Source organism: Streptomyces sp. NPDC047072, from assembly GCF_040643855.1.
In the GTDB taxonomy this organism is placed as follows: Bacteria; Actinomycetota; Actinomycetes; order Streptomycetales; family Streptomycetaceae; genus Streptomyces.
The window spans coordinates 1-57,671 of sequence record NZ_JBEYVC010000028.1; the positions used below are offsets into that span (position 1 = coordinate 1).

Sequence of the window (57,671 nt, forward strand, 5' to 3'; positions counted from 1 at the left end):
CACCGCCAAACCGGCCGAGGACGACCACCAGCTTTTCCCACCGCAGGGACCGAATCAGCTCGGTCAGTGACTACACCACTCGGCGGGACACCATCCCCGCACGTGCCGGGCGTGAGGTGCAATGTGGTCGGCTTCTGATCGGGATCGCGGTCTCGCTGGCTGCGAAATCACCTCGTCCGGCAAGTGGTCTTACACCAGCTGGCGCACCAAGAAGTACTCCTGGATGTGGGACGCGCTCGCCGACTCGACGCCCCTGGCGATCGTGGGCTGGAAGGAGCGGTGGCGCTGGCCCACCCAGCGCGATGTCCGCTGCACCCTCCCGGTTCTCCGAGACGTCGTCCTGGTGGACCATCTACCGGCGGACCTACGTCTACTCCTCGAAGATCTACTGGGGATACTGATCCCGGTACATCCCAGGCTGCCCGAACACCTCGCAACGGCGAAAACCAAGGAGCAATCAGCATGTCCCAGTCCCGCGTCGGCGTCCTGGTGGTGTCGATCGGCGTCGCTCTCACAGCGGCCGGAGCAGCGATGTACGTTCTTCCCGGCCCGGGCCTGCCTGTCCTGCTTCTGGGTCTCGCCGCTGTCGTGGCAGGAGGGGCCGTATGGTTCATCGGCCGTAACTCCGCAAGCTGAACGTTCCTCGGTCGTCATAAGACGCGCCGATTTCTCTTTTCGATATGAGTTCTTGTGGGGTGGGGAAATGCCGAAGCATCGGCTGTCCAGAAAAGGCCGCTACACCGCTCTGGCGACGACCGGCATCGTCGTCGTGTCCGGCGCCGGGATCGCGGCGCAGACCTCATTCGGGCCCGTTCCAGGGGTCGCTGAGGCAGCCCTCGGGTGGCGGCCAGGCGCCCCAGAGCAGGCCCACGGCTTCCGTCTCCGTCCTGGTCAGTTCGCCGAACTCGGTGTCTTCCAGCTGTTGTTGCCGCGCCGCACGGTGACGTCGTAGCAGGAGCCCGATATCGGTAGCCGCGTCGTCCGTTGCCTTGGGGATGAATACGAGGTCGTCCCCGTCGGGGATGTGCGATGTCGGTGTCAGGGTGCCGGTGGTGCACCAAGGGGCTTTGGCCCAGGCGTCGATGCGTCGGCCGAAGGCAGCGGCCTGCGCTGAGATGCGGACCTCGAAGGACATACCAGGTCCTGCGAGATCCGCCAGTACACCGCGCGGACCGTCGGTGCCCTCGACTCCCATGCGGGCCGCCTCCAGGGCGGCGCGCCAGCGCACACCCGCTCGGTACACCTCAAGTCCCGCATCCGTTCCGTCACTTGGCCACATGGCCTGGATCAGGGCGATGTGCGGATTCGAGTCGAGCTCGTGGGCACGCCCGTGGTCGAAGGCGCGTGCCTGTTTCCACAGGGCCAAGGCGTCCGCGTCCGACAGATCGGTCGTGTCGCGCGAGCGGCGTGTCGGGAAGGACGGGGAAGGGCAGCGGACGCTCTGTGCGGTGCGGGCTGTCGCCAAGGCCAGTTGGCCGTACCCGGCGCCGCTTCGGTAGAGGGGGCGCAGCGTCCAGCGCAGCACGTCCCGCACGGCCCTGACGTGGCCGGTGCCGTGGACCGCACGGATCTCCTCGGCCAGGACCCGGTCCTGGTGCTGCCGGGTGGTCCGGGCCTCGGCGCCGGAGAGCCACCTGTAGTAGCTGGACCGGTTCACGTCCAGGACCTGGCAGAGCCGCTTCACCTCGGAGGTGTCCCGGTGGTCGTCAACGAACTGGAAGCTGCTCGGCGCCCCGGAGGAGGCGGAGATCTCCCGGGAGGAGGTCCTTGGGCCGGTGTCGGTGATCCACGCCTACGACGTCTCCGCCGATTCCGTCGAGGACATCAGTGCCCGCCCCGGCACCGCTGGCCGCGTACTCGTACGGCGAGGGCTTCCGCTGCTTCCTGGACGGTACGACCTCCGGCGGCGTCACCCGCAACGACGGTCTCCTGCACGCCGTCCTCAGTAACGGCCCCTTCCGCGTGCACCCATCGCCCGATGGGCTGACCTCGATATCGCCGGGTACCGGCCTGCAGCTGTCTGCACGATGGCCGCGCCGTCCCCGCGGTGCCGGCCGCATGCTGCGCCGCTTGGCAGGCGGTCCTGTCCGATCACCCGAGGAGGCGAGGGGCGTGGGGTGTCGGGTCGGCCGGGCTGATGCACCGTCACACATGCTCCGGAGTCCGGGTGATGGTCTCGGGGGCAGCGTCCGCACCCGGTGCGGGTTTCCGCCGGTGCGCGTTCGGGACTCGGGCGGCACGGCAGATGAGGGGCCAGGCGCCTTGAGGAGCGAAGCGCACGATCGCGATCAGCAGGGCTCCTTCGATGACCAGGGACAGGGTCTGCTGGTCCTGGAGCGCGCGGGTCAGTCCGTAGTAGACGACGCCGACGCCGACGACGGGGCCGAGCACGGTGCCCGTGCCGCCGACCACGGCCATGAGGACGGCGTTCAGGCTCCAGTTCACGCTCGCCACGCCGTCGGGGGAGATGACGACGAACTGGAAGGCGATCACCGCTCCCGCCAGGCCGGTGAGCGCGCTGGTGGGCACCAGTGCGGCGAGACGGTGGCGGTAGACCGACACGCCGAGTCCGGCGGCGGCCGCTTCGTGGTCTCGTACGGCGGCGAGCCGCAGGCCGAAGGCGCTGTGCCGGACGTAGAGGGCGAGCCCCATGGCGAGGGCGGCGACGAGGACCGCGATCTGGTACAGGTTGCCCCCGCTGGGAATCCGCTCCGTGGGGAGGGTGAGACCGCTGGCGCCGCCGGCCCAGTTCCAGTTGCTGAGCAGGGCCTGGAGGGCGACGGAGACGGCCAGCGTGCCCACCGCGAAGTAGTCACCGCGCAGGCGCAGCAGCGGTACGGCGAGCAGCAGGGCGAGGAGGCCCGCGCCGATGCCCGAGCCGAGCAGGGCCAGCGGCCAGGGCAGACCTGTGTGGATCAGGATCAGCGCGGTCGTGTAGCCGCCGCTCGCCATGAACGCGGCGGCGCCGAGGGAGATCTGGCCGCTGAAACCGGCGAGGACGTTCCACGCCTGGGCGATCGTCACATACGTCAGCAGGGTGACGCTCAGGTCCAGCTGCCCGAGGGAGAGCACCGGGGCGAGCACGAAGGCGGCGATGGTGACGGTCGCGAGGGCGAGCACGGGCCACAGAGCCTTCGGAGTCCCTTGGGGGACGGTCGCGGTTTTCATCCTGCGGCCTTTCGGAACATGCCCTGGGGGCGTAGGGCGAGGACGAGGAAGAAGGCGAGGTAGACGACGACGTCGCGCATACCGCCGCCGAACACCTGGACACTGATCGACTGGAGGACGCCGAGAGCGACACCGGCGAGGAAGACCCCGCCGACGCTGCCGATTCCGGCCAGGGCCATCACGGCCATCCCGGTCAGCAGCAGCGGCATCCCGCTGCTCGGCGTGAAACTCTGGGCGACGCCGGTGAGGACCCCGCCGGCCGCGGCCAGGGCGGCGGCACCGGCGAAGGTCATGGCGTACACCTTCGGCACGTTGATGCCGAGCACGGCGGCGGTGGCCGGGTCCGCCGAGGCCGCCCTGACCGCGCTGCCGGCGCGCGTGCGGGTCAGGACGAGATGGGTGACGGCGCACAGGAGGACGGTCAGCCCGAAGGCGATCAGGTAGATCGTCTGGATGCGCAGGCCGAGGACGGAGACGCCGGAGGTCGCGTAGGGGGCGGGCAGGCTCTTGGGGTGAGTGCCGAACCCGCCCTGGAACAGCGCCTGGGCGAGCAGGGACAGCCCGAAGGTGGCCACCAGAGGCGCGCTCTTGTCCCCTTGTAGGAGGGGGGTGAGCAGATACCGCTGGAGGGGATAGGCGATCAGGGCGACGCCCGCCATGGCGAGCGGCAGGGCCAGGAGCGGGTCCCAGCCGGAGTCCACCACCAGCAGGGACGCCAGGTAGGCGCCGCCGATGACGAGTTCTCCGTGGGCCAGGTTCATCAGGCCCAGTACGCCGAAGACCAGGGAGATGCCCAGCCCGATCAGGGCGTACAGGCCGCCGGCGAGGATTCCGGCGGCCAGGACGTCGAGGCTCACGATGTGCTCCGTTCACTCACGCTCGTGGTGGGTCGCAGCGCGTTCATGCCGGGCCTCAGCCGAGTCCGGACAGGGAGGCGAGCGGGGATCCGCCCTTGGCGGGCCAGACCTGCTTGATGGCGCCGTCTTCCCACTGGCCGATGAAGGTGGGCGTCACGCTCTTGTTGTCGACGAACTTCACGGGGCCCTGTGCGGAGACGGTGGTGCTCTTGGCGAGGGCCTTGTTGAGGGTGGCGGCGTCGGTGCTTCCCGCGGCGGAGATGGCGTCCATGAGGATGGTCGCCTCGTGCAGTCCGAGGGCGACCGAGCCCAGGTCGGTGAGATTGGTGTACTTCTTGCCGTACTTCTCGACGATGAGGTCGGTGTCCGGCAGCCCGGCCGTGTCGGACCAGTTCAGCTGGACGAGGGTGCCGTCACCGAGCTTGCCCAGGGACCCCCAGCCGGGCGTCTGCGCGCACTGCAGACCGATGGCGAGCTTGGGCTTGTAGGCGAGTGCCTTCATCTGCTTCCACATCGCGAAGCAGTCCGGCGGGGTCATCGAGGCGATCAGCACCTGCGCGCCGGAGGAGGTCCCGGCCTTGATGACGTCGGAGAAGTCCGTGGTGCCGGTGGGGACGGACTTGGTGGCGGCGATGGCGAAGCCGGCCTTCTCGCCGGTGCCCGCCCAGAGCTTTCCGGTGGAGATGCCCTGGGCGTCGTTGTTGGTGACGATCAGCGTCTTCTTGTTGGTCTTCGCCCCGGCGGCGACCTCGAAGAAGTCCTTGGCGCCGTCGGCGAGCGACTGGAAGGAGTCCCAGGTGTAGCCCTTGCCCTTGGGCAGCAGCTCGATGGGCAGGGCGCCCATCACCAGCGGCACCTTCAGTGCGTCGGCCTGGCCCTGCATGTCGATGTTCTGCTGGCAGCACGAGCCCAGCAGTCCCACGGCCTTGTCGGTGAGCACCAGGGAACGCACCTGCTGGATCATCGTGTTGGTGTCGCTGCGGTTGTCGAGCACCTTCAGCTCGACCTTGCGCTTCTTCCCGCCCACCTTCAGGCCGCCCTTGGCGTTCGCCTGCTGGACCGCCAGGAGGTAGCCGTCGCGTATCTGGTTGAGGACGGTGTTGCCGGACAGCGAGATGCTGGTGCCGATGACGATGGGACCGTCATCGCTGCTGGAACCGCTGCTGCTGGAGGCGTTGCCCGCGCAGCCGGCCGTGGCGGCGAGCAGTGCGGCACCGGCGAGTGCGTAGATGCGGCGGTGGGTTGTTCTGATCACGAGGGGTCTCCTTCGGAGGCGCTGAGCGGTCGGGAAACGGGGGAGGAGAGCAGAGAGGAGGAACCGGCTTCCGGGGCGTCGTCCTCGGTGGTGCCGAAGTAGGCGGCGTCCAGGGCCTCGTCAGCGAGCAGGCCCGCCGGATCGCCGGTGTACGAGACGCGGCCCCGGGACAGCACCACGGCGTGGTCGGCGATGCCCAGCGCCCGCTTGACGTTCTGCTCCACCAGAACGATCGCGACGCCCTGGGAGTTGATCTCGGTGAGCGCGCCGTACAGGGCGTCGATCGCCACGGGGGCGAGGCCGAGCGAGATCTCGTCGCAGATCAGCACCTGGGGGTCGGCCATCAGGGCACGTCCCACGGCCAGCATCTGCTGCTGGCCGCCGGACATGGTCCCGGCCTGCTGAGTGGCACGTTCGGCGAGCACGGGGAAGATCGCGTGGACGCGTTCCATGCGGCCGCGCACCTCGTCCTTGGCCAGGGCGAGCGGAGCGCCGAGCATCAGGTTCTCGGCGACGGTGAGGCCGGTGAAGATGCGGCGGCCTTCCTGGCAGTGGGCGATGCCCAGGCGCGCGCGCCGGTGGGTGGCCATGCCGGTGATGTCCTGGCCGAGGGCGTGCACGGATCCCGATCTCGCCTCGACGGCGCCCATGATCGTGGCGCAGAGCGTGGACTTGCCGGCCCCGTTGGCACCCAGCACGGTCACGATCTGTCCGGCCTCGACGCGCATCGAGAAGTCCCGCAGGGCGACCATGTCGCCGTAACCGGCGCTGACCGAGTCCAGAGAGAGCACGGCAGCGGTGTCCGGTGCCGTCGCGGTGGCCGCGGTGCGTGCCGGGGAGGCCTGAGCCCTGTCGCCGTCGCCGAGGTAGACGGCCCGTACTTCCTCGTTCGCGGCGATCTCGGCGGGTGTGCCCTCGGCCAGGGTGCGGCCCCAGTTGAGGACCAGGACGCGGTCGACGAGTTCCCGTACCACCCGTTCGATGTGCTCGACCAGGAGCACGGTGATGCCTTGGTCGTGGACCTGGCGGATCAGGTCGATCGCCTCGTCCAGCTCGCGGCCCACCAGCCCGGCCGCGACCTCGTCGAACATGAGCACCCGGGGACGGGTGGCCAGGGCCCGGGCCACCTCCAGCCGCTTCAGGTCCAGGACACGCAAGGAGTCGGCGGGACGGGAGGCCTTGGTGTCCAGGCGGCACCGAGCGAGAATCTCGTCGATCTCTCCAGGGTGCGGATGAGGTCGGCTCGCCATGGCCCCGACCAGTACGTTCTCCCGGACGGTGAGGCCGTGGAAGGGCCGAGGGACCTGGTGGGCCAGTGCGACGCCGCTGCGGGTGATGCGGTGCGCCGGCATGCGGTCCAGCCGCTGCTCACCCAGCCACACCTCTCCTTCGGTGGGGCGGTGGACGCCGGAAATCAGCTTGAGCAGGGTGCTCTTTCCGGCGCCGTTGGGGCCGATGACGGCGACCGCTTCTCCGGACGCCACCGAGAGGTCGACGCCTTCCAGAGCCGTGACACCGCCGAATCGCTTGGTGAGTCCTCGTACCTGGAGAGGTGCCCCGGACAGGGCGCCCGGCAAGGGAGCGGGCGACGCATCGCCACCGGTGTCGCCTGCTTCGGGGATCGTCTCAGCATCCAGTTTCTTCACGCCGTGACTCCTCACCGCCGCGCGCCCGGAACGCCCCGGTGTCATGCGGCGAGTGGTTGACCGTAACTTCGCCCGAAGCGTACGGTCCCTTATGTTGAAACGCTAGTCCTAATTAGTGGGACATAGGGATCGCCGGGTGAGGGCGCTCCTATGGAACGTCATCTGTCCGCACCATGAGTCCCTCTCAGTAGGATTGACATCCTGTTTTTCGAGATGCGGGCCCAGGGCTACGGGTGTGTGTTGGTTCAGAGGGATTGCCTGTACATCGCGGTGAAGGCCGCGTCGAGGCCGGGGCTCGCCTCGATGAGTTCGGTCATGCCAGGAAGGACGTCACGCGTGTCGAAGTAGGCGACGCGGGAGTCGGACCCGACGGATGCGGTGAACACGGCCTCGTAGCCCTTGCGGCGCATCGCCTCCACCGCTGCGTCGAAAGCCGTCGTGGCGCAGCCGAAATGGTGGAAGCCGTATCCCCGCTGGATGATCACGTCGCGGTGCACCGACGGGAGTTCGTCCGCGGGCTGGATGAGTTCGTACTGCATGTGCCCGCCGAAACCGAGCGCCACGTGCGCCCGTGCCTGGGTGGGCCCGCCCCGGTAGCGGGGGTTCTCGCCTGCGAAGTCCCGCAGGACCGTCCACGGCCCCACCCCGAAGCTCTCGCTGAACCGGGCCGTCGCCGCGTCGAGATCCTCGACGACGAACGCCATCTGGATGAGGCCGTCGGTCGGTTGGCCGAAGTCGAACAACATGGCAGCTCCCTGACGAGTCGTGAGCCGGAACGGTCGGCCGGCTCCGTGGTGTGTGGGACGCGTGGGGGGAGAAGGCGTACTCAGAAGGGGTTGCCGCCCATGATCACCCGCTCCTCCGGCGGTATCGGGTCGAGACTCACATGGACCTCGACGCAGGACGGGCGCCCGCTCAGAAGGGCCTTGGCGAGGGTGGGCGCGAGTTCGTCGAGGGCGCGCACCTGGTAGCCGTCCGCGCCGAGCGCGAGCGCGGCGGCGGCGTAGGAGCCGTTCTCCAGCCGGTTGTTGACCACCCGGTCCTTGCCGTGCATGAGTTCCTGCGCGTGCAAAGTGGCGCCCCACGCGCGGTTGTTGAGCACGACGACGACCACTGCGAGTCCGGCTCGCACCATGGAGTCGAACTCGCCGAGGCTGTAGCCGACGGACCCGTCACCGGTCACCAGGACGACGTTCGTGCCGGGAGCCACGGCTGCCTGTGCTCCGAGCGCGACTCCCATCCCGACTCCCATGGAGCCGAGGTAGCCGTGGCAGAGGAACGCGGACACCGGTGCCTCGGAGATCGCTTCCGACAGCCAGAGATAGGTGAGCGCGCCGTCGGCGACGGCCACCGACCCCTCGGGCAGGGCCGCAGCGATGGCGCACACGGCGTCGTAGGGATGTACGCGCTCGCCCGGGACGACCTGAGAGGCCACGGCCTCGCGCCGCCGTCGAAGGTGTGCCCGCAAGGTGGCCTGCCAACCGGCCTGATCGGGGCCGGCGGTCTGCCTGAGGGTGAGTGCCCGGTTGAGATCCTGGAACACCGGCAGTGGATCGGCGGCGACCGAGAGGGAGACCGGCTGCAGGAGGCCCAGTTCGCCACCGGAGGGATCGATCTGCACGACGCGCGCCGTACGCGGGATCAGCGCACCCGAGCCGTGCGCGGTCGTGAGGCCGAACCGCAGTCCCGCCATGATCACCAGGTCGGGTTCGCCTCCGGACGGCAGGCCGTTGAGCCCTTGCAGCAGGCCGAAGTTCAGGGTGCTGGGTGTGATCGCGCCGAGGCCCTCGTAATCCGCCATCAGCGGTACGCCCAGTCGCTCGGCGAACGTCCGTAGCTCACCGGCGGCGCCGGAACGCGGAACCTCGGAACCGGCGATGATCACCGGTCTCCGGGCCTGCTCCAGCAGGTCCAGGATCCGCTCAGCCCCGGCGTGCGAGAGGCCCGGCCCGTGGTCGCCGCTGTGCAGGAGTTCCGCGGTCAGGTCGGGCAGGTCGATCTGCTCGGTCAGGACGTCCCAGGGGATGTCGACCAGTACGGGCCCCCGTGGCGCGGCGAGCGCGGTGCGGATCGCGCGGGCCAGGACGCGGGGGATCAGTGACGCGCGCGTCACCCGGTGCGCCCATTTGGTGACGGGTGTCGCGATCGCGACCTGGTCCAGGCCCGCCTGCAGGGTGTTGGTCTGGTCGTCGGCGAGCGGCCCGGACGCCGCGAGATAGAGCACGGGAGTGCGGTCGAGGTGAGCGTTGGCCATCGACGTCACGGCGTTGGTGAACCCGCCGCCTGCGGTGAGCAGCGCGACGCCGAGGGCGTTGCGCACCCTCGCGTACCCTTCGGCCGCGTGGCCCGCGTTCATCTCGTGCCGCGTGTCCACGATGGGCAGCCGGTGGTCGAGGGCGGCCTGGTAGACGGCGTCGATGTGCGCGCCGTTGATGCCGAACATCCGGTCCACACCGGCCTGTTGCAGGAGGCGGACGACGAGGTCGCCGCCGGACACACGAGGCATGAAACGTTTCCTTTCCTGAGGTCGGAGCACGTCAGACGCAGGTCTCGCCGCCGTCGACGGCCAGGACATGACCGGTGACGAAACTCGAGCGGGGAGACGCGAGCCAGTAGGCGGCCTCGGCGACCTCCCGCGGCTGCGCCACGCGGCCGAGCGGAGTGGCGGCGGCGGCCCGCTCGGCGTCGAGGTGCTCGTGCTCCTCCAGATGCCGCAGCATTCCGGTGCGGGTCAGGCCCGGGGCTATCGCGTTGACGCGGATGCCGTGCCGTCCGTGCTCGGCGGCCGCGGATCTGGTCAGCCCGACGACGCCGTGCTTGAACGCGGAGTACGCGGCCCCGCCACCCGGGTTGCCCACCAGGCCGGCGACCGAGGAGGTGTTCACGATCGTGCCGTGGCCTTGGAGCACCATGACGGCCAGTTCGTGCTTCATGCACAGCCACACGCCACGCAGGTTCACCGACTCCGACAGTTCCCAGTTCTCGCTGCTGAGTCGCTCGATCGGTGCCACCGGGGGTGCGATGCCCGCGTTGTTGAACGCGGCGTCCAAAGCGCCGTAGGCATCGACCGCCGCGGCGACCATGTTGGCGACCTCCTTCTCGACCGACACGTCAGCCTGGACGAAGACGGCCCTGCCGCCCGCAGCCGTGATGGCGGCGACGGTGTCCGCGCCGGACTCGGAGCGGTCCGCAGCGACGACGGCCGCACCCCGCTCGGCGAACAGTTCCGCCGCCGCCCGCCCGATGCCCGAGCCGGCGCCGGTCACGAGCACGACCGATCCCTCCCCGTGCGCCGTCACCGCCGCGCCTCCGCTGCGGCGAGGACCTCGTCGTAGACCGGGTTGGCGAGCACCGACCTCTCCACCGCGGCACGGTGCGGGTTCTCCGGTGTGGTGGGGACCGACGCGAGGATCGCGTCGAACCGCCGGGCGAGCAGGTCCCGGTGCTCGGCGTGCGTCAGGACGTAGAGGTGTTCCTCCTGTATTGCCAGCAGGACCCGCTCGCCGACTTCCCGTGGAAGCATCGCCGTTTGGTGCAGGTCGGCCTCGGCGAGGGCGCCCGGTGCCTGCGACCCTGGTCGGCCAGGAGGCTGCGGGCCCTGGTGGATGTTGGTTCGGACGATTCCCGGTGTCAGGACGGACACCTTGACGTGGGTGTCCCGGAGTTCGGCCGCCAGTGCCTCCATCAGCCCCACTACACCGAATTTCGCGGCCACGTAGAGCGCTCCCGGGGTGCCGAGCAGGCCGCCGATCGATGCGGTCGAGACGATGTGCCCCGGACGGTCGGCGGCCAGCATGCGCGGCAGGAAGGTCCGGATGCCGTTGAAGACGCCCGTGAGGTTGATGTCGAGCACCCAGTCCCACTGTTCGAAGCTCGCCTCGACCACCGGTGCCAAAAATCCGACGCCCGCGTTGTTGACCAGCACGTCCACGCCGCCGTAGTCCGCGTCGAGGCGGTCGGCGACGGCGGCGAACGCCTCCCGGTCCCGCACGTCGAGCCGAACGGCTTCAGCCTTGCCGATACGCGAGAGTTCGCGTTGCGCGCTCTCCAGCGTCTCGGTGACGACGCCGCAGATGACCACGTTCATGCCGGCGTGACACAGCGCCTGCGCCACGCCGAGACCGATGCCGCTGTCCCCGCCGGTGATGAAGGCGGTCCTGCCCGCCAGGTCTCGCACGGCCGTCAGCCGTCGCTGCGCCGGGCGGAGATGGCCCGGTCCAGTGCGTGGTGGTCGGCCCAGCTGCCGTGGAAGCCGAACGGCACCCTGCTGGGGAGCTTGACCCGGGCCAGCGGGGTGCGGCGCAGGTCGGCCGCGTCGTGGATCAGCAGCTCGCTCAGATCGGTGCTCCTGTTCCACCACAGGGAGAGCAGGTAGCCGTCGTCCTCGGCGCGGGAGTTCTCGCGGGCGACGAAGACCGGTTCGCTCGGGCTGGTCAGGCCGTCCGGTCCCTCGACGACGGTCGTGCGGTCGAGGAGGTGGTCGTGGCGGGCGAGGCCGTCGGACATGGTGTCCTCGGCCAGGCCACGCGTGGTGACGAAGTAGCCGTAGCGGTGCGGGCGGCCCGTGTACGCGTCGTTGATCTTGGGGAACTCGCCGAAGACACCGCTGGTCATCTCCTCCGTGGCCCGTCCGGTCGTCAGGTCGACGCGCCAGCGGTAGGGCAGGGCCGGCGGGAACCACTCGTGGGGTCCCAGCGGTGCGAACAGGCGGTCGACCGGGCTGCCGAGACGGTCGATGCGGTGTCCGTCGACGATCAGCTCGCCGTTCTGCTCGTAGGCGTTGTAGAAGTGGGTGTTGGCCCAGTGGCCGCCGAGCTCGTGCCAGGTGACCTCGTGGGTGTGACGGTTCATCAGGACGATCTGGACGCCGTGTTCGAGGGAGTTCTCGTCCCAGACCACTCCGGGCAGGCTCCGCGCCACCAGGTCGAGGCGGAACTGCGCGGGGGTGACGAAGAAGACCGCGTACGTGTCGCTCACCGCGAAGTCGTGCATGAGGACCGGCACCCCGATGTCGAAGGAGTGCGAGTCGATGATCGCGGCGGTCTTCGCGTCAGCCTGGTACCAGGTGACGACCGGGCCGGTGGCGGCGAAGAAGAGCATGTCGCCGGTGTCCGGGTCGGTCTTGTAGTGGCCGGTGCACAGGACGTCGATGCCGCCGTGGAAGTCGTACGTGCCGAGGGTGCGCAGGGTCTCGGGGTCCAGCGCGTGGGGCAGTCCGCCGTCGAAGTAGACGATCAGGTGGTCGTCGAAGAGGCCGGCGTTGATGTTGGCCACGTTCTTGGCGCGCGGGGCGCCCTCGGGCAGCCGGCCCGGGGTGCCGCCGTTGACGAAGCCGCTGTAGACCGCTTCCCCGGCCTCGACCTCGACCCGCATCGAGTCGGTCTCGACCCAGCGGGTGCGGTAGGCGGCCCTGCCCTCGCGCAGGTAGACGCCGCAGACCATGCCGTCGCCCTCCCACCAGTGGTAGCGGTCGGTGTTGCGGGGCTGGAAGCGGGGGTTGGAGGAGACACGGAACAGCGCGCCCGCGAGGTCGGCCGGTATCTCGCCGTCCACCTCCAGGTCGTACGCCTCGTTCTCCTCCGTCCAGGGCGCGAAGGGGCCGTTGAGGAACTTGTTGCCGGTGTGCCGGTCGGCTCCCGTGGGGGACGGGGCCGTCCGACGGGGGACGACGGTTATGGGGTTCGGGGGCATGGGACTCTCCGTGCGGCTCTGTGGGGCGGGGCGGTCAGAAGGGGTAGTGCGGAAGTTCGCCGCGTACGGTGACCCACTGCTGTTCGGTGAAGGCGTCGAGGTTGGCGGCCGCGCCGCCGTGGCGGGCCCCGGTGCCGGAGTCACCGACGCCGCCGAAGGGGATGAGTGTCTCGTCGTTGACCGTCTGGTCGTTGATGTGGACCAGACCGCTGGGGATCCGTTCCGCGAGGGCCAGACCCTTCATGACGTCCCGGGTGAGGATGCCCAGGGACAGTCCGTACTCGGTCCCGGCGGCCAGGCCGGCGGCCTCGTCGAGGTCCCGGAAGGTGACGACGGGTGCCACGGGACCGAAGATCTCCTGGGCGTAGGCGGGGGCGGTGAGTGGCACGTCGGTCAGGACGGTCGGCCGGTAGAAGAGGTCCTCGTAGGTGCCGCCCGCGGCCAGCCGGGCCCCGGCCCCGACGGACTCGGTGACGATGCGGTGGATGGTGTCGCGCTGGCCGGCGTCGATGACCGGTCCCAGGGCGACCTGCTCGGTGGTCGGGTCGCCGACCGGGAGCGCGTCGGCGTGCTGGGCGAGCAGGGCGGTGTACTCGTCGGCGACCGAGGCGTGGACGAGGTGGCGGCTGCTCGCCATGCAGATCTGGCCGGCGTGGACGAAGGACCCCCAGGCGCCCACCGAGGCGGCCTTGTCCAGGTCGACGTCGTCCATGATGACGAGCGCGGAGTTTCCGCCCAGTTCCAGGTGGACCCGCTTGAGGTGTTGGGCGGCGGCCACGCCGATGGCGCGGCCGGCCCGGGTGGAGCCGGTGAACGCGATGACGGGGATCCGCGGGTGCTCGACGACGGCCGCCCCGACGTCCGCGCCGCCGGGCAGGACGTGCAGCAGACCGGGCGGCAGGCCCGCCTCCTCGAAGATCCGGGCGAAGACGACGCCGCCGCTGATCGCGGTGCGCGGGTCCGGCTTGAGGACGACCGCGTTGCCGAGCGCGAGCGCCGGGGCCACGGCCCGCATCGCCAGGATGACCGGCACGTTGAAGGGGGCGATGACGCCGACGACCCCGACCGGCACCCGGCGGGAGAAGGACAGCCGCTCCTGTCCGGAACGCAGCAGCTCGCCATAGGGTGCCCCGGCGAGGGCGGCGGCCTCGTGGCACTCGTCCGCGCCGCCGCTGGTGACCTGGAGGGCGGCGAAGGGCCGGATCGCGCCAGACTCCCGCATCAGCCAGGTCTCGATCTCCTGCTGGTGTTCCTCGAACAGGCGCGCGGCGCGGCGCAGTACGGCGGCCCGGTCGGAGTACGGCCGGGCCGCCCACTCCCGCTGGGCCCGCACCGCCTGCTCCACCGCCCGGTCCACGTCGGCGGGCGTGGCGGAGCCGACACGGCCCAGCGCCTTGCCCGTCGCGGGCTCGACGGCGTCGTAGACCTCGCCCGAGCCGCTGATCCACTGACCCGATCCGGAGAAGATGCGGCCTTCCCAGGTGCTGCTGTCCAAAAGCGTCATGGTGTCCCGTTCCCGTAGTGAGCTGTCCCGCATATTCGGACTTGGATATCGTGATACAGGACGCTGCATCGAAGAGGTGTGTGCCGTCAAGGGGTGTGCGGTTGTGATCTCACCCGGTTGACCTCGACCTGCCCGTCGCCTTACTGTCCCATAAAACAAAACGAGAGTCCTGTTAGGGGAGACACGCTTATGGCGATCACCGGACTGGGGCACACCGGTTTCTGGGTCGACGACCTGGAGACGATGCGCGACTTCTACGAGCGGGTCCTGGGCCTGACGGTCACCGACGAGGACGAGGAGCGGGGCATCGTGTTCTTCTCCGCGCGCCCCGAGGAGGAGCACCACGAGTTCGTCCTCCAGCGGGGCCGCACCGCACCTCCCGGTGCCAAGCTCACCCACCAGGTGTCATGGCGGGTGGACTCGCTGGACACGGTCATCGACTTCCATCACAGGTTCCGCGCCGAGGGGATCGAGGTGCAGCAGGAAGTGACCCACGGCAACGCCATCGGCATCTACTTCTTCGACCCCGAGGGCAACCGCAACGAGGTCTATCTGCGGCTGGAGCGGGACGTACGCCAGCCCTTCCGCAAGTCCCTCGACCTCGACCTGTCCCCGGAGGAGATCTTCGCCGAGGTCGAGCGGCTGCTGACCGAGGGTGGTCCCGCCTACCAGCCGGTCCAGTGACCGCCGTGCCCACCGCGTCCCCGGCACCGCCGGTCCTGGTGGTCGGCGCAGGACCGACCGGACTGACGGCCGCCCATCTGCTCGGCTCCCGGGGGATCCCGGTCGTGCTGGTGGAACGCAACTCCACCACCAGTGACGACGCCAAAGCGATCAGTTTGGACGACGAGTCGCTGCGCACCCTGCAGTCGGCCGACGGCCTCGACGAGGCCGTCTACCCGATCATCGTGCCGGGTACCGGGACGAGATACTTCGGCGTCGGCGGGCGGCCCCTCCTGCACGCCCGCGGCACCGGCGACCAGCGCCTCGGACACCCTTTCAAGAACCCCTTCGCCCAGCCCGACCTGGAGCGAGTACTGCGGGAGCAACTGGAGCGGCTCCCGAGCGTCGACGTCCGCTTCGGCACCCGGTTGACAGGGCTCACCCAGGAGCCCGGCGGGGTGCGCGCCTCGCTCCGCACGGGCGGGGAGGACGGGCCGGCGGAGGAACTGGAGGCCGTGTACCTCCTCGGCTGCGACGGCGGCCGCAGTACCGTGCGCGACCTGCTGGCCGTCCCCATGCGCGGACGCAGCTTCCCGGATGTGTGGCTGGTGGTCGACACCCTTGAGGACACGCACGACCAGCGATTCGGTATGCACCACGGAAACCCCGACCGGCCCGTGGTCATCGTCCCGGGCCGGGACGGCCGCTGCCGCTACGAGTTCCGGCTGAAGCCCGGCGAATGCGCGGCGGGCTCGCCTCCGCCGCTCGCCCTCGTGCGTGAACTCTTGCGCCCCTACCGGGAGATCGCTCCGGGGCAGATCGAGCGCGCGGTCGCGTACAGCTTCCACGCGCTGCTCGCCGACCGGCTGTGCGAGGGCCGCTGCTTCCTGCTCGGCGACGCCGCGCACATGATGCCGCCGTTCGCCGGACAGGGCCTCAACTCCGGTCTGCGGGACGCGGCCAACCTGTGCTGGAAGATCGCCGACGTCCTGGCGGGCCGGGCCGGCGACGCCTTGCTCGACACGTACGACACCGAGCGCCGCCCGCACGCCCGAGCCGTGATCGACCTCTCCGTACGCCTCGGCCGCGTCGTCATGACCACCAGCCGCCCCCGTGCCCTCCTGCGCGACCTGCTGGTGCGCACGGCCATGCACACCCCGCCGGGACGCCGCTACCTCACCGAGATGCGCTACCGCCCCGACCCCCGCGTCCGCGCGGGGGCCGTGCTCCACGCGGACGGCCCGGGCCGTGCACTGGTCGGCACGATGCTGCCCCAGCCGCGGGTGCTACGCGGCTCCGGCCACCACCTCAGCCGCCTCGACGACGTGCTCGGGCAGGGCTGGAGCCTGCTCGGGATCGACGTGGAAGACGCCGACTGGACGGCCGTCGCGCGGGCCGGTCTTCCCGACGCCACCGCCGTGGACGTCTACCTCGACGACCGGGCGCCGCGTGACCGAGCCGGCCGAGCGGGGATCGCCGACGCCGACGGCCGGCTCGACGCCCTCTTCGCAGGACTGACCGGTTCCTTCGTCCTCGTACGCCCCGACCGCCTGGTGGCCGCCGTCTTCACCTCCGCCCGGGCCGCCCACGTCGGAGCGTGGCTGCGGTCCTTCGCCTCCCGCCCCGAAACGGACGACGTCGACCTCGACTCTGATCCCGAGATCCAGCACGACACCCAAGGAGTACCCCGATGAGACTCAGCACCGTCCGCCTCGCCGACGGCCGTCACAGCGCCGCCGCACGGCAGGAAGGCGACGAACTCGTCCTGCTGCCCCACTCCGACATCGGCGCGCTGCTCGCCACCGGTGACGACTGGCAGGAACGGGCGGCCACCACGGACGGCGAGCGCCTGCCGCTGGCCGGGGCCTCACTGGCCCCGCTCGTCCCCCACCCCAACAAGATCGTCTGCCTGGGCCTCAACTACGCCACCCACATCAGGGAGATGGGCCGCCCGACCCCCACCCACCCCACCCTGTTCGCCAAGTACGACGGCTCCCTCATCGGCGCCCACGACGACATCCACATGCCGCCGGTCAGCGACGACCTCGACTGGGAGGCCGAGCTGGCCGTCGTCGTCGGTCGTCCGGGCCGCCATGTGCCGCGCGAGAAGTCCCTGGAGCACGTGGCCGGATACACGGTCGCCAACGACGTCACCGTGCGGGACTGGCAGCACCGCACCCGGGAGTTCCTCTCCGGCAAGACCTTCGAGGCCACCACCCCGGTCGGACCCGTCCTGGTCACTCCCGACGAACTCCCGCCCGGCGCCTCGGGGTTGGACATCTCGTGCAGCGTCGACGGACACACCATGCAGAAGTCCAACACCGCCGACCTGCTCTTCGACGTCGCCGCCACCATCGCGTACATCAGCACCATCATCACGCTGCTCCCCGGCGACCTGATCCTCACCGGGACCCCGGGTGGTGTGGGTGCAGGCCGCGACCCGAAGGTCTTCCTGCGCCCGGGCCAGGAACTCGTCACCGCAGTGGAGGGCATCGGGGAGCTGCGCAACACCGTCGTCAAGGACCGCCTGTAGACCGGGCGAGCGGACGGCCGGGCGCGGTCTCCACCACGCCGCGCTCACCCGCTACAGTGTCTCGCATGTCAGGAAACGCGTCCCCCAGCTACCGCGACCGCAACTCCACCGCCGACCGGGCACTCGACATCCTGACCATGTTCGACGACGTCCAACTGGTCGTCTCCGGGACCGCCGTGGCCGAGCGGCTCGGCGTGGCACGCTCCACCGCCTACCGCTACCTCCAGAGCCTCGTCGCCGGACGTTTCCTCGAAGAGGCCCCCGGCGGCGGGTTCCGGCTCGGCCTGCGGGTGCTGGAGATCGCCCGGCTGGCCCGCCGCAGCTACGGACTTTCCGAAGTCGCCATGCCGTCGATGGAGGACCTCGCCGTCGAGACGCACGAGACGGTCCTGCTCACCCGCCGCACCGGCGACCTCGTCGTGTGCGTGGACCGTGCGGAGAGCACCCGCGCGGTCCGCATCTCCTACGAGCGAGGCAGCGCCCTGCCCATCAACGCCGGCGCCTCCGCCCTCGTCCTGCTGGCCTGGAGCCCGGAGGACGAGGCCCGCAGGCTGCTGGAGAACGCCGAACTGCGGCGGTTCACCCCGGCCACCCTCACGGATGTCGACGCGCTGGTGGAACGCCTCGGCCGGATCCGCCGGCTCGGCTACTCCGTCACCCGCGGCGAACTCGACCCCGACGTGGTCGGCGTCGCCGCGCCCATCCGGGACGAGAACAAGAACGTGGTCGCGGCCGTCAGCGTCGCCGCTCTCGCCTCGCGCGTGTACCCGGAGGCGGAGGTGGAGATCGCCCAGAAGGTCCTCGCCACCGCGCAGGAGATCAGTGACCGGATGGCCGTCGTCGCGGGATGACCCCGTGCGTGGGGGAGGCCGCCGCCCGGGAAATGACGCTCGCTCATTGCCCGTCAGCGACTTGGCTGACGGGCAATGACGAGTGGCTCCCTCTGAGCCGGGGGTGGAGCGACGGTCAGACCTGTTCCCGCCGTCGCCACCACATGACGCCCTTCACGACCAGCTCGCCAATCGAGTACACCAGCCAGGCGTGCTGCAGCCAGACCCAGGCCATGGCGGCCTCCTTGAGAGTGATTCCGGCGCGGCGTTCGCGCCGGCGTCAGTAGGTTTGGCAGTGCGGGGAGTCCGCCCGCCAAGCGCACCGTTGCGGCACGGGATTGTGGGACGTGGGCGCGGGAAACGGGCGCCGGAGCAGGGCACCGTGCGGGATTCCCGCATCGCGCGGAAGGAGACGAGGAAGCTGACCACCGAGGAGAGCGCGGACGTTGTGTGGGATCCGGGCAAGGTGTCCTGGCAGCAGGTGATGGACCACCTCCTGCCCAAGGGGAAGAACCCTGTCGACGGCACACATGCGGGCTGGACGCTCGCCCGGATCGTCGACCGGTCCCGAGCTTCCGGCTCCGAGTTGAGCAGCACGGCCTTGTCCGCCTGGCGGACGGCTGGGGAGGACAGGTACCCCGACCTCGAGAAGCTCCGTCTCCTGCGCGAAGTCATCGGCTGCCGGTGCGCGGGCTTCGACGAGGAGACCGTGTCCGAAGCCCTGGAGCGTGCCCGGTCGGCGTCCAGGTCCCGGACGAAGACCGGCCGGGCGGTCAGCCGGGCCCTGGTGGCCGGGGATTCGGCGGCACTCGCAGCTCTGCCGACGGAATTGGAGGCTCTTTGGAAGAGTTCGCGAGCTGCGGCGTCCGATGCCGACGTCGTGGGCCTGCATCCCCTCGGCCAGGAGTTGCGCCTGTCGGGCGGTCTGTACGTGGAACGGAGAGTGGAGCGGGACGTCCTGTCGGGCCTCGAGTCCGCGGGGTGCACCGTTCTGGTGGGAGAGGCGGGCTTCGGCAAGACCAGCCTGTTGTGGAGCATGCACCGTCGGCTCTTGGACCGGGGACGGTATCCCCTGTTCCTACGAGCCAGCGCACTGCTCCTGGGCATGCGTGCCGGACCGGAGGGAGCTGCCGCTCAGGGCCACTCCACTCTGTCTCCCCAATCGGCCTTGGCCGGCTTCGAGCAGTGCGTCAACACCGGGCGGCCCTTCGCCCTCCTGATCGACACCGTCGACCTGCTCATGCACAGTGAGGACGCCATCGCTTTCGTGATCGACGCGGTACGCGCCGCCGGTCGTCTGCGGCTGCCCACACTGCTGACGTGCCGACCGGTGGAGGCACAGCGCCTGATGGCCGCCGCGAAGGCGGCGGAGGTGACGATCAAGCAGAGGACGCTCTCTGCCTACAGCGCTCCGGAGTGGCGTGCGGCAGTCGAGAGCTACGCACGCGGCTACTACGAGGGCTTGCCCGACGCGCCGCCCCTGGAGACCGTCGTCAGAAAGGTCACCCACGCAGCCTCTCGCGGCAGAGCGTTGAGGGAGGTGTGCGCCAACCCCTTCGCCCTGCGGCTGCTGTTCGATCTCTACGCCCCCGACGTGCCGGAAGAGGACGTGGACACCCCGTATCTCTACGACATGTTCTGGAGCGACCGGATCGTCCGTGACCTGCGGGCACGGAACTCCTCGGCGACGCATGGCTCGGTCGACCTTTCATCGCATACGAGAGCCGCCGCGCGCGTCATCCTCGCCTCCGGTCAACTCGACACCAGACGTTCCGACCTGGAGAGCGGTGTCCGGCATCAACTGGCCGGGAGGGCGAGGCCGGACGACGTGGTGCCGGAAGACGTTCATGCTGCCATGGAGATGCTTCGCTCGCGGGGTGTGCTGTCAATCCGCGAACTCACCGGCTACCTGTGGTTCTTCCATCAGACCTTCTTCGAACACGCCGCGGCCCGGGGTGTTCTGGCCTGCGGCGGGGAGGCTGTGGACGCACTGATGGAACGGGTGGCGGGCAACCCGGGGGACCTCTACTTCGGTGAAGTCGCCAGCGAAGTCCTGCTCATGGCCGGCCGGATCTCGGAGACGCGCGGGGCGTCGTACACGCGGGAAAGGGCCGACGCGGCGTTGGCGTCCTGGCTCACATCCACCGATTCGGCCCTCCTGGGGCTGGCCCTGCGTGTCTACGCGAAGCTCAAATGCCCCGGGCCCTTGGTCCTTGCTCATGCGCCGGCGGCGTTGAAGGCCGCGAACCCATCGGTGATCGACCGGTTCCTCCTGCTCCTTCCCTCGGTTACCCACCCGGATCTCGGCAGACCGCTGGCGGACCTGGCCCTTGTGTGGAACATGGAACCGAGCAGCACCAGGATCAGGAAGAACGTCCTGGAGGCGCTCGTCCGTCTTGCCACCGACGACCCGGCCGCCGTCGAACGCTTCCTCCGGAAGCACGGCTGCTTCGAATGGCTCAAATCCCTGGAACCGAGCGAATGGCACCACAACGACAAGCTTCCGTTTCGTGTATTGAGCGCGGTTGCCGCGGCAGATCCCGACGGAACGCTGGAACATGCCCTGCACTTCTGGGAGAAGGCCCTGACCACAGGGCAGCTCAGCCTGCCGACGGAGCTGCTGATCCAGATGTCGACCTGGGGCCTCAGTCCCCGGATCATCCGGACGAATCTCAAGAAGTTCATGTCCAGGCTCGGCGACCTCCACCCCGACCGGCAGGACAGCATCGCGTTCGAGCAGGCTCTGTGCCGGCTGTTCCTCTTGAGCCGGCCCCGGGCGGAGGACTCGCTCGCGGAGATCCGCTCGGTTCTCGGACTGCCGCCGGCTCAGCAGGACGACTCCGCCGGACGAGCCGAACCACCCCCTCTCCCAGGTGTGCTGATGTGCCGTGCGACGCTGAGAATGCATACCGTCGCCGTTTTCAAGGGTCTTCCCGTCGACCCCGCGGAACTGCTCGACACCGTCATGTCCACGCGCGCTCCCTCGCACCAGCTCGCCGTCTGCTACGCGGTCCTCGCGGAGTCGCTGGCCGGACCGGCCTCCCCTTTCCAGCGAGACCTGCGGGGAGCCCCGTCCACGGTCCCTTCCCCGTCGGCCGCCGAACACCCGCTCACCGTCGAGGCGCGGCGTCGCTGCAGGAAAGCCCTCGGCTCCCTGCCCTGCGGGGAGAGCGCTCCCGACGGTGGCAAGGAATCGGTGTGGCTGTGGCGCAAAGCACTCCAGGAAGCCAAGCCGGCTCCCGACGTTCTGCTCAGTTTGCTGCCCGCCACACACAACGACCTCGACGACATGGCGAGCTCGCTGTGGCTGAACGGCTTCGGCCTGTGTGTCTTCACGGTTTCTGCGGCCCTCGCCGGCCTGCCGGAAGCGGCCGACGCCCTGGACGCGTTCGTCGCCGACCGGGACACCCAACGGCGACTGCAGCAGGACGAGTCCGGGCGAGCGGCGACCAAGAACATCCTGGGCGCCATGCAGTACACGCTCTGCGACCAGCCCGAGGTGATCGAGTACTTGATCGCCTACGCCAAGAACGCGGCAGCGCCGGAAGTGCTCCATCGGACCCTGGAAGGCTCGTCCCCCGACCCTGCCGAACGCCCCTCGCCGGTATTCCAGCCGTATCGGCAGCGCCTCGTGGACTACCGCAAGGAGCTGGTCTCGCACCGGAAGCCACACATGCGGCAGCACGGGTTCAAGTTGTGGAAAGTCCTTCTGGAGTTGGCGATCGACACCCTCCCGACGGTGGAGGAAATCCTCGAAGCCTGGACCGACGCCTCAGCCCAGGACCTCCGCAACGCGATTCTCAAACTGGTCGAACTGACCATCCCGAGGCGTACCTGGGATGCGGACGCCCCGGCTTCCCTGCGGGTGATCCTCGACCCCCTCGTCCTGGCCGGCCGAGAAGCACGCCGTCTTCCCCGCCGACGGGCCACCGAGCAGATCATCAATCACGAAGCCACCGCGCGGGTCCTGCTCGCCATGGCCAACGCGCACCTCGGCGCCCTGGACCGACCGGACGAGCTTGTCGCGACCGTGATCTCGCTGGCCGAGGAAGCCGGATACGACGTGTCGTCCCCACAGGACTGCGGGCGAATCAGCCAGATCATCGAGCCCCTCGGCTTCGCCATGGAACGGCTCATCCCCACGGACCCCGCGACGGCGGCGGAACTGACCGCGAGCACCGTCGGGGCGCTGCACAGGATCCAGCCCGAGGACGTCAAATGGAAGCGCGACATCTCACGGCCCTGGGCCCCCTTCCTGGGCAGACTCTGCCTGCAGCTCACTCCTGCGCAGCAGGAGCGCTGGGTGCGCCGCATGATGTGCGAGCCGGCCTTCTGTGCTCCGGTGGTGTCGGCCGCGGCCCAGCTCCATCCCAAGCCGCAGTGGCTCGATGCCGTCTTCATGGAGACGGAGACCCCCGACAAACTGCGCGAAAGCCTCCGGGGAAGCAACTGGCTGCACGGCCGGGCGCAGGGCAGGACGGGTGGCTGGCAGCAACTGCTGGAATACGAGCCCCTGTACTGAGGCCTCCACCTTGACGAGCCCGACGCCGACGGCCGGCAGGACGCCCCCAGTGCAGCAACGCGAAGCTCTGCTCGACCACCCACCGGTGCACGCCCAGCCCCGATCCGTGTCCGGAACCGCGGGCAGCGTAGATGATGTCCGGCCGACGGCGGGGAGGCTACGTCGGTCACGCACCCGGCGGGACGGCCTCGATCAGTGGTACGAGCTGGGCGCCGCCACCATGTCCTCCGCGCACGAACAGGATGCCGGGCCGGAAGAGATCTGGGGAGACCTACCGCACGGGATGGACGGAGTCGGTCGCGCGCGGGGTGAATGCCACCCCGTCCCAGTCACCGTCGCCGATCACCATGTCGGGGTCGAACATGACGATGGTGGTGGCGATCACGAGGACGGCGATCGGACCGGCGAGCACGCTCATGAGGAACCCCAGAGTGCTGGTGGACTCCGCGGTCGCGGTCTGGCCGTTGAGCTGGATGGTGAGGGCGGTCATGCCGATGTAGTGCATCCCGGTCACCGCCACGCCCATGATCAGGCTCGCGCCCATGCTGGACCACAGGGCGTGGATGGAGACCGCCGCCCACAGCGCCGCCGTGGCGATCACGACGGTGAAGACGAAGGTGAGGATCACGACGCTGCCGTCGTAGTGGAGACTGCCGTCGATCCTGATGGCGCTCATCCCCAGACCCTGCATGGTCACGATGCCGTTACCGGTGATGATGCCGGCAGAGACGAGGGTCGAGGTGGAGCGGCCTCGGTAGCCGACGAGGAACATGCCGGCGGAGACACAGCCGATGACGACCGCGAGACTGAAGAACGTCTGGTTCCAGTCGTAGCGGATCGCCGCGTCCTCGACGTCGAAGCCGATCATGGCGATGAAGTGCATGGCCCAGATACCGCAGCCGAACGAGACGGAGCCCAGGGCCAGCCATCTGGCTCTGTGGAGGGGGCGGCGCAGCGACCGTGTCGTGCACCGCAGTCCGAGCGCCGACCCGAGGGTGGCCATCAGGTAGGCGGCGATCGGCGTCACGGCACCGTAGCTGAAGTTCGAGAGTGTGGCGGTCATACAGGTTCCCTTCGTGCGAGGCGGAAGGCAGGGATCCACGACGGCCGGATGGTGCGGGCCGTGGACGTCCACGGGGCGGGACCCGACGGCTGCCGCGCCGAGGGACCCGCCCCCGTCGGCCGACCCGGGCGTTCATGTACCGGCCGGGGCCAGCACGATGTCGAAGGAGACCTGTGACCAGGGGCCGTCCACCGCGCGGCCGTCCGGCGTCGGGGAGCCGGGGGCCTGGCGTTCGAACTTCTTCACCAGGGATTCCTTGACCCCGAACACTGTGTCCGAGTCGAGCAGTTCGTCGCCGCCGACGAAGATGTGGGTGACCAGGGTGCGCTGTCCGGCGGCGCTGACCATGAAGTGCAGATGCGAGGCCCGCATCGGGGACCGGCCGACGGCTGCGAGCATCTTGCCCACGGGGCCGTCGTAGGGGATGGGGTACGGCGTCGGCGTGATGCCCCAGAACGTGTAGCGTCCCTCGGCGTCGGAGAACAGATGGCCGCGGGCCGCGGTCCGGCCGTCGCCGTGCTGGACGTCGTACAGGCCCTCCGCATCGGCCTCCCAGACCTCGATGCGCGCACCGGCTACCGGCTGTCCGTCGCTGTCGGAGACGGTGCCCTCCACCCAGCACGGTTCCCCGGACGCGACGCCGGAGATGGAGCCGCCGAGGGGGATCTCGGGGCTGTTCTCGACGAAGAACGGGCCGAAGACAGTCGCCTCGGTCGCGTCGCCGTACGCCTGGTTGTTGATGCCGATGGTCTGCATGGAGAGGCCGAGGACATCGGAGAGCAGGATGAACTCCTGGCGCTTGTCGTCCGTGATGTGTCCGGCGGCGGTCAGGAACTCGATGCCCTTGGCCCACTCCTCCTCGGTCAGACGGACCTCGCGGGCGAAGGCATGCAGATGGCGCACGAGGGAGGTCATCAGCTGCTTGAGCCGCGGGTCGGAACAGCCTTCGAACGAATGGACGACGCGCTCGACCAGGTCCGCCTCGCGACGCTCCTGTTCGGCGGAGACGGTGTCGGTCATCGGGGCTCTGCTCCTTCCCAGGCCGCGAGGAGCAGCCCGGTGATGTGGTCGAGGGTCACGGGGGTCGGATTGGCCGGCGGCACGGCGGCGAGAACCGCCTCCGCGGCGGGGCCGATCCCGGACTCCGGCATGCCGTAGTCGCGAAGCGTCCGGGGCGCGTCGAGTTCGGCGCGCAGTCGGGCGAGGCCGTCGTTCGCGGAGTCGGCGTCGAGGGCGGCGGCGATGCGTCGCTCGGCGTCCGGAGCCGAGGGCGCGTTGAAGGCGAGCACATGCGGAAGGACGACGGCATGGGTCTGGGCGTGCGGGAGATCGAACATGCCCCCCAGGACATGACAGATCTTGTGGTGGAGCCCCGACCCCGCCGAGGCGAACACCACCGCGGAGAGATAGGCGCCGTACAGGGCGTGTTCACGCCCGTCGAGGCCGCCCGGGTCGGCGGCGACCAGTGGGAGTCCGACGCGCAGCGCCCGGATGCCCTCCCCAGCCAGGGCCCGGTCGATCGGGTCCGCCCGGGGCGCCCACATCGAGTCGACGCAGTGCGCAAGGGCGTTGAGGCCGGACGCCACACTCAGATCGACCGGCAGGGTGAGCATGAGCGTGGCGTCGTACACGATCGTGCGCGGGAGGACCCGGGGGTCGGTACCGGTGGTCTTCCGGGCGTTCTCGGTCAGTCCCCAGACGTTGGTGGCTTCCGAGCCCGCGTACGTGGTCGGCACCGCGACGATCGGCAGCCCGGTGGTGAGCGCCACGGCCTTGGCCAGGCCGGTCGTCGAGCCGCCGCCTACGCAGACGAGCGCGTCGACGTCATGGGCGGCCGCCTGCTCTCTGGCCCGCTCGGCGACCTCGACCGGCACGTGCATGGCCACCTCGTGATGCCAGTGCGCCACGGGCAGTTGTGCGGCGACCCGGTGGGCGAGTTCGCGTTCGGCCTCCGCGGCGATCACCATGACCCGCGTCGCGCCGAGCTCCTTGATCTCGTCGACCAGGTTCGCCTCCGCGGCGGCCGAGGCGAACCGCACACGTTGAGCGAGGGTGTCGTGGTCGAAGCGCATGTCCTTCACGACTTCCCCAGGATCTGGCGCATGGCCGTACGCAGAGCGCCCTCGGGGTCCTCGGCCAGGGTCATCGAGCGCCAGGCGATGTGCTTGTCGGGTCGCACCAGGACGACACCGCTCTCGTCGACCTCGCGCAGCTTCGCCCAGTCGTAGTACAGGTCGGTGACCTCCTGGCCCGGGCCGATGACGACGGTCGCGAGCGAGATCCCGAACTCGTGCGCGACCTTGTCGGCCACCGAGGCCCACTCCTGGCCGGCGACGCCGGTGACGAGGGTGAAGCGGTCGTAGGGCGCGAGGTCCATCAGCGCCGCCCGGTGCATGGTGTCACCGACCCAGGCGTGCGGCAGGTGCGAGCCGGGCACGGTGGACATCTCGTAGTACAGGTCGGGATCGCGGCCGGGCTCGGGCAGCGAGGCTCCGTCGGAGACGATCGCGGACGACTCGTAGTGCTGGCCGAGGTCGACTCCGTGGGCGTTGAACTCGTAGTTCTTCAGTTCCATCGCGTCGACCAGCGCGGCGCGCTTGGCCGCGCCCTCGGGTGTGTCGGCCTTCCGTTCCTCGATCGCGGCGACCATCTCCTCCTCGGTCGTGGCGTCGAGCAGTCCGAGCACCTCGAAGAACTGCACGAACTCACGGCTGGACCGGTTCGCTCGCCGGACGATGCGCTCGGCGACCGGCGCCCGCTCGGCCGAGTAGGTGTCCAGCAGGCTCGGATCGGCCTGACCGCGCAGTACGAGGGCGAGCTTCCAGGCCAGGTTGTAGGAGTCCTGGATCGAGGTGTTGGAGCCCAGACCGTTGCTCGGCGGGTGCCGGTGGATCGCGTCGCCGGCACAGAAGACGCGGCCCTTCTGGAGGTGCTTGGCGTACATCTCGTTGTTGCCCCACAGGCTGGTGCCGGTGATCTCGACGTCGATGTCGGGCATGCCGAGCAGGTCGCGCACGATCTGGGTGGCGGAGCCCTCGTCGACGACGGGGGGCTCGTCGTCGATGTCGTAGCCCCAGACGATCAGCCACTCGTTCCACGGACGCACCATGCGCACCAGACCGGCTCCGATGCCTCCGACGTTCGCGCCCGGCTGGATCACCCAGTACAGGACCGAGGGCCGGTGGCCGACGTAGGCCTCGATGTCGGCCTTGAAGGTGATGTTCATCGATCCGGCGATGTCCATCGCGCCCTCGTAGGGCAGGCCGATGTCCGCGGCGACCTTGGAACGGGCACCGTCGGCGCCGATCAGGTACTTGGCCCGGATGGTGTACTCGGCCCCGGTCAGCCGGTCGCGGGCTCGGACCTTCACGCCGTCCGCGTCCTGCTCGTGCGAGAGGTACTCCGTGGAGAACCGCGCCTGGGTGCCGCGCACGGTCGCGTTCCTGACCAGGATCGGTTCGAGATAGGTCTGCGGGATGTCCACCACGAGGCAGGGGGAGGCCAGTTGGTAGTCGGCCTCCCGCGCCGGGTGGGTGCCCCAGGTGTGGATGCGGCCGATCTCCTCACCGGCGATCGACGTGCAGAAGACCGTGTCGCCGACCAGGTGGTGCGGTGTGGCATCGGCGAGGACCTGGTCCTCGATGCCCATGTCCCGGAAAATCTCCATCGCCCGCTGGTTGGTGATGTGAGCCCGCGGTGTGTTCGCCGTCCACCGGTACTTCGTGATCACCATGTTGTCGACACCCAGGGTCGACAGGAACAACGCCGCCGACGCGCCGGCCGGTCCGGAGCCGACGATGAGGACATCGGTCTCGACCACCGACGACGCGGGCGGACGGGTCTCGGGCTGACCGTCGTCGAACACGGGCATGTGCCACACCTCTCTTCGTCCCGGACAAGGGCACCGGGTTGGTGTGTACGAGTGTCGGCGGTCACATCCGGACCGGCCCAACGATCTGGACCGAGATGGCGGAAATGAGCATCGCGGGAGCGGAGAGGCCGGTCAGACGGCCCTGGCTCGCACCTCGCCGGCGGTGATGCCGAACCGTTCGCGGAAGGTGCGGGAGAAGTACGCGAGCGAGGTGAAGCCGCAGCGTGACGCGACGTCCGCGGTGCGTAGGTCTCCGGCCGGATCGGAGGCGAGCATGCTGTACGCCGCGTCCAGCCGGCGCGAGAGGACGTGGGCGGGCACGCTGGTGCCGGCGGCCGCGAACAGACGCGACAGATGGCGCTCGCTGACGCCCGTGCCGGACGCTATGTCGGCAGCGCGGAGCGTGGGATCGGTGAAGTGCTCCTCGATGAACGTCCGAGCCACCGCCCGGTGTGCCACCGGCAGGGCGACGTGGCCGGAGGCGGCGAGCACCGAGACGAGCTCGACGACCGCCTGCTCGTCCGCCGGCACGGGGCGGTCCCGGCGGACCGCCCGTCCGGTCATCCGGGCCAGGGCGCGACCGTACGGGTTCTCGCCGGCGCCGACGTCGACGACGACGGGTGTGGGCACCGTCACCAGGCCGGTGAGCGCGGAGAACTCCGAACGGGGAACCTTGACGGCCAGTTCCTCCAGTCCGCGGCCGAACCCGCGGAGGAAGGGGCGGTCGGCGTCGCAGAGGAGGAGCTGTCCGGGGCGCAGCACCCGGCGGTGTCCGTCCTGCTCGAAGAGCGCCTCTCCCGTGATGGCCAGGTAGACGGCGATCGCGTCGGTGGGCTTGTCCTCGACGAGTTCGGCGGATCGCTCGACCAGGTGCCGGGTCCCGCGTACCCGGGCGAGGTGAACCCGTTCCAGCTGGAGGTTCACCTCGACCGCCGCGAACGACCCGGCCACCGGTGGGCGACAGGCGAGGGCGATCAAGGACTCCGCGTTGTGCCGCTCCCAGAGCTCCACCTGATGGTCCGGCTCGATCTGCGCGGTGGCGAAGCGATGGGCAGTGGGGATTCTGACAGCGCCGATCATGCTGCACACCTGCCTGCTCGATACCGACCGCACCACAGTGTGCGTCGGGGACAAGAAGGCGAACGGTACCGCCGGGCCCCGGTTCCGTAAACGGACCGTGCACCGCCGTGACCGGTGCGGGCTGCGAACGCGCGGCGCGGAGGGCCCGCCTACGGGTGTCCGATACCGCTCGACATGTACTGCTCGACCATGGCCGCGATCCGTTCCGTGGCCCGCGAGTTGTGTTGCGGTCGGCGGGCGAGCCCCAGGGTGACGGTCTCGGTCTCGGCGAGCGGGACGTAGACGACCCGGTCGAGCCGGAGGCTCTGCACCGATGCCGGGACCAGGGCGACACCGTGACCCGCCGCGACGAAGACGACCAGGGTGGAGGTCTCGCCGACCTCCGTCAGCGGTGCGGGTACGAAGCCGGCACGGGCGCAGGCCACGAGGACCCTGCCGTGCATCGAGGAGCGGCCCTGCGAGGGATGCACGACGAAGGGTTCGTCGGCGAGTTCCGCGAGGGCGATCCGGCTCCGGTCGGCCAGGCGGTGTCCGGCGGGGAGGGCTGCCACCAGTCGTTCGGACCGCAGGGCGGTGACGGTGAGGCCGATGTCCTTAAGGGAGTCGGAGCGCAGCAGGGCGAGGTCGTAAGTGCCGTCCCGCAGGCCTTCGACCAGTTCGGGATTGAGCAGTTCGCCGTGCAGTTCGAGGGACACGTCCGGGAGCTGCTCCCGGACCCGTCGGGCGATCTGCGGCAGGACGTCGTAGGTGGCCGTGCCCACGAAGCCGATGGACACCCGCCCCGACCGGCCGGTCGCGAGCTGCGCCATCTGCTCCTCGGCCCGCTCCACCTCGGCCAGGATCGATCGTCCATGGGCGACCAGCCGGCGGCCGGCCTCGGTGAGTTCGACCCGCCTGGTCGACCGGGTGAACAGTGTCGTGCCCAGCTCGTGCTCCAGTTGCTTGAGCTGCTGGGAGAGGGCGGACTGGGCCATGTGCAGCCGCTCGGAGGCGCGGCCGAAGTGGCACTCCTCGGCGAGTGCGAGGACGTAGCGGATCTGGCGGAGCTCCATGACCACAGCCTATCTCTCTGGCTGATTAATCATGCATCATTGGATATTGGACGTGATTAATGGCGGCACCTAGCGTCGCCTCCATGGAAGACAGCTTCGTTTACAGCGCAGTGCGAACCCCCTTCGGCCGCTACGGTGGGGCGCTCGCCGAGATCAGGCCCGACGACCTTGCCGCCACCGCCGTCACCGCGGTCCTGGACAAGACCCCCGCACTCGACCCCGCCGCCCTCGACGACGTGTTCTGGGGCAACGTCAACGGTGCGGGCGAGGACAACCGCAACGTCGGCCGGATGGCGGTTCTCCTCGCGGGGCTGCCGACGACGGTCCCCGCGACCACCGTGAACCGGCTCTGCGGCTCTTCCCTGGACGCCGCGATCATGGGCTCGCGTGCCGTGGAGAGCGGTGACGCGGACATCGTCCTGACGGGCGGGGTGGAGTCGATGACCCGGGCTCCGTGGGTGCTGCCCAAGCCGTCCCGAGCTTTCCCCGCCGGTCATGTGACCGCCCTGTCGACCACCCTGGGCTGGCGACAGACCAACGAACGCATGCCGAAGGAGTGGACCGTCTCCCTCGGCGAGGCCAACGAGCAGCTCGCCGACCGGTTCGGGATAGCGAGGGAACGGCAGGACGAGTTCGCCGCCCGTTCCCACAACCTCGCGCACGCCGCCTGGGAATCGGGCTTCTACGACGACCTGGTGGTACCGGTCGTGCTGGACGGCGAGGCGGTCCTGTCCCGTGACGAGGGGATCCGGCCCGGGTCCACGCCGGAGAAGCTGGCCGGCCTCAAGCCGTCCTTCCGGCCCGAAGGCCGCATCACGGCGGGCAACGCCTCGCCGCTCAGCGACGGCGCGTCCGCCGTGCTGATCGGCTCCGAGGCGGCCGTCTCCCGGATCGGCAGCGCGCCGCTGGCCCGGATCGCCGGGCGCGGGGTGTCGGCGCTGGACCCGCAGATGTTCGGGTTCGCGCCGGTCGAGGCGGCCGAGCGGGCCCTGAAGCGGGCCGGGATCTCCTGGGCCGACGTGTCGGCGGTCGAGCTCAACGAGGCCTTCGCCGTGCAGTCCCTGGCCTGCGTGGACGCCTGGAAGATCGACCCGGGGATCGTGAACACCCAGGGCGGTGCCATCGCCCTCGGGCATCCGCTCGGCGCCTCCGGCGGCCGGATCCTGGGCACCCTGGCCGCGCGGCTGCGCACCTCGGGACGGCGGTGGGGGGTCGCCGCGATCTGCATCGGCGTCGGACAGGCTCTGGCCGTGGTCCTGGAGAGTGCGGCATGAGCGTTCGGGTGTGCGGGGATCCGGACGAGGCCGTCGCCGGGACCGAGGACGGCTCGACCGTGCTGGTGGGCGGGTTCGGCATGGCCGGGATGCCGGTCGAGCTGATCGAGGCGCTCATCCGGCAGGGCGCGACCGACCTGACCGTGGTGTCGAACAACGCCGGAAACGGCGACACCGGGCTCGCCGCGCTGCTGGACAAGGGGCGGGTGCGCAAGATCGTGTGCTCGTTCCCCCGGCAGTCGGACTCCTGGGTCTTCGACCGGCTGTACCGCGAGAGACGCATCGAACTGGAGGTGGCCCCGCAGGGCACGCTCGCCGAACGGCTGCGCGCGGCCGGTGCCGGGATCGGCGCGTTCTACTCGCCCACCGGAGCCGGCACCCTGCTCGCCGAGGGCAAGGAGACCCGGGAGATCGAGGGTCGCACCCATGTCCTGGAGTACCCGATCAAGGGGGACGTCGCGCTGATCGGCGCCCACCGGGCCGACCGGATGGGCAACCTCGTCTACCGCAAGACGGCCCGCAACTTCGGACCGGTCATGGCCACGGCGGCGATCACGGTCGTGGCCCAGGTGCGCGAGATCGTCGACATCGGCGCGCTGGATCCCGAGGTCGTGGTGACCCCCGGCATCTACGTCGACCGCGTCGTGAAGGTGGTGCCCGCAGCATGAATGCGACGAACTCGCCTCTGCCCCTGGTGGAGCACCTCGACCGGGGGCCGCGGACCGAGCAGGAGTTGGCCGCACGCGTGGCCCGTGACATCCCGCACGGCTCCTACGTCAATCTGGGCATCGGCCGGCCCACCCTGGTGGCCGACCATCTTCCGCCGGAGACGGGGGTGGTGCTGCACACCGAGAACGGCATGCTCAACATGGGCCCGGCGGCCAGGGACGGGCAGATCGACCCCGATCTCGTCAACGCGGGCAAGGTCCCGGTCACCGAACTGCCCGGAGCCGCCTACTTCCACCACGCCGACTCCTTCGCGATGATGCGCGGCGGCCACCTCGACATCTGCGTCCTGGGCGCCTTCCAGGTGTCGGCCGCCGGCGACCTCGCCAACTGGCACACCGGCGCCCCCGACGCCATCCCGGCCGTCGGGGGCGCGATGGACCTCGCGATCGGCGCCAAGCGGGTGTTCGTGATGATGACGCTGTTCACCAAGGACGGCGTGCCCAAGCTGGTCCCGGAGTGCACCTATCCCCTAACCGGCGTGGGCTGCGTCGACCGTGTCTACACGGACGTCGCCACGTTCCGGATCGACTCCGGGGGCGCCACCGTCCTGGAGACCTTCGGCATGTCGTACGGCGATCTCGCGCAGCGCCTGGACCTCCCTCTGTCGCGGGTGAACGCCATCTGAGGTGTGCCGTCGTGCAGGTAGCGGTCGGGCCGAGATGTCAATGGGCGGATCCGAGCGGATCGGCCGACGCCGATGACCGCTGTCTACTCGGCCCGCGTCCGGCTTCCGCGGGCTTTCTGACCGACCCGTGTCTCAACTCGTCGTTGCTGCACCGCTCCTTGCCGGTGCCCGTGTGATCTTCCCGGCGAAGAAACCCGCCCGAGACATGAATGAAAGAACTACCTGCCGGACGCTCGACACGGCGCAACGTGGAGTCTATTTTGGAATCAGATTTCACCTGACGGAATGGAGGTCAAGTGAGCATGGCACCTATTGAGGCGTCGACCTCGGTGGCGATCGCCGGAGGTGGGCCCGTTGGGATGGCGCTCGCCATCGACCTTGCGCAGCGCGGCGTGGCCAGCGTGGTCTTCGAGAGCCGCGCCGAAGCGGACCGCTTCTCAGCGCGCACCAACATGACAAACGTCCGTTCGATGGAGCACTTTCGCCGTTGGGGGATAGCGGACGCACTGCGGGAGAACGACCCCGTCAGCCCGCGGATCCAGCGGGACGTGGCCTTCGTGACACGACTGAACGGGCATCTGATCCAGCACTTCCCCCGGGCCTACGAGTGGTCCGAGCGGCTGCCGATCGCCTCGGAGGTCGCCGAGTGGGCGCCCAACGAGGCGATCGAGAAGACCCTGCGGGCCCGCGCGGCCGAACTCCCGCTGATCGACGTGCGCTTCGGGCACGAGGTCGAGTCGTTCGAGCAGGACGACGACGGCGTCACCGTGCACGTGACCGGTCCCGACGGGCCGCTGGCGTTCCGCAGCGACTATCTCGTGGCCGCGGACGGAAGCCGGTCACGGCTGCGCAGCCGGATCCTCAATGTGCGCATGGAGGGCAGGCCCAACCTGGCGCGGAGCTTCCTGTGGCATCTGCGGGCCCCCGGGCTCGCCGAGCACTGGAAGGCCTCGCCCATGGTGTCCATGACGCTCTTCTACAACGAGGACCGCAACTGCGACAGCCTGGTGCCGCAGTCCGGCGAGGACCAGTGGGCGTACTTCTGTTCCCCGGTCCCCGACCACATCGACGGCGACGACTGGGAAGCCTGCCGCGCCATGCTCTTCCGGGCGGTCGGCGCCGAGTTCGAGGTCGAGCCGCTGGAGGGCGGCACGTTCATCACCCACTCGATGCAGGCGCCGCGCTACGACTTCGGCCGGGTGCTCCTGGCGGGAGACGCCGCACATCTGGTCTCCCCGATGGGCGGGTTCGGTATGAACATCGGCATCGGGGACGCCGCCGACCTCGGATGGAAGCTCGCGGCACTCGTCCAGGGATGGGGCGGCCCCCTGCTCCTGGCGAGCTACAGCATCGAGCGGGGCGAGGCGGCCCGGTTCATCCTCGACGGCTGCGAGCGCAACCAGGCCGTGGGCGCCTCGGAGCTGGTGCGTGACGGCATAGAGGACCCGGGTCCGCGGGGGGATGCCGTCCGTGCCGAGGTCGCCGAGGACATCCAGGTGCAGAAGGCGCGGCAGTTCAAGCGCATGGGCGGCCAACTGGGCTACCGCTACTCCAGTTCACCCGTCATCGTGCGCGACGGTGTGGACGAGCCGCCGGCCGACTTCGAGGACTACGTCCCCTCGGCGGCGCCCGGCAACCGGGCTCCGCACCACTGGCTCAAGGACGGTTCCTCGCTCTACGACCACATCGGCCAGGGCTTCACCCTCCTGGTCCTGGACGCGATCGAGACCGAGCCGCTGCGCAGGGCAGCCGCCGCACGCGGCGTCCCGCTCGATGTGTTCACGCCCGGCGAGCCCGACCGGGCCGCCCTGTACGACCTCTACCTGGCACCCGCGGCCCTGGTCCGCTCGGACCACCACGTCGCGTGGCGAGGACCCGCGCTGCCCGAGGACGTCGACCGTCTGCTCGACGTCGTCACCGGATCGTCGGCCCGGCCGGCGACCCTGACCCGTTGACCGTGCCGCCCGGCGCACCATCACACCGCACCATCGGACAAGGAGTCCCACCATGCCCAAGGTCACCCGTCTTGGCCACGTCGGTCTGTTCGTCACCGATCCCGAGGTGATGCTCGAGTTCTACTCGGGCTTCCTCGGGATGACCGTGACCGACCGCGACGAGCGGCGCGTCTTCCTCAGCTCGCGTCCCGGCGAGGAGCACCACGAACTGCTCCTGGCGAAGAACGAGGAGCGGCACACCGACCCGCAGCAACTGTCCTTCGTCGTCGAGTCGCTCGCGGACCTGCGGGAGTTCTACGCGCAGATCGTCGAGCGCAAGTACTCGATCGACCACGTCAACAACCACGGCAACGCGATCGGCTGCTACTTCCGCGACCCCGAGGACAACCGTGTCGAGGTCTACTGGCACACGGGTATCGACTGGCCGCAGCCCTTCAGCCAGCCGATCGACCTGTCCCTGACCGAGGCGGAACTGCTCGGCGTGCTGGACGAGATGAAGGCCTCCGCGTGAGCGTGCGCGGACTCCTGAGAGGAGACCGTCCTTGAAGGAAGGCATGATCGCCGAGGTCGTCGGGTTCGTCGGCCACGAGGACACCGTCATCGAGGGCTATCTCGCCCGGCCCGTCACCGGCGAGCCGACCGCCGGCGTGGTGGTGCTCCACCACGCACCGGGACTCGATCCGTGGTGCAAGGAGGTGGTGCGGCGCTTCGCTTCACGGGGTTACGCGGCCATCTCTCCGCACCTTTATCACCGGCGCGGTCCCGGGCACTGGGCGGATGTCGCCGCCGCCGCACGTGCGGAGGGGCTCGCCAAGGCCATGCCGAACGACCAGGTGATGGGGGACATCGCCGGGGCCGCGGCGTACTTGCGGGCGCAGCCCGGTGCCAATGGCAAGGTCGGGGTGATCGGCTTCTGCTCGGGCGGCCGGCAGGCGTTCCTGGCGGCCTGCGATGTTCCCTCACTGGACGCGGCGGTGGACTGCTGGGGCGGGAGCATCCTCCCGCAACCCCCCGATCCCAGTCGCCCGGGTCCGGCGCCGAAGGGCGTCATCCACCGGGCGCCGGACATGGCGATGCCTCTGCTGGGGATCTTCGGCAACGACGACCTCAATCCCGACCCGGAACAGGTCGACGAGATCGAACGTGTGCTGACCAAACACGGGAAGTCCTTCGAGTTCCATCGCTACGACGGCGCCGGCCACGCGTTCTTCGCCTCGGACAAGCCCAACTACCGGCAGGAGCAGGCCGTGGACGGGTGGGAGCGGGTCTACGAGTTCTACAACGCGCACTTGCGCTGAAGGAGGCCCCCCATGTGCACGTGGATGACCGAGCAGATCGGCATCGCCGGTGCGGCGCGAGGGGTGCCGGACTGGCTGAAGGTGAAGCGGGCCAACGTCTTCTACGACCACCCCGTCAGTGCTCCGTACGACCACGCGCTGATCATCGATTTCGTCGACCCCGACGCCGGCGTGGGCGCTCGGGTCGGGGTCGAGCTCAGCGCCGCCTCGGCGTGGGAACTGGTGCGGGCCATCACGGCCGCCCTCGAAAGCCCCGAGGCCCAGGCGGACCTTGTTGCCGAACGGCAGGCCCTGATGCCCTCGGAACAGGAAACCCTGTCGTAACCCTTGTGTGGTGCCGGTCACGCTGCTAGGTTCGCCGCATTCCATCTGGTGGAATCAATTTCCGCATCTGATCCTCCCTTGAAGGTCTCAACGGCCGCTCCCGGACGGATGTGCGGGACGCAAGGAGTCGCACATGCACAAGGACGTGTTTGCAGACATTCCGGCCCGTCGGTGCGCAAGGCTCGCTGTCGCCGGACTGAGCGTGATGCTCTGTCTGGCGGCGAGCGGGTGCGCCGACACCGGCACCACCTCCACGGCCGCAGGAAACACCTCCCCCCGGAGTTCCGGTTCGGCGGACCCCTGGGCTGTGACGGACCTGGCCGACTACACCGGTGGCAGGTCGGGGGCGGCAGACAGCGGCCTCTCGCCGGTGAAGATCGGCTGGGTCAACCAGCAGGGCGGTTCGCTCGAGTACCCCAACGCCACACGCGGTGCTCAGGCGGCGGTGAAGTACATCAACGAGGAACTCGGCGGGATAGACGGCCACCCGCTCGAGCTGAGCACCTGTTACGTGGTCAACAGCGAGCAGGAGGGCAACTCCTGCGGACTGAAGATGGCCAACGACGACGACATCAAGGCGGTCCTCGTCGGCACCCTGATCAACGGCGGACAGTCCATGCGGGCGGTCATCCAGGGCAGCAAGCCCATCCTGATGTCGAACTCGATCAGCGCCCCGGACGCCAAGGGCAAGAACGTCTTCATCTTCAACGGCAACCCCGACTCGATCTTCGGCGGACTGGCGACCTACCTCGACGAAGAGGTCAAGGCCAAGACCGTGGCAGTCGTCTACCCGCAGGACGCACAGAGCATCGGCGGCGTGGATGTGCTCCGCAAGGACCTGAACAAGCTCGGCATCGAGCTCAAGGCCGTCGGATTCGACCCGTCGACGACCAATCTCACCGCGGCCGCGGTCGCCGCCGGCGTCCAGACGGCCGACGCCGTCGTACCACTGGTGTCCTCGCCGCCGAACTGCATCTCGGCGGCGAAGGCCCTGGACTCCCTGGCGGTCAAGGCTCCGATCGTGTCGACCGGTTCCTTCTGCTTCTCCGAGGCGGTCGCCCAAGGACTGGGCGGAGAAGCGCCCAAGTGGCTGCAGCTGTCGACGCAGACCAACGTCGCCGACACCTCCCTCACCGATGTCCAGGCCTACCTCAAGCAGTCAGAAGCCGCTTCGCTGAGCGCGGACGCCCAGAGCGACTCCGACGCGACGCTCGCCTGGAGCCTGGTCATGACAGCCGCCAAGTTCCTCAACGAGGCCGGTGGCGCGGACGCGACCACGACGACCGTGGCGAAGGCCGCCAAGTCCTTCTCGGGCCCCATGCTCCTGGGCAGCGAGACGGTGAAGTGCGGTTCATACCGCGACCAGCCGGGCCTCTGCGGCGCCCAGAGCCGGGTCTTCGAGCACACCGGTGGCAATACCTTCTCCGCCGCCACTGACTGGATCACCCCCGCCGGGCTCTGACCGTCGAAGACACATAACGCACCTCCTACGACAACCACAACCGCGATCAACCCTTTGCCGACCACCCCCGCCCGCATGACGGCGGGCGAGGACGAGGAGACGCCATGAGCGCCCCAGCGAGCGCAACAATCCGGCCCCGTGAACCCAACCCACGTCCAGAGGACCTGGTGGAACGCGCGGCGGCCTTTCGGGACCGACTGCTCGACGAGCAGGAAGCGACGGAGGAGCGAGGCGCCTACTCGCCCGAGACCCATGAGCTGTTCCGTCAGGCCGGCTTCTACCGGACCCTCCTGCCCCGCCGATACGGCGGTTTCGAGTTCGACGTACCCACGTTCCTGCGGGTCATCGTGGAGATCGCCCGCGGATGTCCCGGCACCGGCTGGGGCCTGTGCCTCGCGGCCGGCCACGGCCTGCAGATGGGTGGGCTCTACGGCGAGGCCGCGCAGGCCGGTGCCATCGGACCCGACGGGGACTTCGCCGCACCGATGCGCGGCATCCCGATGGGTACGGCCACACGGACGGAGAAGGGGGGGTGGCAGGTCACAGGAACGTGGGACTACTGCTCCGGGTCGCCGTACTCCACCCATGCGATGCTCGCGGTCCGCCTCGACGAGGGCGACGGTCCGACGGGTGCCCAGGGACTGGCGTTGGTGCCGCGCGCGGACTGGACACTGATGGACGACTGGCGCCACCGCTCCTTCGGCATGCGCGGCAGCGGCTCCAACAGCATCCAGGTCGACGCAGCCGTGATACCCGACGAGTTCGTGGTCCGGGGAAACCCGCTGGGCTTCGCCGGCAAGCCGGACACGCCCGGGTACCGGCTGCACGGCAATCCCATGTACGCCGGGCACTCGATGGGCTACCTCCAGCTGGAGATCACCTCGGTGCTGGTGGGCTGTGCCTACGCGGCACTCGACGAGTACGAGCGGATCATCCGCGCCAAGAGGACACCGGGGCCCCACGGCGTTCCGCGATTCCAGACAGCCGACTTCCAGCGCTACTGGGGCCTGGCCAGCGGAAAAGTCAGTGCGGCCGAGGACGTGCTCCTGCGCAGCAGCGAGTTCTACATGGAACTCTGCCGGGAGGCGGTCGTCGACGACATGGGTTTCGCCCCGGAGCGGCTGATGCGCATCCACGCCAGCACCCACCACGCCGTCAACCTCGCCTGGGAAGCGGTCGAGTTGCTGTTCCGCACCTCCGGAACCAGCGAAGGGGGACGCAACGGCTCGCGCATGCAGCGGTACTACCGGGACATCTCCACTGCGCGGACCAACGTCGGACTGCAGTGGGAGACCTTCGCCACCGGGCTGGCCCAGGAGCACTTCGACCTGGGTGCCGACACGTTCGTCTGAGTCGGCGGCACGGCTGAAGGAGTGAGTACATGCAGACACTTGTTCTGTTCGCACTGCTCGGGCTCGGTTCGGGTGCGGTCATCGCCGGCATTTCGCTGGGTGTGGTGCTGGGCTGGCGAGGCAGCGGCTCGATCAACCTGGCCGCGGGAGCGACGGTCATGGTCGCCGGCTATGTGTTCTGGGCGCTGCGGACCGGATTCTTCGGGTTCGCCCTCCAGACCATCCCGGCGATCGTCCTGACGCTGTTGTTCATGGCCCTCTACGCCGTGGTCGTGGAGCTGGTGGCCGTGCGGCCGCTGCGCACCGCCTCCCCGCTCGCCAAGCTCGTGTCATCTCTGGGTGTTCTGCTGCTGACTCAGGCGCTGGTCCTGCTGATCTTCGGCACCGCGCCGCTGAACAGCCCGGCAGTGCTCACCGGTGACGTGGTGTCCGTCTTCGGAGTGGCGGTACCCGCGGCGCAGTTCATCCTGGCCGGGATCGTGGTGGTGCTGGCCGCCGGTCTCGCCGCCGTCTACCGCTTCACCCGCTTCGGGCTCGCGACGCGGGCCGCCTCGGAGAGCGAGAGCTCGGCCGCGCTGGCCGGGCTGTCGCCGAACGTCATCTCGCTGGGCAACTCCGTTCTCGCGCATGTGGCCACCGGCTTCGTGGGAGTGCTGGCCGCCTCGATCGTCGGGCTGAGCGCCACGACACTGCCCCTTCTGATCATCCCGGCGCTGGCGGCGGCGCTGTTCGCGCGGTTCACCTCGTTCGGTATCGCGTGTGCCGTCAGCCTGCTCATCGGGATCAGCGAGTCGTTGCTCTACCAGGCGTCGAACGAGTCGTGGTTCCCGACCCAGAACGGCTCCGCCCTTCCGGGTGTCCAGCAGGTGGCCGAGTTCCTCCTCATCGTCATCGCCCTGTGGTGGCGGGGCTCCAGCCTTCCCCTCCGCGGCGACCTGGTGGAACGGTCCCTGCCGATGGTGCCCGAGCAGGGCAGGCTCGTCGCGCGGGTCGCTCCGGTGGCCATCGTGTGTGCCGTGGCGCTGGTGGTGCTTCCGTCCGGCTTCCGGCAGGCCGTCACGACCGGCCTGGTGGCCACCGTCCTGTGTCTCTCCTTCGTGGTGATCATGGGATACGTCGGCCAGCTCTCGGTCGTCCAGTTGGCACTGGCAGGCGTCGCCGGATTCGCGCTCTCGCACCTCGAGACCGCCTACGGCATCGGCTTTCCCCTGGGCCCGATCCTGGCGATCGCCGCGGCGACCGTGCTCGGGGTACTCATCGGTGCCAGCGCGCTGAGGGTGCGGGGAGTCACTCTGGTCGTGGTGACACTGGCGGCCGCGATCGCCATCGAGCAGTTCGTCTTCGCCAACCCGGACTGGGGCGGTGGCCAGACCGGGGCCTCCGTCGAGTCGCCCACGCTGTTCGGCTTCAACCTCGGCACCGACGCCTCATTCCGCGGCTTGGACGGGACGCTGCCCAGCCCGGTCTTCGGCCTGCTGGCGCTGGTGATGACCGTGCTGCTCTACACGTTCGTGGCCAATCTGCGCAGGGGAGACCTGGGACGCCGCATGCTGGCCGTGCGCTCCAACGAACGCGCCGCCGCGGCGGCGGGCGTCAACGTGCGGGCCGTGAAGATCCAGGGCTTCGCCATCGCGTCCTTCCTGGCCAGCGTCGCCGGCGTGATGTACGCCTACGACTTCCGCACGGTGTCGGCGAGCAGCTACGACACCATGAGCGCCCTCTCCCTGGTCGCGAGTGTCTACGTCCTGGGTGTGACGCTCGTCCAGGGCGGGGTGCTCGCCGGATTCGGTGCCGCCGGAGCGGTGATCCCGCTCATCCTCCAGACCTGGGTTCTGCCCGAGAACCGGGTCTCCATCTACATGCAGCTCATCATCGGGGCCGGTCTGCTCATCCAGCTGAGGTTCTGCCCCGACGGGCTTCTGGTGGCCTCGGCGCTGAAGCGGGAGCGACACGGGCGGGCCGCACGCGCCGGCAAGGCCTTGTCCCCGGTGGGCGCCAAGCCGCAGGGAGGTGTGTGACCATGTCGAGCCCGGTTCTGTCCGCTCGCGGGATCAGTGTCCGGTACGGCGGAGTGCAGGCGCTCTCCGGCGTCGACATCGAGGTGGGTCCCGGCCAGATCGTGGGACTGATCGGCCCCAACGGGGCGGGGAAGACCACGTTCATCGACGCCGTGACCGGTTTCGCGCGGTGCACGGGCAGGGTCGAGGTGGCCGGACGCGATGTCGGGCGCATGCGCCCGCACGCCCGGGTCCAAGCCGGCCTCGGCCGGACCTGGCAGGCCGTGGAGCTCTTCGACGCGCTCACGGTGGCGGAGAACCTGGCCGTCGCCGCCCGTCGGCCCACGATCTGGACGACGCTGCGCGAGCTGCTGGTCAACGCCGAGACGACCAGGCCCACGGTGCATCACGCCCTGGAGGCGCTCGGCATCGCGGATCTCGCCGAGGCCATGCCCGCCGAGCTCTCGGAAGGGCAGCGCAAGCTGGTCGGCATGGCCCGGGCCTTCGTGGGTGAGCCCAAGGTGGTGCTGCTGGACGAGCCGGCTGCCGGCCTCGACACCGACGAGAGCGCGGAGCTCGGCAAACAGCTGCGCCGACTCGGGGACCAGGGCACCCCGATGCTGCTGATCGACCACGACATCAACCTCGTGTTCGCCACCTGTGACCACGTGGTCGTCATCGAGTTCGGCCAGGTCATCGCGACGGGTCGCCCGACGGATGTGCGCCGCGATCCCAAGGTGGTCTCCGCCTACCTGGGAACGGCCGCTTCCGAGGACGTCAAGGTCGGGGAGGAGCAATGACCCAACCAGTACTGCGCATCGAGGGTCTGACCGCCGGTTACGGCAACGTCGACGTCGTTCGCGATATCCATCTGGAGGTCGGAAAGGGCGAGGTGGTGGCCTTGCTGGGCCCCAACGGGGCCGGCAAGACCACGACGCTGCGCGCCCTCTCCGGTCTGGTGAAGGTCTCGGCGGGTTCCCTGTCGATGGACGGACAGAACCTCACCGGGCTGACGCCGGCCGCCCGAGCGCGGCGCGCCATCGCGCACGTCCCGGAGGACCGGGGCCTGTTCCGTGGGCTGACCGTGGCCGAACACCTCAGGCTCGGACCACGCGGTGAGCACCTCGACGCGCAGGTGGCCTACCGGTACTTCCCGGCGCTCCCGTCTCTCGCCGACCGACGGGCGGGTGTGCTCTCCGGCGGCGAGCAGCAGATGCTGGCGGTCGGACGGGCCCTGGCCCGCAAACCCGCGCTGCTGGTGCTCGACGAGCTCAGTCTCGGGCTGGCCCCGGTGATCGTCGAGCAGTTGCTGCCCGTGATCCGGGCCTACGCGGACGAGAGCGGCTGCGCCGTCCTGCTGGTCGAGCAGCACGTGCACCTGGCTCTTGCGATATCCGACCGGGCGTATCTGATGGCCCACGGCGTCGGCAGCGACAGCCACGACGCCGCGGTGCTGCGACGAGACCGCAGCGTGATCCAGGCCAGCTACCTGGGTGGCCAGGAGTGGACACCCGCAGCTGACCGCGAAGAGCAAGGAGAAGTTGGATGAAAATCGGAATCATCGGGGCCGGCCGGATGGGCCAGGCGCTCACGGGTCTCCTCGTGGATGCAGGGCACGACGTGGTGCTCGCGAACTCCCGAGGCCCCGCATCACTGGCCGAGTTGACGGCCGGGTTCGGTGAGCACGCCGGCGCGGCCGACGTCCCCGGCGCCGTAGCCGGAAGCGACATCGTCATCCTGGCCACGCCCTGGGGCAAGACCGCGGAGGCGGTGTCGGTGGTCGGGGACTGGTCCGGTGTGGTGGTGGTCGATACCACCAACAACCGCAGCAAGCCCGGCCCCGACGGCCTGATCGACATCGGGGACCGGGTCTCCAGCGAGGTCGTCGCCGAGTTCGTTCCCGGCGCCCGGCTGGTCAAGGCGTTCAACACCACGCCCATCCCGTTCCTTGTCAAGGGCCTGGGAGCTGCGGCGGGTGAGGACAACGCCGTGTACATCGCCGGGGACGACGCCGCCGCCAAGGCACTCGTCGGTGACCTCGTCGCCGGCATCGGTGGAGAAGCCGTCGACACCGGCGATCTGCACACCGGCGGCTGGTTGCAGGGCATGTCAGGTCCGCTGGCCGGGACCCTCGAGATGCTCACGCCGACCGATGCCCGGGCCCGTCTGGAGAAGGCCCGTGAACAGCTGCGTTAGCAACCGGCGTACCCAGCGATCCACTTGAACCAACTACACCCCTTCACACACATCCCCATACAAGGAAAGAGAGAACGACATGGCCATCGTCAACGTCAGCAAGTCCATCGCGCTCAAGGCCCCGGCCGACCAGGTGTGGGTGTTCGTCGGTGACTTCGGCGGCTACGCCGCCTGGCAGCCGCACATCGCCTCCGTCGAAATGCGCCCCGACGGCGAGCGCCTGGTCAACTTCACCCGCGGCGACTCGGTGCTCGACCGGATCTCCGCCAAGGACGACGCGGCACGCACCCTCACCTACGAGCTCGTTCCCGGCCAGAAGACGCCGATGAAGAAGCTCGCCGCCACGTTCACGGTGAGCGGGTCCGGTGCCGGTAGCGAGGTCGAGTACGCCATCGAGGTCGACGTGCCGGACCCGATGCAGGCCGCTGCCCGGGCCGGCATCGGAGCCGACATCGACGGTGCGCTCGCCGGTCTCGACGCCAAGTTCAATGGGTGACGCAGACGGCGGGGCGCCCGTCGCCCTGGTCACCGGGGGTGCGGGATTCATCGGCAGCGCGATCGTCAAGGAACTGACGGCACGGGGCCACCGTGTCGCTGTGCTCGACCGGACCGGGGACGACGCCGTCGACCTCGCGGACGAGAAGCAGGTCCGTGTGGCCGCCCGCACGGTGCTGGACCGGTACGGCCGCTGTGACGTGCTGGTTCACGCCGGCGTCAACTTCGAGCGGGCGGCCCTGCCCGACCTCGACGCCGCGCTCCTGCGCCGGATGATGACCGTCAATGTCGAGGCGCCTCTCTGGCTCCTGCAGGAGCTGACGCCGAGCATGGCCGAACATGGCTTCGGCCGGGTCGTGATGGTCGTCTCGGACACGTTCTTCGACCCGCCGCCGGTGCCGGACATGCTCCCGTACGTCATGACCAAGGGCGCCCTGATCGGTGCCGCGCGCGCACTCGCGCGCTCCCTGGGCGCAGACGGCATCACCGTCAACTGCGTCGCACCCGGTATGACGCCGCCCCCGGTGTCGGAGCCCGGGCTGGGGGCGAAGGCGGCCGAGGCCGTCCGCTCCCGGCAGGCGATCCCGCGGACCCTGGTGCCCGAGGACGTGGCCGGCGTCGTGGGCTTCCTCGCGTCCAGGGAGGCGGAAGCCCTCACCGGGCAGACCATCTGCCCGGACGGAGGACTGGTGCTGCGGTGAACGACAGAGTGAGGAGCCGGAGCACGTCGTGGACAAGGTAGTCGAGAGCGCCGCCGCGGCTGTCCGGGACATCCCCGACGGAGCGAGCATCGCGGTAGGCGGGTTCGGGACGGCAGGTGTCCCCTGGGAGCTGGTGGCGGCGCTGTTCGACCACGGCGCACAGGACCTCACCGTCGTGACCAACAACTGCGGCGTCAACGGCGCGGGGCTGGTGCGGCTGCTCGAGGAGCGCCGCATCAGCAAGGTCATCGCGTCCTACTTCGGTCAGAATCTGGAGTTCTCGCGCCAGTACCTGGCCGGAGAGATCGAGGTCGAGTTGACGCCGCAGGGCACGCTGGCCGAACGCCTGCGCGCCGGCGGTGCGGGGATCGCGGCCTTCTTCACGCCGACCGGCGTGGGCACCGTGGTGGCCGAGGGAGGACTCCCTCGACGCTACGACGCGGACGGCGACGTCCTGGTGGCATCGCCGGCGAAGGAGGTCCGTACCTTCACGGTGAGGGGACGCGCCAGGGACTTCGTTCTGGAGGAGAGCATCGCCACCGACTACGCGTTCGTCAGGGCGGCGGTCGCGGACCGTCACGGCAACGCCGTCTTCCACGCCGCGGCGATGAACTTCAATCCGGATGCGGCGATGGCGGGGCACATCACGGTGGTCGAGGCGGAACGGGTGGTGGAAGCGGGCGGAATCGACCCCGACATGGTGCATCTGCCAGGTGTCTTCGTCCAGAAGGTGGTCGCGGTCAACGCGGGGAGGACCGGGTGAAGGCCGGCTGGACCCGCCCGGAGATGGCGGCGCGGGCCGCGCGGGAGTTGCGCGACGGCGAGTGCGTCAATCTCGGCATCGGGCTGCCCACCCAGGTGCCCCAGTACCTGGAGCCGGGCGTTCATGTGGTGGTTCACAGCGAGAACGGCGTCCTGGCCGTCGGGCCTTATCCCGAGGACGGCCAGGGGGATCCCGAGGTGATCAACGCCGGCACCGAGCAGGTGACCACGTTGCCCGGTGCGGCGTTCTTCGCGTCGTCGATGTCGTTCGCCATGATCCGCGGCGGACATGTGGACACCACCATCCTCGGCGGAATGCAGGTCTCGGCCACCGGAGATCTCGCCAACTGGATGATTCCGGGACTCATGGTGAAGGGGATGGGCGGAGCGATGGACCTGGTGAGCGGCGCCGGCCGGGTCATCGTGCTCATGGAACACGCGGCCAAGGACGGTTCCCCCAAACTCCTGCCTCGCTGCACTCTGCCTCTCACCGGCCGCGGCGTGGTCGACCGGCTCATCACGGACCTGGGTGTGCTGGATGTGACGGCCCAGGGTCTGCAGTTGGTCGAGCTGGCACCCGGTGTCGACCTCGACGTCGTGCTGGCCGCCATGGCGGCCCCGGTAGCCGTGGCACCCCAACTCGCCCGCAGCCGCGAGAGGGGCTGACCCAACCAGAACCGGGTGTGGCGTCCATGCTGGAGCATGGACGCCACACCCGGTTGACGGTTACATGCCCGAGGGTCCGCTGCCAGGAGTGCGGTGGCGGATCAGTATTCTCAGTGTCTTGCGGTGGATCGGAGGTCTTGTGAAGGAAGAGCGCTCATCCTCGGCCGTTGTGTCCGGTGAGGGTCGGGAGGCCGGGCATGTGCGGGCGGTTCAGCGTGCGGCTCGTATCGTGACGGCGTTGACCGAGCATCCGTACCCGTTGGGGATTGTGGAGCTGGCGAAGTTCGTGGGGTTGTCTCCGGGCAGCGTTCACCGGTTGTTGGCGACGTTGGTGAGTGTGGGGTGGGTGGAGCAGAACTCGCGGACGAGCAAGTATCGCCTGGGGATGGGTGCGGTGGGGATTGGCAGTGTGGCGTTGGCGACCAATCCGGTGGTGCACGATGGGCGTGCTTATCTGGCGCGGGTGGCGCAGTGGTCGGGTCACGATGCGGTGCTGAGTACGTTGGTGGGGGGCAAGACGGTTCAGTTGGCGCGGGCGGCGGGGATCAATACGGGATTGATCGAGTTCGAGGCGGGGCATCCGCAGCCGGCGCATGCGATGGCGGACGGCAAGTTGTTGTTGGCGTTCTTGCCGGAGGACGAGGTGACGGATGTATTGGACGGGGAGGAATTGAGGCGTTTCACGCCGCATACGATCACTGATCTGGATCGGATGCGGCGTGAGTTCGATGTGATTCGGGCGCAGGGTTATGCGGTCGACAATTTCGAGCGGTTTGACACGGGGCGTGGTCTTGCGGTTCCGGTGGTGGATTCGGGTGGGCGCCCGCTGGCGGCGATGATGTGTCTGGGCAGGTTGGATCCGGCGTTGGACGCGGAGTTGGTGCAGCAGTTGCAGGCGGTGGCGCGGGAGATGTCCGACCGTCTGAACGCGTCCGGAGATCTGCCGGCCTCGTCCTTCGAACCGACACAGTCCGAGGTTCGCGCCGATCCGGGCCCTGGCTGACGCAGGGGCGCCCCGTCCCTCGGGGGCGCTGGGTCCTCAGACCTCCGGGGTGAGTTCGCCGAGGTCGTCGAGAGCGACCGTCACGAACATCATCCAACGGTCTCCGTGGCCGCGGGTGACATGGCCGGCTCCGGTCACGTCGTCGATGAGGGCGACGTCACCGGTCACCGGGCGGGTGACGGTGCCGTCACCGGTCTCGTTCTCGGCCTTTCCGTTCAGGGTGATGCCGAACTGGCGACGTGGGCCGTTGTGCCACACACCGGGGGCGTAGCCCTCCAATCCGTAGTCGCGCCGGGTGACGAACGCCCCTACGGACGCCGGCCACTTGTCCACCGGCGGCACTGTGTCGAGGGCGTACGGCCACCGGAAGGGTTCCGAGCGCGAGCGCCCGCCGTCGTCGTAGATCCAGGTGAGAAGGGGTCGGCCCGGGCGAGGGTCGTGGTGGGAGGCGGCCCGGAGACGGCCCGGGTCTGGCACCCAGCCCGGCGTGGAGACGAAGAACAGCCAGGCGTCGTCGGGCCATGTGAACGTGATGTCGTCGCAGGCGCCGACGTCGAAGCAGACGACGTCTCCGGGTTCCAGTAGGTTCGCGTGCTTCCCCTTGGCGGAGAGCTCGATGCGGCCGGACAGCACTACGACCAAGTGGCAGCCGAGTTCGGGCAGCGCGGGCATGTCGTCTGCGCGCAGCCGGGCGAGCCAGAACCGCGATGCCGGGATGACGTCATAGGGACGGCCCTTGTCCCTGGCGTCGCGGTAGGGGAGGAGCACCTGACGCACATCCGCGGCTCCGGAGACGTCAGTGACGTGCAGTGCGCGCACTTCAGGCCTGGGCCGTTTCCGGCGTGTACTTGCCGCTCAACTGCTGCGGCGTGCCCTGGAGTCCGGCGAGAGCACGGTCGTGACGCGTCTCGCGCTTCCACGTGCGCTTGAGTTCGTCGTGCACGTCGATGCGCAGCCGCCCGAGCCCCCCGACCTCCAGTTCGACGACGTCACCGTCCATGAGCGGGTGCAGGCCGCCGTGGGTGGTTCCGGTGGCCACCAGGTCGCCGGGTTCGAGGGTGTGCAGCGAGGAGACGAACGCGATCGACTCGGCGACGCTGTAGGCCATGTCGTCGGTGTTGAAGTCCTGCATGAGGTTGCCGTTGGTCCAGAGGCGGACCGGCAGGTTCTGCGGATCGGGCACCTCGTCGGCTGTCACCAGGAAGGGGCCGATCGGGCAGAAGGTCTCACGGGACTTCATCTGGTAGAAGGCGTTCTGCCGGGGCGGGATGCCCCGGGCGGAGCCGTCGATGAGGTTGGTGTATCCGAAGACGTGGTCCAGGGCCTCGTCGACGGACACGTTCCGCGCCCGGCGCCCGATGACGACGGCGAGCTCGGCCTCCCCTTCGAACACCGTCGCGGCGATGTCGGGCAGCACCATCCGGTCGCCGTGGCCCACGATCGAGTGGGGCGTCTTGGGAAAACCGTTGATGGCAGGGAGCTCAGTGGCGCCCTCCATGTAGTTGCGGGCCATGCAGTCGATGTTCAGTGGCCTCGGGACCGGGGGCCGGACGCGGACGGAGTCCAGCGGGACACCGGTTCCCTGTTCGCTCGCCTGCCGGATCCTGTCCTCGAACTCCGTCCATCGTGTGATGACGGTCGTCAGCAGGTCCTGCGGGTGAGCCGGTGTCAGGTCGGCGACGGCGTCGCTGACGTCGATGACGGAGGCGCCGTCGAAGACGCCCAGCCGGAAGTCGTTGAAGAACAGGAGCTTCACGCGTTTTCCCTTCGGGTTTGGTCGAGAGTGCTCGGCACGAACTGGCCGTACTGGCCCCGGAAGAAGACCAGGGCCCGTCCGTTCTGTGCGGATGCGAGGTCCAGCACCCGTGCCACGGCGATGGTGTGGTCACCGGCGTCGTGCTCCGCGACCAGCTCGCAGTCGATCCAGGCGATCGCGTCGTCGAGGGCCGGCCCGGTGTCGCGGTGGTGCCAGCCGATCCCGCCGAACCGGTCCGCACCGGATCGCGAGAACTGCCGTGAGATCTGCTCGTGGTGGGAGGCCAGCACGCTGACGCAGAAGCGCCGCTCGGCCCGGACCAGCGGCCAGGTGCTGGATGTGTGGGCGGCGCACACGGAGATCAGCGGCGGGTCGAGCGAGACGGAGGTGATCGAGTTGGCCGCCATTCCCACCGGCTGACCGGAGGTGGTGGTCGCGAGCACGACCACCCCGGTGGGGAGGTGCCCCAGCACGTTGCGGAATTCACTGGGGTCGATGGCCTTGGGGAGTGACAGGTTGGAGGCTCGTTCACTTTGCGGTGACATGTCGTTATTCCATCTGTCGGAATCTGATTCCAAAAAGGTTAGTGACGTGTGCCATGGCCGTCAAGGGAGCTGACGTGCCTTCGCACGGCTGGGGAGACGGGGGAGACCCGGGCAAGGAGGTGCCTGCGGGTAGCTGCGGGCTGTGTAGCCTCGACCGCCCGGCTCCGCTTCGAGCCCCGTGATCCGCTTGCCGGAGCCGCCGGCTCGGCCTGTTCGTGGGCGGGCCTCGCGGAGGCCGAGAGGCTTCGCAGCCCCGGCGGCCTTTTGGATCAGGCTCGACGCGTATGAACCGGCCGGACCGCGCGCGGTTGGTCGCGTAATGGGCAGCCGGCTGTAAGGGGCGGTTCTTTGAAGGCGTGGCCTGGGAGGGCGTTTCCTCCCGTTGGCAAACTCCGCGCGCTGATCACGAACGGCGACTTCGACAACTACTGGAACCCGGCCCCGACCAGCAGAAGTTCAGCCTCACTGCTTGATCTCGACCGTCACTTCAAAGCCGTCACAGTTCGTCGGCACCGTGAACGCCGCCTTCGTCGGCATTTTCGACGCCGGGCAACAGGCGTGTCCCATGGTGACCTCGGTGACCAGCCGTTGGAGACCCACCCGGTCCGTGATCGTGCGGCCGGAGATCCCCAAGTCCTCGTCGATGACCTTCGCACGGCCGGGCGGTCAGCCCGGGGCGGTCGCGCGGAAGGCCATCGCGTACTGCAGACGCGTCGATTCCCTGGAAGCTCGCCGAACGGCGTCACGGCGGAGGCGGTCACCGCACTCACCCCCGCCCCGTGCGCGGGATTCCCCGCCCGCCCCGGCCGACGCGGCCAGGCTCAACTCGATCAGCCACCCCAGCTGTTCGAGGGCCAGGGGCCGGTTCGCCGTCGGCGGCATCGCCCACGACGGGGTCCCGCACGACCGTGTCCGGGGGCTCCGGGGTGGCAGCCGGATTCGTCACCGGCCACTGAACAACACCCCCCTCCGGCACCACTGCAGACCTCAACAGGTCCACCAATTCGACGAGTTGGCGCAGACCGTCACGTCCGATCAAAGGGGGTGATTTTCCCGTTCCGGACCCTCATCACGCGCACTGTGCCTGGTCGAACGAGTGCGACGGCGTCATGTGGAACGAGTGGACCTTCGCCATGCCCATATGGGCGAGGATCTTGCCCTCGTCACTCCAGTCCACGCCAACTCCCTTGGTGCGATGCCCAGTTCCTCGGCAACCCTGGGACGTGCTTGTTGCCCGTAGAGCTTGGTCCGTTGATAGTTGACCGCTGATGCCTTCATCAGGATCCCCGCCCGCAGCATCGAATCGACCAGCGAACTCGTCGATCACCCTGGCCAGCGACCTGCCGTTCGCCGCCCGGCGTGGTGGCGACGTCGGTCTGTCAGCAGCCAGGTACTTGCTGACAGTCCGCCAGTTGAGCCCGGTCTCCTTGGCGACCCCCGACAGGCTGCGAAAGTCCCCTTGCGACGCTGCGTCCGCCGGCCCGCGCGATGCATCGCTCATAGCGGATGAAAGCCCCTGATGGCGGCCATAAACGCTACTGGGTCATGATCGTTTGGTTGCACTCTCGGTGATCTTGTGCCCATGACTGCGGGGAGGTGGGGCAGCGTGGTTCGAGGCGACCGTGGTGGGTGCGCCGCCGTGGCACCGGTTCAGGCGGTGCCCTCGAAGTAGCGCCTCGGGTTCTTCACCAGCATCGTGTCGATGTCGTCCTCGCTCAGCCCCTGCGCGAGCAGTGCGGGGATGACGTCCTCGCTGATGTGGCGGTAGTGCCAGCGGGGCGCGGCCTGGACCCGTTCGTGCTCGGTGAACCAGTCGATGAAGCAGGCCGCGTCGTGCGCGAGGGTGATGCTCTCGACGAAACCCCGCCGCACCAGTTCGACGATGGTGGCGATGCGGTCCTCGAACGGCAGCAGCACGTCCAGGCCGAACCGGTCCATGCCCAGGAACGAACCAGCCTCGGCCAGCTTGCTCAGGTAGTCGACGTCGGTGGAGTCGCCGGAGTGTCCGATGACCACCCGCGACAGGTCCACGCCCTCCTCCGCGAGCACCCGCTGCGCCACAAGGCCGGTCTCGCCGTGCGCGTCCGTGTGCACGGTGATCGGCGCTCCCGTCGCGACGGAACTGCGCCCGACCGCCCGCATCACCCGCTCGACCCCGGGAGTGAGACCCGGCTGGTCGATGGCGCACTTGAGGAAGGCCGCGCGGACGCCGGTGTCGGCGATGCCCTCGGTGAGGTCCTTGACGAACAGGTCGACCATCGGCTCCGGCCGGTCGAACAGCAGCCCCGGGCCGGTGTAGTGGAACTGGAACGGCACGTCGTTGTAGGTGTAGATCCCGGTGGCGACCACGATGTTGAGGTCCACCTGTTCGGCGACCCGCTGGATGCGCGGGATGTAGCGGCCCAGGCCGAGCACGGTCGGGTCGAGGATGGTGTCGATGCCCAGAGACTTGAGTTCGCGGAGCTTGGCGACGGCGTCCGCCACCCGTTCCTCCTCGTCCCAGTGCTCGTAGTTCTGGCGGTGTTCCTCGCCGAGGACGAACACGTGCTCATGGACGAGGACGCGGCCCAGTTCGCCGGAGTCGACGGGGCCGGTGGCGGTCTGTACGGAGGACATGGGCGGCTCCGATTCGAAGGTGACGTCGGATTCAAGCAAAATCTGCGCGCTGCCCACCCTCCCCGTCAAGCGTCGCGTGCCAATCAATTGAATCCGGCGTCAGATTCGGATTAGGGTCACGGCGGCCGTCGCGACGAGGTGACGGCCCTGAGCGCCGAGCCCACCCGAGGAGTCCGTCATGCCGCAGGCCATCGTTCCCTTGTGTCCCACCACCGCCTCCGACCTGCGGGATCTGGTCGGCGTCGAGCTGGGGCCCACCGACTGGCACACGGTGGACCAGCGGGTCATCGACGCGTTCGCCGACCTCACCGGGGACCACCAGTGGATCCATGTGGACGTGGAGCGCGCGGCGGCCAGTCCGTTCGGCTCCACGATCGCGCACGGGCTTTACAGCCTGTCCCGTACGCCGACCTTCATGGAGGAGCTGATGGCGTTCGACGGGTTCGCGCACAGCCTGAACTACGGCTACGACAAGGTGCGCTTTGTGCGTCCGCTGCCGGTCGACTCGCGGATCCGGATGAGGGCCGTCGTGCTCTCCGCCGACGAGTCGGCGCCCGGCCGGATCCAGCTGCTGACCCGGCTGACCGTGGAGGCGGAGGGCGTCGAGAAGCCCATCTGTGTCGCGGAGTCGATCGGGCGCTTCACCGAGCGCGGGGCAGCCTGACGGCGACCGCCGTGTGATTGCCTCGCGCTCCCCGCGACCGCCCCGCCTTGCGTCAGGGCGCGGCCGGCAGGCGCAGGGTGAGGGCGTTGTACCAGAGCCGGTTGAGGTTGGTCACCAGCTGCTCGAACGGGATCTCGTGGCCGTAGACGTAGACCAGATAGGCCATGCGGCTCATCATCGCGGACAGGGCCAGAGAACCGATCTCCGGATCCACCTCGGGGTCCGCCCGGCCCTGCTCCTGAAGCTTGCGGATCAGGCGCGCGTTGCGCTCCGCGAAGGCCATGCTGCGCCCGAGCCGCATCGCGCGGAACCGCTCGTCGATCTGGGACACCTGTTCCAGTACGGCCATCAGGCGTGCGTTGTGCTCGTACGTCGTCAGGTACTCGCGGTTGGCCAGGTCGATCAGGATCCGGGGGTCGTCGACGTCGGAGCGTTCCCGCACGTGCGGGTGGACCATCTCCTCCTGGACCTGCTCGACGACGGCGGCGAAGATCTCCTCCTTGCTGTCGAAGTAGGTGTAGAAGGAGCCCGACGCGGTGCCCGCCGTGCGGGCGATGTCGCTGATCCTGGCATCCAGGAAACCGTCCCGTTCGAACACCTCGCGGGCGGCGACCACCAGTGCCATGCGGGTGCGCATGCCGCGTCGGGTGCGTGGTGCCGGACGCTCGGGCTTGCTGTCGGTCGGTTCTCCGGCCTGCACGGGTGGTCCTCTCCTCGTCGGTGAAGCCTCACGTTATTGAATCCGGCGCCGAAATCAAATGACGGTCGTGCGGCCCGAAGGACGCGCCCCGAACGACGGCCGTCCGGGCCTGGAGTTGAACTTGACGTCAAGTTTAGTATTCTCCCGCCATCGCACAGCACGTCGAGGAAGGGACACCCCGATGCCCGAGGCCGTCATCGTCGCCACCGCCCGTTCGCCCATCGGCCGCGCCCGCAAGGGTTCGCTCGCCGCCATGCGGCCCGACGACCTGACCGTCCAGATGGTCCGGGCCGCTCTGGCGCAGGTCCCGCAGCTCGATCCCCGTGAGATCGACGACCTGATGCTCGGCTGCGGCCAGCCGTCGGCGGAGTCGGGGCACAACATGGCCCGCGCGGTCGCCGTACTGGCCGGTCTCGACCTGCTGCCCGGCGTCACGGTGAACCGTTACTGCTCGTCGAGCCTGCAGACCACGCGGATGGCCCTGCACGCGATCAAGGCGGGTGAGGCGGACGTCGTGATATCCGCCGGCGTGGAGACGGTGAGCAGGTACGACCGGGGGCTGGCCGATGTGCCCGGGACCGAGAACCCGGTGTTCGCCGACGCGCGGCGGCGTACGGAGAAGGCGGCCGAGGGCGGCCAGGGCTGGGCGGACCCGCGCGAGGACGGCGACCTCCCGGACCTGTACCTCACCATGGGGCAGACCGCCGAGAACGTCGCCCGTCTCAAGGGGGTGACCCGGGCGGAGCAGGACGCGTTCGGGGTGCGCAGCCAGCAGCTCGCGCAGGAGGCCCTGGCCAACGGCTTCTGGGAGCGGGACATCACGCCGGTCGACCTGCCGGACGGCACGGTGGTCCGCCAGGACGACGGTCCGCGCGCGGGCGTCACGCTGGAGGCGGTGTCCCAGCTGAAGCCGGTGTTCCGCCCCGACGGCACGGTGACCGCCGGCAACTGCTGCCCGCTCAACGACGGCGCCGCCGCGTTGGTGATCATGTCGGACGTCAGGGCCCGTGAACTCGGGATCACCCCGCTCGCGCGAATCGTGGCCACCGGAGTCAGCGGACTGTCGCCCGAGATCATGGGCCTCGGTCCGGTGGAGGCCTCCCGGCGGGCGCTCGCCCGTGCCGGGATGACGATCGGCGACATCGATCTGGCCGAGATCAACGAGGCCTTCGCCGCCCAGGTCATCCCGTCCGCCCGGGACCTCGGCATCGACGAGGACAAGCTCAACGTCAACGGCGGCGCCATCGCGGTGGGGCACCCCTTCGGGATGACCGGGGCCCGGATCACCAGCACGCTGATCAACTCGCTGCGGTTCCATGACCGGCAGATCGGGCTGGAGACGATGTGCGTCGGCGGTGGCCAGGGGATGGCCATGGTGCTGGAACGGCTCTCTTGAGCTGACATTTATTGAATCCGACGTCAAGTTCACTTATCGTCGAGACATCCCGTCGCCCCTCAATGAGGAGGGCTCATGCCGAATGCCGCCGAACCCGTGTGGCGCCACGCCGACGCACGCCCGAACGCCGTGGCCCTGCGCGCCCATGGACGCGTATGGACCTATGCCGACCTGCGTGAACGCGCCGCCGCCTACGCGGGCGCCCTGTGGGCCGAGGGCGTACGTCCGGGGGAGCGCCTGCTCCTGATCGCGCCCACCGGGCCCGAGTTCGTCGTCGTCTCCACCGCAGCCCACGCCGTCGGTGCCGTCCTCATCACCCTCAACACCATGGCGACCCCCTCCGAGGTCGGATACGTCCTCGACGACTCGGGCGCCCGGCTGGTCGTGGCCTGGCACCAGACGGCGGAGGCGGCCGGGAAGGCGGCCGGCGAGCGCGGGCTGCCGCTCCTGGTACTGCGGCCCGACGCGCCGGTGAACGCGGGTGAACCGCTGACCGGCCCGGTCGAGCGCCGCGCGGACGACACGGCGCTGCTGCTCTACACCTCCGGAACCACCGGTCGCCCCAAGGGAGTCGAACTCACCGTCGCCAACCTGGCGTTCACCGCCGAGGCCTTCGGACGGCAGCTGACCCTCACCCCGGACGACCGGTTCGCCACCGCCCTCCCGCTCTTCCACGTCTTCGGCCAGGCCGTCTGCCTGAACGGCACGCTCACCGCGGGTGCTTCCCTCTCCCTGCTCACGCCGTTCGAGCCGAACGCCATGCTGCGCATGGTCCGCGACGACCGCGCGACCGTCATGGCCGGCGTCCCCACGATGTGGAACGCGATGCTGCACGCCGACGAGGACTTCGACGCCGCCGACTTCCCCGCCCTGCGCCTCGCCGGTTCCGGCGGTGCCTCCCTGCCGGGCGAGGTGATCCGCGAGTTTCAGGCACGGTTCGGCTGCACCATCCTGGAGGGCTACGGCCTCACCGAGTCCACCGGCGCGGGCTCGTTCAACTCGCCCGCGCGCGGCCCCCGTACGGGCTCCGTGGGTCCGGCCCTGCCCGGAACGGACATCGAGATCCGCGACCCGGCCGGCGAACTCCTGCCGCCCGGTGAGGTCGGCGAGGTGTACCTCGCCGGGCCGCACATCATGAAGGGCTACTGGAACCGGCCCGAGGCCACCGCGGCGGACCTGCCCGACGGCCGGCTGAAGACCGGCGACCTCGGCCGGCTCGACGAGGACGGCTTCCTCTACATCGTCGACCGGCTCAAGGACCTCGTCATCCGCGGCGGCTACAACGTCTACCCGCGCGAGGTCGAGGAGATCCTCTACGGCCACCCCGACATCGTCGAGGCAGCCGTCATCGGCGTGCCCCACCCGCACTACGGCGAGGAGGTCGCCGCCGTGATCACCCTGCGGCCCGGCGCCGCCCTCACCGCGGAAGAACTGCGCGCCTGGGCCAAGGAGCGGCTGTCCGCGTACAAGGTCCCGCACCTCGTGCGGTTCGTGGACGCCCTGCCCAAGGGCAGCACCGGCAAGATCCTCAAGCGCGCCCTGGACTGGGACACGCTCCCCGACTGACCTCCCGCCCCCTCCGTACACCCGGATCCCGAACCGACGAAGGAGCAGCCCCCGTGTGGGAACTCTCTGACAGGGCCAAGCGCTACCAGGAAGACCTGCTGGCCTTCATGGACGAGCACGTCTACCCCGCCGAGCCGGTCTACTGGGCCCAGATGGCGGGCTCCGGCGATCCGCACCACTACCCGCCCATCGTCGAGGAACTGAAGACCGAGGCCAGGAAGCGGGGCCTGTGGAACCTCTTCCACCCCCACCCGGAGTGGGGACCCGGCCTGACCAACCTGGAGTACGCCCCGCTCGCCGAGATCATGGGCCGCAGCCTGCACATCGCCCCCGAGGCGACCAACTGCAACGCCCCCGACACCGGCAACATGGAGGTGCTGACCCTCTTCGGGACCCAGGAGCACAAGGAGAGGTGGCTGGGGCCGCTGCTCGCCGGTGAGATCGCCTCCTCGTTCGCGATGACGGAGCCCGCGGTGGGCAGTTCCGACGCCTCCAACATCGAACTGCGCATGGAGCGCGACGGCGACGAGTACGTCCTCAACGGCCGCAAGTGGTGGACGTCCAACGCCCTGCACAAGAACTGCAAGGTGCTCATCGTCATGGGCAAGACCGACCCGGACGCCCCCCGGCACCGCCAGCAGTCGATGATGGTCGTCCCCTTGGACACCCCCGGCATCACCGTGCTGCGCAGCCTTCCGCTCTTCGGTTACCAGGACCGAGAGGGCCACGGCGAACTGCTTTTCGAGAACGTACGGGTGCCCGTGAGCGCGCTCCTTGCGGGCGAGGGCGACGGCTTCATGATCGGCCAGGCCCGGCTCGGCCCCGGCCGCATCCACCACTGCATGCGCTCCATCGGAGCCGCCGAACGCGCCCTCGACCTGATGATCGACCGCGCCCTGTCCCGCGTCACCTTCGGCGAACCGCTGGCCAACCGGGCCAACATCCAGGACTGGATCGCCGAGGCCCGGGTCGAGATCGAGATGGCCCGGCTGCTCACCCTCAAGACCGCCTATCTGATGGACACCGTCGGCAACCGCGCCGCCCGCGTCGAGATCGCCGCGATCAAGGTGGCCGTACCGCAGATGGCGCTGAAGGTGATCGACCGCGCCATCCAGGTGCACGGGGCGGGCGGCCTCAGCAACGACTTCCCGCTCGCCGACATGTACGCGCAGCAGCGCACCCTGCGCTTCGCCGACGGCCCGGACGAGGTGCACAAGCGGACTCTCGCGCACATGGAGCTGCGCCGCCGCGACCCCCAGTGGGGCCGGACCGCCTGACCCGCCGAACACCGAGAAGGGGCATCCCATGAGCGCAGCAACAGCACACCGCACGGCCGTCGTCACCGGCGGCGCCCGGGGCATCGGCGCCGCCACCGCCCGACGGCTGGCCCACGACGGCCTGTCCGTCGCCGTGGTCGACCTGGCCGAGGCCGACTGCAAGACCGTGGTCGACGAGATCGCGGCGGCGGGCGGCCGGGCCCTGGCGGTCGGCGCCGACGTCGCCGACGAGGAGGCGGTGCGCGCAGCCGTCGCCCGGATCGCCGCCGAACTCGGCCCGCCCACCGTCCTGGTGAACAACGCCGGCATCCTCCGCGACAACCTCCTGTTCAAGATGACGGCGGGGGACTGGGACGCGGTGCTGAACGTGCATCTGCGCGGCTCCTTCCTGATGAGCCGCGAGACCCAGAAACACATGGTCGAGGCCGGCTGGGGCCGCATCGTCAACCTGTCGAGCACCTCGGCACTGGGCAACCGCGGCCAGGCCAACTACTCGGCCGCCAAAGCCGGTCTGCAGGGCTTCACCAAGACCCTCGCCATCGAACTCGGCCGCTACGGCGTGACCGTCAACGCCATC

52 protein-coding genes and 1 pseudogene (1 of these 53 running past the window's edge) are annotated in these 57,671 nt (G+C 69.4%); 29 read left to right on the top strand and 24 right to left on the bottom strand.

Annotation, left to right across the window (positions count from 1 at the left end):
* Nucleotides 1-462: 462 nt before the first annotated feature.
* Nucleotides 463-636: a hypothetical protein gene (locus tag ABZ896_RS15075; protein WP_360927622.1), complete on the top strand. Its 174-nt coding sequence runs from the start codon at nt 463-465 to the stop codon at nt 634-636.
* Between the two features lie 163 nt (nt 637-799).
* On the opposite strand, the gene ABZ896_RS15080 is transcribed toward ABZ896_RS15075, so the two are convergent.
* From ABZ896_RS15080 to ABZ896_RS15130, 11 genes are all read right to left on the bottom strand, one after another.
* The gene (locus tag ABZ896_RS15080) at nt 800-1,684 is read right to left on the bottom strand and encodes a hypothetical protein (protein ID WP_360927624.1); all 885 of its coding nucleotides are present in this window, start codon (nt 1,682-1,684) and stop codon (nt 800-802) included.
* Between the two features lie 461 nt (nt 1,685-2,145).
* The gene (locus tag ABZ896_RS15085; RefSeq protein ID WP_360927627.1) at nt 2,146-3,168 is read right to left on the bottom strand and encodes a branched-chain amino acid ABC transporter permease; all 1,023 of its coding nucleotides are present in this window, start codon (nt 3,166-3,168) and stop codon (nt 2,146-2,148) included.
* A complete protein-coding gene (locus ABZ896_RS15090; RefSeq protein ID WP_360927630.1) occupies nt 3,165-4,025 on the bottom strand; it encodes a branched-chain amino acid ABC transporter permease in 861 nt (286 codons plus the stop codon). The genes ABZ896_RS15085 and ABZ896_RS15090 overlap by 4 nt, the downstream gene beginning before the upstream one ends.
* Before the next feature lie 55 nt (nt 4,026-4,080).
* Nucleotides 4,081-5,280, bottom strand: coding sequence for an ABC transporter substrate-binding protein (locus ABZ896_RS15095; protein ID WP_360927633.1), 1,200 nt, complete (start codon nt 5,278-5,280; stop codon nt 4,081-4,083).
* Nucleotides 5,277-6,926: an ATP-binding cassette domain-containing protein gene (locus ABZ896_RS15100; RefSeq protein WP_360927636.1), complete on the bottom strand. Its 1,650-nt coding sequence runs from the start codon at nt 6,924-6,926 to the stop codon at nt 5,277-5,279. The genes ABZ896_RS15095 and ABZ896_RS15100 overlap by 4 nt, the downstream gene beginning before the upstream one ends.
* 245 nt (nt 6,927-7,171) lie before the next feature.
* A complete protein-coding gene (locus tag ABZ896_RS15105) occupies nt 7,172-7,672 on the bottom strand; it encodes a VOC family protein (protein WP_360927639.1) in 501 nt (166 codons plus the stop codon).
* 80 nt (nt 7,673-7,752) lie between these two features.
* Nucleotides 7,753-9,432: a thiamine pyrophosphate-binding protein gene (locus ABZ896_RS15110; RefSeq protein WP_360927642.1), complete on the bottom strand. Its 1,680-nt coding sequence runs from the start codon at nt 9,430-9,432 to the stop codon at nt 7,753-7,755.
* Nucleotides 9,433-9,463: 31 nt separating this feature from the next.
* Complete coding sequence (locus ABZ896_RS15115; RefSeq protein WP_360927645.1) at nt 9,464-10,225, bottom strand: SDR family oxidoreductase; 762 nt, start codon at nt 10,223-10,225, stop codon at nt 9,464-9,466.
* Nucleotides 10,222-11,103, bottom strand: a complete 882-nt coding sequence (locus tag ABZ896_RS15120; protein WP_360927648.1) for an SDR family NAD(P)-dependent oxidoreductase — start codon at nt 11,101-11,103, stop codon at nt 10,222-10,224. Before ABZ896_RS15120 ends, ABZ896_RS15115 begins: the two co-directional genes overlap by 4 nt.
* Before the next feature lie 5 nt (nt 11,104-11,108).
* Complete coding sequence (locus tag ABZ896_RS15125) at nt 11,109-12,617, bottom strand: carotenoid oxygenase family protein (RefSeq protein WP_360927652.1); 1,509 nt, start codon at nt 12,615-12,617, stop codon at nt 11,109-11,111.
* Between the two features lie 34 nt (nt 12,618-12,651).
* Nucleotides 12,652-14,121, bottom strand: coding sequence for an aldehyde dehydrogenase family protein (locus ABZ896_RS15130; RefSeq protein ID WP_360927655.1), 1,470 nt, complete (start codon nt 14,119-14,121; stop codon nt 12,652-12,654).
* 189 nt (nt 14,122-14,310) lie between these two features.
* Here ABZ896_RS15130 and ABZ896_RS15135 point away from each other — a divergent pair, with 189 nt between their 5' ends.
* The 5 genes from ABZ896_RS15135 (at nt 14,311) to ABZ896_RS15155 (ending at nt 22,669) form a co-directional block, all read left to right on the top strand.
* A complete protein-coding gene (locus tag ABZ896_RS15135; protein ID WP_360927658.1) occupies nt 14,311-14,805 on the top strand; it encodes a VOC family protein in 495 nt (164 codons plus the stop codon).
* Nucleotides 14,806-14,810: 5 nt separating this feature from the next.
* Nucleotides 14,811-16,478, top strand: coding sequence for a bifunctional 3-(3-hydroxy-phenyl)propionate/3-hydroxycinnamic acid hydroxylase (locus tag ABZ896_RS15140; protein ID WP_360927661.1), 1,668 nt, complete (start codon nt 14,811-14,813; stop codon nt 16,476-16,478).
* Nucleotides 16,475-17,317 carry a fumarylacetoacetate hydrolase family protein gene (locus ABZ896_RS15145; RefSeq protein WP_360927664.1) on the top strand — a complete coding sequence of 281 codons (843 nt, stop codon included), beginning with the start codon at nt 16,475-16,477 and terminating at the stop codon, nt 17,315-17,317. The genes ABZ896_RS15140 and ABZ896_RS15145 overlap by 4 nt, the downstream gene beginning before the upstream one ends.
* 65 nt (nt 17,318-17,382) lie before the next feature.
* Nucleotides 17,383-18,168 (top strand): IclR family transcriptional regulator, encoded by a 786-nt coding sequence (locus ABZ896_RS15150; protein WP_360927667.1) that lies wholly within the window; start codon nt 17,383-17,385, stop codon nt 18,166-18,168.
* 361 nt (nt 18,169-18,529) lie between these two features.
* Nucleotides 18,530-22,669, top strand: coding sequence for an ATP-binding protein (locus tag ABZ896_RS15155; protein ID WP_360927670.1), 4,140 nt, complete (start codon nt 18,530-18,532; stop codon nt 22,667-22,669).
* Nucleotides 22,670-22,940: 271 nt separating this feature from the next.
* Here ABZ896_RS15155 and ABZ896_RS15160 read toward each other — a convergent pair whose 3' ends face one another.
* From ABZ896_RS15160 to ABZ896_RS15185, 6 genes are all read right to left on the bottom strand, one after another.
* Complete coding sequence (locus ABZ896_RS15160) at nt 22,941-23,732, bottom strand: MHYT domain-containing protein (RefSeq protein ID WP_360927673.1); 792 nt, start codon at nt 23,730-23,732, stop codon at nt 22,941-22,943.
* Between the two features lie 132 nt (nt 23,733-23,864).
* Nucleotides 23,865-24,752 (bottom strand): intradiol ring-cleavage dioxygenase, encoded by an 888-nt coding sequence (locus tag ABZ896_RS15165; RefSeq protein ID WP_360927676.1) that lies wholly within the window; start codon nt 24,750-24,752, stop codon nt 23,865-23,867.
* Entirely contained in the window at nt 24,749-25,804 is a 1,056-nt protein-coding gene (locus tag ABZ896_RS15170; RefSeq protein ID WP_360927812.1) for a maleylacetate reductase, read from the bottom strand. Before ABZ896_RS15170 ends, ABZ896_RS15165 begins: the two co-directional genes overlap by 4 nt.
* A gap of 5 nt (nt 25,805-25,809) precedes the next feature.
* On the bottom strand, nt 25,810-27,603 hold the full coding sequence (locus ABZ896_RS15175; protein WP_360927679.1) for an FAD-dependent monooxygenase: 1,794 nt from the start codon (nt 27,601-27,603) through the stop codon (nt 25,810-25,812).
* Between the two features lie 132 nt (nt 27,604-27,735).
* A complete protein-coding gene (locus tag ABZ896_RS15180) occupies nt 27,736-28,683 on the bottom strand; it encodes a helix-turn-helix domain-containing protein (protein ID WP_360927682.1) in 948 nt (315 codons plus the stop codon).
* Nucleotides 28,684-28,832: 149 nt separating this feature from the next.
* Complete coding sequence (locus tag ABZ896_RS15185; RefSeq protein WP_360927685.1) at nt 28,833-29,735, bottom strand: LysR family transcriptional regulator; 903 nt, start codon at nt 29,733-29,735, stop codon at nt 28,833-28,835.
* An 83-nt stretch (nt 29,736-29,818) separates the two neighbouring features.
* Between ABZ896_RS15185 and ABZ896_RS15190 the strand changes: the two genes are divergently transcribed.
* From ABZ896_RS15190 to ABZ896_RS15275, 18 genes are all read left to right on the top strand, one after another.
* Nucleotides 29,819-31,009 (top strand): thiolase family protein, encoded by a 1,191-nt coding sequence (locus ABZ896_RS15190; RefSeq protein WP_360927687.1) that lies wholly within the window; start codon nt 29,819-29,821, stop codon nt 31,007-31,009.
* Entirely contained in the window at nt 31,006-31,677 is a 672-nt protein-coding gene (locus ABZ896_RS15195; RefSeq protein ID WP_360927690.1) for a 3-oxoacid CoA-transferase subunit A, read from the top strand. The genes ABZ896_RS15190 and ABZ896_RS15195 overlap by 4 nt, the downstream gene beginning before the upstream one ends.
* Complete coding sequence (locus tag ABZ896_RS15200; RefSeq protein ID WP_360927693.1) at nt 31,674-32,363, top strand: 3-oxoacid CoA-transferase subunit B; 690 nt, start codon at nt 31,674-31,676, stop codon at nt 32,361-32,363. The genes ABZ896_RS15195 and ABZ896_RS15200 overlap by 4 nt, the downstream gene beginning before the upstream one ends.
* 302 nt (nt 32,364-32,665) lie before the next feature.
* Nucleotides 32,666-34,318, top strand: coding sequence for an FAD-dependent monooxygenase (locus tag ABZ896_RS15205; protein WP_360927696.1), 1,653 nt, complete (start codon nt 32,666-32,668; stop codon nt 34,316-34,318).
* 52 nt (nt 34,319-34,370) lie between these two features.
* A complete protein-coding gene (locus ABZ896_RS15210; RefSeq protein WP_360927699.1) occupies nt 34,371-34,829 on the top strand; it encodes a VOC family protein in 459 nt (152 codons plus the stop codon).
* A gap of 31 nt (nt 34,830-34,860) precedes the next feature.
* A complete protein-coding gene (locus ABZ896_RS15215; protein ID WP_360927702.1) occupies nt 34,861-35,616 on the top strand; it encodes a dienelactone hydrolase family protein in 756 nt (251 codons plus the stop codon).
* Between the two features lie 12 nt (nt 35,617-35,628).
* Nucleotides 35,629-35,940 (top strand): DUF6295 family protein, encoded by a 312-nt coding sequence (locus ABZ896_RS15220; protein ID WP_360927705.1) that lies wholly within the window; start codon nt 35,629-35,631, stop codon nt 35,938-35,940.
* 133 nt (nt 35,941-36,073) lie between these two features.
* Entirely contained in the window at nt 36,074-37,402 is a 1,329-nt protein-coding gene (locus ABZ896_RS15225) for an ABC transporter substrate-binding protein (RefSeq protein ID WP_360927707.1), read from the top strand.
* A 104-nt stretch (nt 37,403-37,506) separates the two neighbouring features.
* Nucleotides 37,507-38,754: an acyl-CoA dehydrogenase family protein gene (locus ABZ896_RS15230; RefSeq protein ID WP_360927709.1), complete on the top strand. Its 1,248-nt coding sequence runs from the start codon at nt 37,507-37,509 to the stop codon at nt 38,752-38,754.
* Between the two features lie 29 nt (nt 38,755-38,783).
* Complete coding sequence (locus tag ABZ896_RS15235) at nt 38,784-40,772, top strand: ABC transporter permease (protein WP_360927712.1); 1,989 nt, start codon at nt 38,784-38,786, stop codon at nt 40,770-40,772.
* Between the two features lie 2 nt (nt 40,773-40,774).
* Entirely contained in the window at nt 40,775-41,551 is a 777-nt protein-coding gene (locus tag ABZ896_RS15240; protein WP_360927715.1) for an ABC transporter ATP-binding protein, read from the top strand.
* Nucleotides 41,548-42,300 carry an ABC transporter ATP-binding protein gene (locus tag ABZ896_RS15245; RefSeq protein ID WP_360927718.1) on the top strand — a complete coding sequence of 251 codons (753 nt, stop codon included), beginning with the start codon at nt 41,548-41,550 and terminating at the stop codon, nt 42,298-42,300. The genes ABZ896_RS15240 and ABZ896_RS15245 overlap by 4 nt, the downstream gene beginning before the upstream one ends.
* On the top strand, nt 42,297-42,947 hold the full coding sequence (locus ABZ896_RS15250) for an NAD(P)-binding domain-containing protein (protein WP_360927721.1): 651 nt from the start codon (nt 42,297-42,299) through the stop codon (nt 42,945-42,947). The genes ABZ896_RS15245 and ABZ896_RS15250 overlap by 4 nt, the downstream gene beginning before the upstream one ends.
* 79 nt (nt 42,948-43,026) lie before the next feature.
* Nucleotides 43,027-43,443 carry an SRPBCC family protein gene (locus ABZ896_RS15255; protein ID WP_360927724.1) on the top strand — a complete coding sequence of 139 codons (417 nt, stop codon included), beginning with the start codon at nt 43,027-43,029 and terminating at the stop codon, nt 43,441-43,443.
* The gene (locus ABZ896_RS15260; protein WP_360927727.1) at nt 43,436-44,143 is read left to right on the top strand and encodes an SDR family oxidoreductase; all 708 of its coding nucleotides are present in this window, start codon (nt 43,436-43,438) and stop codon (nt 44,141-44,143) included. The genes ABZ896_RS15255 and ABZ896_RS15260 overlap by 8 nt, the downstream gene beginning before the upstream one ends.
* Before the next feature lie 28 nt (nt 44,144-44,171).
* Nucleotides 44,172-44,906 carry a CoA transferase subunit A gene (locus ABZ896_RS15265; protein ID WP_360927730.1) on the top strand — a complete coding sequence of 245 codons (735 nt, stop codon included), beginning with the start codon at nt 44,172-44,174 and terminating at the stop codon, nt 44,904-44,906.
* 23 nt (nt 44,907-44,929) lie between these two features.
* Complete coding sequence (locus tag ABZ896_RS15270; protein WP_360927815.1) at nt 44,930-45,571, top strand: 3-oxoacid CoA-transferase subunit B; 642 nt, start codon at nt 44,930-44,932, stop codon at nt 45,569-45,571.
* 64 nt (nt 45,572-45,635) lie between these two features.
* A complete protein-coding gene (locus ABZ896_RS15275; protein WP_360927734.1) occupies nt 45,636-46,574 on the top strand; it encodes an IclR family transcriptional regulator in 939 nt (312 codons plus the stop codon).
* A gap of 36 nt (nt 46,575-46,610) precedes the next feature.
* Here ABZ896_RS15275 and ABZ896_RS15280 read toward each other — a convergent pair whose 3' ends face one another.
* The 6 genes and pseudogenes from ABZ896_RS15280 to ABZ896_RS15305 form a co-directional block, all read right to left on the bottom strand.
* A complete protein-coding gene (locus ABZ896_RS15280) occupies nt 46,611-47,351 on the bottom strand; it encodes a hypothetical protein (RefSeq protein ID WP_360927737.1) in 741 nt (246 codons plus the stop codon).
* 43 nt (nt 47,352-47,394) lie between these two features.
* The gene (locus tag ABZ896_RS15285; RefSeq protein ID WP_360927740.1) at nt 47,395-48,330 is read right to left on the bottom strand and encodes a fumarylacetoacetate hydrolase family protein; all 936 of its coding nucleotides are present in this window, start codon (nt 48,328-48,330) and stop codon (nt 47,395-47,397) included.
* Entirely contained in the window at nt 48,327-48,875 is a 549-nt protein-coding gene (locus ABZ896_RS15290; protein ID WP_360927743.1) for a flavin reductase family protein, read from the bottom strand. Before ABZ896_RS15290 ends, ABZ896_RS15285 begins: the two co-directional genes overlap by 4 nt.
* A gap of 462 nt (nt 48,876-49,337) precedes the next feature.
* On the bottom strand, nt 49,338-49,508 hold the full coding sequence (locus ABZ896_RS15295; RefSeq protein ID WP_360927746.1) for a hypothetical protein: 171 nt from the start codon (nt 49,506-49,508) through the stop codon (nt 49,338-49,340).
* Nucleotides 49,509-49,962: 454 nt separating this feature from the next.
* Nucleotides 49,963-50,376, bottom strand: a pseudogene (locus ABZ896_RS15300) (hypothetical protein); the annotation flags it as partial.
* Between the two features lie 149 nt (nt 50,377-50,525).
* Complete coding sequence (locus ABZ896_RS15305) at nt 50,526-51,491, bottom strand: phosphotriesterase-related protein (protein WP_360927749.1); 966 nt, start codon at nt 51,489-51,491, stop codon at nt 50,526-50,528.
* Nucleotides 51,492-51,669: 178 nt separating this feature from the next.
* On the opposite strand from ABZ896_RS15305, the gene ABZ896_RS15310 reads away from it, so the two are divergent.
* Nucleotides 51,670-52,155: a MaoC family dehydratase gene (locus tag ABZ896_RS15310; RefSeq protein ID WP_360927752.1), complete on the top strand. Its 486-nt coding sequence runs from the start codon at nt 51,670-51,672 to the stop codon at nt 52,153-52,155.
* Between the two features lie 52 nt (nt 52,156-52,207).
* Here ABZ896_RS15310 and ABZ896_RS15315 read toward each other — a convergent pair whose 3' ends face one another.
* Nucleotides 52,208-52,855, bottom strand: coding sequence for a helix-turn-helix domain-containing protein (locus tag ABZ896_RS15315; RefSeq protein WP_360927755.1), 648 nt, complete (start codon nt 52,853-52,855; stop codon nt 52,208-52,210).
* A gap of 181 nt (nt 52,856-53,036) precedes the next feature.
* On the opposite strand from ABZ896_RS15315, the gene ABZ896_RS15320 reads away from it, so the two are divergent.
* From ABZ896_RS15320 to fabG, 4 genes are all read left to right on the top strand, one after another.
* Nucleotides 53,037-54,251, top strand: a complete 1,215-nt coding sequence (locus ABZ896_RS15320; protein ID WP_360927758.1) for an acetyl-CoA C-acetyltransferase — start codon at nt 53,037-53,039, stop codon at nt 54,249-54,251.
* Nucleotides 54,252-54,326: 75 nt separating this feature from the next.
* Nucleotides 54,327-55,817, top strand: a complete 1,491-nt coding sequence (locus tag ABZ896_RS15325; RefSeq protein WP_360927761.1) for a long-chain fatty acid--CoA ligase — start codon at nt 54,327-54,329, stop codon at nt 55,815-55,817.
* A 53-nt stretch (nt 55,818-55,870) separates the two neighbouring features.
* Entirely contained in the window at nt 55,871-57,094 is a 1,224-nt protein-coding gene (locus ABZ896_RS15330) for an acyl-CoA dehydrogenase family protein (RefSeq protein WP_360927764.1), read from the top strand.
* 28 nt (nt 57,095-57,122) lie between these two features.
* On the top strand, nt 57,123-57,671 hold the 5' portion of the coding sequence (gene fabG / locus ABZ896_RS15335; RefSeq protein WP_360927766.1) for a 3-oxoacyl-ACP reductase FabG. The gene runs 216 nt beyond the window's last position; 549 of the gene's 765 nt are visible here — the first part of the coding sequence; its start codon is at nt 57,123-57,125; its stop codon lies off the right edge, out of view.

Bases quoted from the DNA above. Each gene is read 5' to 3' on its own strand.
- ABZ896_RS15130 (WP_360927655.1), bottom strand. From the start codon at position 14,121: ATGACGCTTTTGGACAGCAGCACCTGGGAAGGCCGCATCTTCTCCGGA.
- ABZ896_RS15225 (WP_360927707.1), top strand. From the start codon at position 36,074: ATGCACAAGGACGTGTTTGCAGACATTCCGGCCCGTCGGTGCGCAAGG.
- ABZ896_RS15205 (WP_360927696.1), top strand. From the start codon at position 32,666: ATGGCACCTATTGAGGCGTCGACCTCGGTGGCGATCGCCGGAGGTGGG.
- ABZ896_RS15305 (WP_360927749.1), bottom strand. From the start codon at position 51,491: ATGTCCTCCGTACAGACCGCCACCGGCCCCGTCGACTCCGGCGAACTG.
- ABZ896_RS15110 (WP_360927642.1), bottom strand. From the start codon at position 9,432: ATGCCTCGTGTGTCCGGCGGCGACCTCGTCGTCCGCCTCCTGCAACAG.
- ABZ896_RS15255 (WP_360927724.1), top strand. From the start codon at position 43,027: ATGGCCATCGTCAACGTCAGCAAGTCCATCGCGCTCAAGGCCCCGGCC.
- ABZ896_RS15240 (WP_360927715.1), top strand. From the start codon at position 40,775: ATGTCGAGCCCGGTTCTGTCCGCTCGCGGGATCAGTGTCCGGTACGGC.
- ABZ896_RS15275 (WP_360927734.1), top strand. From the start codon at position 45,636: ATGCCCGAGGGTCCGCTGCCAGGAGTGCGGTGGCGGATCAGTATTCTC.
- ABZ896_RS15150 (WP_360927667.1), top strand. From the start codon at position 17,383: ATGTCAGGAAACGCGTCCCCCAGCTACCGCGACCGCAACTCCACCGCC.
- ABZ896_RS15325 (WP_360927761.1), top strand. From the start codon at position 54,327: ATGCCGAATGCCGCCGAACCCGTGTGGCGCCACGCCGACGCACGCCCG.
- ABZ896_RS15190 (WP_360927687.1), top strand. From the start codon at position 29,819: ATGGAAGACAGCTTCGTTTACAGCGCAGTGCGAACCCCCTTCGGCCGC.
- ABZ896_RS15125 (WP_360927652.1), bottom strand. From the start codon at position 12,617: ATGCCCCCGAACCCCATAACCGTCGTCCCCCGTCGGACGGCCCCGTCC.
- ABZ896_RS15165 (WP_360927676.1), bottom strand. From the start codon at position 24,752: ATGACCGACACCGTCTCCGCCGAACAGGAGCGTCGCGAGGCGGACCTG.
- ABZ896_RS15105 (WP_360927639.1), bottom strand. From the start codon at position 7,672: ATGTTGTTCGACTTCGGCCAACCGACCGACGGCCTCATCCAGATGGCG.
- ABZ896_RS15075 (WP_360927622.1), top strand. From the start codon at position 463: ATGTCCCAGTCCCGCGTCGGCGTCCTGGTGGTGTCGATCGGCGTCGCT.
- ABZ896_RS15085 (WP_360927627.1), bottom strand. From the start codon at position 3,168: ATGAAAACCGCGACCGTCCCCCAAGGGACTCCGAAGGCTCTGTGGCCC.
- ABZ896_RS15200 (WP_360927693.1), top strand. From the start codon at position 31,674: ATGAATGCGACGAACTCGCCTCTGCCCCTGGTGGAGCACCTCGACCGG.
- ABZ896_RS15235 (WP_360927712.1), top strand. From the start codon at position 38,784: ATGCAGACACTTGTTCTGTTCGCACTGCTCGGGCTCGGTTCGGGTGCG.
- ABZ896_RS15230 (WP_360927709.1), top strand. From the start codon at position 37,507: ATGAGCGCCCCAGCGAGCGCAACAATCCGGCCCCGTGAACCCAACCCA.
- ABZ896_RS15250 (WP_360927721.1), top strand. From the start codon at position 42,297: ATGAAAATCGGAATCATCGGGGCCGGCCGGATGGGCCAGGCGCTCACG.
- ABZ896_RS15180 (WP_360927682.1), bottom strand. From the start codon at position 28,683: ATGATCGGCGCTGTCAGAATCCCCACTGCCCATCGCTTCGCCACCGCG.
- ABZ896_RS15290 (WP_360927743.1), bottom strand. From the start codon at position 48,875: ATGTCACCGCAAAGTGAACGAGCCTCCAACCTGTCACTCCCCAAGGCC.
- ABZ896_RS15320 (WP_360927758.1), top strand. From the start codon at position 53,037: ATGCCCGAGGCCGTCATCGTCGCCACCGCCCGTTCGCCCATCGGCCGC.
- ABZ896_RS15160 (WP_360927673.1), bottom strand. From the start codon at position 23,732: ATGACCGCCACACTCTCGAACTTCAGCTACGGTGCCGTGACGCCGATC.
- ABZ896_RS15220 (WP_360927705.1), top strand. From the start codon at position 35,629: ATGTGCACGTGGATGACCGAGCAGATCGGCATCGCCGGTGCGGCGCGA.
- ABZ896_RS15245 (WP_360927718.1), top strand. From the start codon at position 41,548: ATGACCCAACCAGTACTGCGCATCGAGGGTCTGACCGCCGGTTACGGC.
- ABZ896_RS15210 (WP_360927699.1), top strand. From the start codon at position 34,371: ATGCCCAAGGTCACCCGTCTTGGCCACGTCGGTCTGTTCGTCACCGAT.
- ABZ896_RS15260 (WP_360927727.1), top strand. From the start codon at position 43,436: ATGGGTGACGCAGACGGCGGGGCGCCCGTCGCCCTGGTCACCGGGGGT.
- ABZ896_RS15185 (WP_360927685.1), bottom strand. From the start codon at position 29,735: ATGGAGCTCCGCCAGATCCGCTACGTCCTCGCACTCGCCGAGGAGTGC.
- ABZ896_RS15270 (WP_360927815.1), top strand. From the start codon at position 44,930: ATGGCGGCGCGGGCCGCGCGGGAGTTGCGCGACGGCGAGTGCGTCAAT.
- ABZ896_RS15175 (WP_360927679.1), bottom strand. From the start codon at position 27,603: ATGCCCGTGTTCGACGACGGTCAGCCCGAGACCCGTCCGCCCGCGTCG.
- ABZ896_RS15145 (WP_360927664.1), top strand. From the start codon at position 16,475: ATGAGACTCAGCACCGTCCGCCTCGCCGACGGCCGTCACAGCGCCGCC.
- ABZ896_RS15310 (WP_360927752.1), top strand. From the start codon at position 51,670: ATGCCGCAGGCCATCGTTCCCTTGTGTCCCACCACCGCCTCCGACCTG.
- ABZ896_RS15195 (WP_360927690.1), top strand. From the start codon at position 31,006: ATGAGCGTTCGGGTGTGCGGGGATCCGGACGAGGCCGTCGCCGGGACC.
- ABZ896_RS15170 (WP_360927812.1), bottom strand. From the start codon at position 25,804: ATGCGCTTCGACCACGACACCCTCGCTCAACGTGTGCGGTTCGCCTCG.
- ABZ896_RS15135 (WP_360927658.1), top strand. From the start codon at position 14,311: ATGGCGATCACCGGACTGGGGCACACCGGTTTCTGGGTCGACGACCTG.